Origin of the sequence: Bacillus cereus group sp. BfR-BA-01441, assembly GCF_022663075.1 — a bacterium.
Classification (GTDB): Bacteria; Bacillota; Bacilli; order Bacillales; family Bacillaceae_G; genus Bacillus_A; species Bacillus_A cereus.
The window spans coordinates 1-57671 of the sequence record NZ_JAKUEU010000026.1 but is presented as its reverse complement, the minus strand read 5'-3'; the positions used below and the strand labels follow the sequence as shown (position 1 = coordinate 57671).

Sequence of the window (57671 nt, the reverse complement as noted above, 5' to 3'; positions counted from 1 at the left end):
AAATAGTGGCGGTGATACAAAATTATTACAAGAGCTTTTTCCAGATTCAACGAAACAAGTTCAAATTGAAAATAAATTAAAACATACTGCCTTACAAATAAGTTACGCGCTCGATGAACAAGTAACTGGAAATATTGGAGAAATCGGTTTTGATATCGGTTTAGACACAAAGGAAAATCCGTGGCTCTTTGAAGCCAACTCTAAACCTGGGCGAACTGTATTCCAAGATAAAAAATTAAAAGAGCAAAGTGAACTGACGCGCCAGTTATTTTACGAATATGCCGTCTACTTAACTGAACATTCTTTACGTGATACAAAAGAAAAAATGTCTCAAATAAAATCAGGGGCTTCATCAAACACCGAACATATCCCTTCTCCTATGATTCACTCACAAATACAAAAACAAAAACTTCCACCTAGATAATAAGGTGGAAGTTTTCTATTTACACAAGTTTTACTACAACCTCAGTTTCCACGTTACATACTCTGCAATAAAAAATATGATTGCAATATTCATTTGAATTATTATGCGTTAAACCATCTACTGCACTTAATAATTCTTGATCCATATAGGCACTATAATCGTCTATGTAATCTACAGACTTCCCATAATCTTGGAGTATACTTTGGCAATTTTGACAAGAATATGTTTGTGATTCTAATGCGTTGCAAAGCGGGCAAATCCCCATCATGATTCCTCCATACGTTATCGTTTATAAGCCTCTCTTTTTTAGAGTGAAGAGAGCAACCTATCCAGACATAGGAGCGCCCACTCCATCCCTACTTAAAAATAGAACTATGAAGTTGCTACCGATTTCATTTTTATTTCAATAAATCATAAATAAGAAGCTAATAATTAGCCTACAAGTAGCAGGCTACAATGAAAAAATTATATTTAATATCACCCTTAGTTTGGCCTGTTTTCTTAAAAATACAACGATTACTCTTATTTCATAATTTACGAAATCAATACGTTTTTTTGACAAAATTTACAAATTATTATTTTGTATATCTTTCTAGGTAACATCCATACTATGAGTACAAACTTAATTACCGATGGATTAGCGCCAACCGGGGCGATAATCTGGTTCAACTCCAGCTAGTCCAACCAAAAAAACTTTTATAACTCTAAGGAGGATATATTCCTATGGCAAACCAAAATTCTTCAAATCAATTAGTAGTACCAGGTGCAACAGCTGCAATCGATCAAATGAAGTACGAAATCGCTCAAGAATTTGGTGTACAATTAGGAGCAGATTCTACGGCTCGCGCTAACGGTTCAGTTGGTGGAGAAATCACAAAACGTCTAGTTGCAATGGCTGAGCAAAGCCTTGGCGGATTCCACAAATAAATATATATGGCAAAAAGGTCTCAAGGCATATGCCTTGAGACCTTCCTTAATTTATTGCAACATTTGTAAAAACTTCTTCGTGCGTTCTTCTTTTGGATTTGTAAATACTTCTTCTGGTGTACCTTGTTCGACAACGACACCACCATCCATGAAAATAACACGGTTCGCAATTTGATGTGCAAAACGCATTTCGTGCGTTACAATAACCATCGTCATGCCCTCTTTAGCAAGTTCTTTCATTACTTTCAGAACTTCTTGAACGAGTTCAGGATCAAGCGCTGACGTCGGCTCATCAAATAGTAACACTTCCGGCTCCATCGCAAGTGCGCGCGCAATTCCAACGCGCTGTTGTTGTCCGCCTGATAATTGGAACGGATATAAATCCACTTTATCTGCTAAACCAACTTTTTCAAGGAAATAGTTTGCTTTTTTCTTCGCTTCTTCTTTCCCCATCTTTTTCACTGTAACGAGCCCTTCCATTACATTTTGAAGTGCTGTTAAATGCGGGAATAAATTATGGTGCTGGAATACCATACCTGTTTGCGTACGAAGATTAACAATATCTTTCTTCGTTACTTTTTGAGAGAAGTTAAGCTCTTTATTACCGATACGAATATTACCAGCGTTTGGCGTTTCTAATACATTGAGACAACGTAAGAATGTCGTTTTACCAGATCCAGACGGCCCAATAATAACAACAACCTCGCCCTTCTCAACTGTTAAATCTATATGCTTTAGTACGGTATTATCTCCGAAACTTTTTTGTAAGTGCTGAATTGAAATCATAAAAACAAAAACTCCTTTTGTAAAAGGATTATTTTAATGTATAGCGTTCTGAACGCTTTTCTAACATCTGTTGTACGATTGATAATAAGAAACAAATAACCCAGTAAATAAGACCTGCTTCAAAATAAACAATTAAAAACTCGTAGTTCATCGCCGCAATTTCCTGCGCTTTTCGGAACATTTCTGTTACTAAAATTAACGATGCTAATGAAGTATCCTTCACTAAGCTAATAAATGTATTTGAAAGCGGCGGGATTGATACGCGCGTTGCTTGTGGTAAAATAACACGTTTTAATGCTTGTGGATATGTCATCCCAATTGTATAAGCTGCTTCCCACTGCCCTTTCGGAATGGAAAGGATAGAAGCACGAATAATTTCAGATGCATATGCACCGACATTTAATGAAAATCCAACAACTGCTGCTGTATATGGCTCAACTTCAATATTAAGAGTTGGAAGACCATAGAAAATAATAAATAACTGTACAAGAAGTGGCGTTCCGCGAATGATAGATACATAGATACGAGCAATCCATTGTAAAATACGACTACCTGAAATACGTGCGAGCGCTGTTAACGTCGCAAGTATAAGACCGATAATAAATGTAATAAGCGTTAATGGAATTGTTGTAAAAACAGCTTCCTTCAGCATAGGCATGAAGGAAGTCTGCATAATATCTATCCAAGTAGACAATCGATCTGAAACTAATGCACTACTTAGATACATTTTCACCGAACCATTTTTTCGTTATTTTGTCATACGTACCGTCTTTTTTCATATCTTCTAACGCTTTATCTACTTCTTGTACAAGCTTATCGCTACCTTTACGGAATAAGAATCCACTTTGTGAAGCTTCTTTTTCTGTATCTACAATTTTAATTTTTGCATCTTTTTTCGTTTCTAAATAATTTAATACTGATAACTTATCATTAATTGTAAAATCAACGCGTCCTGAAGCTAATAATTCTGCCGCTTGGCTAAATCCTTCTACACCTTCGATTTCTGCACCGTTTTTCTTAGCAATATCTGCATAGTTACTCGTTAAAGATTGTGCTCCTTTTAACCCTTTTACATCAGCAAATGTAGCAGGCTTATCTTTATCTTTTGCGATAACTAATGCCGCTGAAGATGAAATGTATGGTTTAGAGAAATCGTATTTCTTTTGACGATCTTCACGAATACCAACTTCGTTTGCAACCATATCGAAACGTTTTGCATCTAGGCCAGCAAGTAAGCTATCCCATTGTGTTTCTTTAAATACAGGTTTTACACCTAAACGTTTTGCAACTTCTTCTGCTAATTCAACATCAAATCCAGTTAATTTATTGCTTGAATCGTGGAACGTAAATGGTGGATATGTACCTTCTGTACCAATTACAAGTTCACCGCTTTGTTTAATCTTTTGTAACGCGTCTTGACTAGCTGTATCTTTTTTCTCTTCTTTACCGCAGCCGGCTACAATCCCGATCGCTAATGTAGTTACTGCAAGCACTGAAAATAATTTCTTCATGATAGTAATCCTCCAAGTATTCTGATAGGAATTTAAAAACTATATTGATTGTATGCAATCTTGAACAATTTTTCAATGAAAATGTTCTTATTTAGTTTATCCTTTTTCTTCATAATCAAACAAAAGGGAAAAATAACGCTACATACAAAAAATAAGTAACATTTTTTAATATAGCATTAATTGTAGGAAAGGTAAAATAATACTTCTTATTATGTACCTTTATCGCCGACATTTTGCCAACAAAAAAGAACTTGCGACAATCGCAAGTTCTTCCCCGCATTAAGCGCTCTGGTTTCCTTCCATTTGCGTTTTGTACATATCGTAATAACGCCCACGCTTTTTCATCAATTCATCATGAGAGCCTTTTTCTAAAATGGTTCCTCTATCGAGCACAATAATTTGATCTGCGCTTTTAATCGTTGAAAGGCGGTGAGCGATAATAAATGTCGTTCTTCCTTTTTTTACAACTTCTAGTGCTTGTTGAATCATCGCCTCTGTTTCTGTATCAATACTAGACGTTGCTTCATCTAAAATTAAGATAGCTGGATCAAAAGCAAGCGCCCTAGCAAATGAAATAAGCTGACGTTCTCCAGTGGAAAGCGTACTTCCCTTTTCTGTAATTTCTTCATTTATATTATTCGCAAATCTTTCAGCACCAACATCATGCAATGCTTTTATGATACGCTCTTTTGAAATTTTTTCATTTTCTAAGCTTACATTGGAAGCGACCGTCCCGCTAAAAAGAAACGGGTCTTGCAGTACGATTCCCATATGTTCACGGGTTGCTTGTTTCGGCATCTCTTTTACATCGTGACCATCAATCGTAAGCTTTCCTTTTTCAAACTCATAAAATTGAAAGAGTACATTCATGATAGAACTTTTTCCTGATCCAGTATGACCGACAAGTGCCACTGTCTCGCCTTGTTTCGCTTCAAAAGAAATATTTTTTAACACTTCATCTTTTCCATTATAAGAAAATGATACATTATCAAATTTTACATTTCCTTTTAAACGAGGCATACGTTCTTCTTCTACCGGTTCCCCTTTTTCCTCTAACAATTCAAAGACACGTTCTGATGCAACGCGCGCTTGCTCTAAGTTTGCAAGCTGGTTCACCATATTCGTAATTGGCGAGAATAATCGTGTTAAATAATCGACGAACGCATACAGTACCCCAAGTGAAATAATACCTGTAGCACTTAATGACGCACCGCCGAAATACCAAATTACTCCTGTGAAAGCGATATTTCTTAATACGGCTACTAAGTTATGCGAAGTTGCTGCATTTAAATTTAAAATTTTATTTTGATACTTAAAATAATCGCCATTTAATTCTTCAAATTCTTTTTTCGTTTCACGCTCTTGACGGAACGCTTGAATAATTGGCATCCCTTGAATGGATTCATTCACTGTTCCGTTAATATCAGATAAGCGAGAGCGCATTTTATGATTGTATACAGACGCGTATTTTCTATAAAGAATCGCCCAAACAATTAAAATTGGGATAATTAATAAACATAATGAAGCGAGCTTCACATCTAATAAAAATAACGCAGCGAATATCCCAATAATATAGATGATACTAGAAACGAATGTTGCCAGCACCGTTACATATAAATCACGAATGGCCTCTGTATCATTCGTCACACGCGAAACAATTTTCCCCGCCGGTAAATGATCAAAGTACCGAATTGGCAACGTTTGAATATGAGAAAAAACATCTTCCCTCATAATTTGAATAATTTTGTTCGCTGCCTTCTGCAAGAAGAACTGCTTTCCGTATGCAAATAATGACACGACTACTAATAAAGCGAAATAGCCACCACCAAGTAATAATAGACGGTTTATTTCTGGTTTATAAAACGCAAACACTTCTTCTTTCGTTAATGCTTTCGCTTTATACACTTGCACCGCCTTACCATTTTGAACGGTAATCATATCCCCTTTTACAGTCCGTGACCCTTCCGCATTTACTTTATTCGGTACAAAATAATATTGAAAACCGACTTGCATCACGCGTACTTCTTTTCCTTTTTTCTCGCCTTGTTCAAAGCGATCACTTCGCTTATAAAAAGCCCCATTATACGAAACAGCATCTTCACTCTGTTCTGTTTCATACCAAGGTTTCTCTATCCCGACGATATGATCGTCAATCATCGTTTTAGCGACGAAAGGACCAGCAAGCTCTGCGATCACGAAAATAAATAACATTAACATCGCAGCAAAAATCGTCCCTTTCACTTTCATCGCGTATTGAAACAACCGTTTTGAAACGCTCATATTTTCACCCCACTATCCGCACTTTCACTTTCACTTTCACCTTGTTGTCTTTCAAACTGCTCAGCATACCAGCCTCCCTTTTGGATAAGCTGATCATGCGTACCTTCTTCTATAACTGCACCTTCATCCATAACGAGAATCCAATCCGCATGTTGCACTGCAGATAAACGATGCGTCGTAATAATCGTCGTCTTTCCACTTCTTTCCGTTCTTATATTTTCAATGATCACTGCTTCCGTACGGGCATCTACAGCTGATAAAGAATCATCCAAAATTAAAATTTCTGGATTTTGAATAACAGCTCGTGCAATCGAGATCCTTTGTTTTTGCCCTCCTGATAAAGAAACACCTTTCTCTCCAACGAGCGTTTCTAACCCTTCTGGTAAAAACTCTAAATCCTTTTTAAACGCAGCAATTTCAATTGCTTTCTCTAGTTCTTCTTCAGTCGCTTCCCTATTTCCGAATAAAATATTTTCTCGCGCTGTTTTTGAGAACAAAATATGCTCCTGCGGTACATAACCAATCCAGCCGAGTACATTTTCATTCGTCATTTTATCTAGAGTCACATCAGAAACTGCAATATCTCCATCTCCAAGCGGATATTGGCGAAGAAGCTGACGTACAAGCGTCGTTTTCCCGCTTCCTGTTTTTCCGACAACCCCTAGCGTTTCTCCTTGCTTTAATGTGAAAGAAACCTTTTTTAAATTTTCTTCAGTTGATGAAGGATATGAGAAAGACACATCATCAAACTGAATATAATCCAGCTCTTGCACAAGCTTTGGATGTTTCGGATTCTTTACATCTGGCTCATACGCTAACGTTTCATTCACACGGTCAAGCGAAGCATTTCCTCTTTGCATAACATTAATTAATTCCCCAATTGCAAACATCGGCCAAATCATCATCCCTAAATACACGTTAAAAGAAACAAGTTCACCAAGGGTCACCTTTGACTGGAACACAAGGTATGCACCGTACACTAAGCCGATTAAATAACTAAGACCGACAAGCATTTTCACAGTTGGTTGGAATAATGCATCAATCTTTGCTACCTTCATATTTTTTTCGTAGACGTCATCTCCTAAATGATGAAATCTTTCCTCGTCTGCATTCTCTTGTACGTATGCACGAATAACGCGCACACCAGCGATTGATTCAAGCACTTTATCGTTCATATCACCAAACGCATCTTGCGCAACTGTAAATCTTTCATGCAATTTCTTTCCATATATATTCATCGCATACGCCATAATTGGAAGCGGAATAAGCGCTGCAAATGTAAGCTCCCAACTAATTGTAAACCCCATCATAAAGACAATCGTAAGCATATATAAACTAGAATCAACAAGCGTTAATATACCAAAACCAGCTGTCATAGCGATTGCTTTCAAATCATTTGTCGCTCTCGCCATTAAATCACCAGTACGATTTTTTTGATAAAAAGTCGGCGTCATCTTAAGTAAATGCCCCATAAATTTAGAGCGCATCGTTTTCTCAAGTACGAATGCACCGCCAAACAATTGATGTTGCCATACGAAAGTGAGGCCATATCCAACGATCGTAACCCCAATTAAGATAAGAATAGACTGTATAATAGCTTCGTTTGATAACGTTCCTGTTTTTATGTTATCTATCGTAACCCCTAACACTTTCGGGGGAATCACTTCAACTATATTCACAATTAAAAGAGCTCCAATGGCAATACTATATCTCTTCCAGTGCTCCCTAAAAAACCATTTTAACTTTAGTAATACTGATAACAATGTAACCTCTCCCTTCTCGTTCTCGTTTACCTCTCATTTCTTTATCCACTATCCAGACCTATCACATTTACATTTCGTAACCCATACAATCTCATCACATTTTTCCACCTTCCAAAGTTTTTTATCGGAACTAAACAAGGGAAAATAAACAAAAAAAAGCATACCGCCGCTTGACGATATGCACAGGAATGCATAAAAAGCGTACGTTACGATATACGCAACGTACGCTTCTTATAAGACAAAGATGCCCTATATATCCGTACGGGTTGCGTAATGATATGAATGTTTTCTGCCATTTAACAGAGCTAAGCCCATTACATTTACGATTACAATCATTACGCACACCCCTTTCATTTATTTTCCATTTATAATCTTACAACTTTATTGAGTATTCTGTCAATTATTTTTTCACACTTTAAATAAAAATATATGATACACCATTTTGAAATAAGGGAATATTCCATAAGAAAGGGCATACAAAATTAAAAAAGAATAAGAAATCGTTTTCACAAACATTTCATTTGAAAAATGTTATCAAACCCCCTACAATCACCTTATACTCACTCTTACAAGTTGCTATTTTAGGAGGACTAATCATGACAACTAGCAATACGTACAAATTTTATTTAAACGGAGAATGGAGAGAAAGCTCTTCAGGAGAAACAATCGAAATTCCATCTCCATACTTACACGAAGTAATTGGACAAGTACAAGCAATTACTCGCGGAGAAGTAGATGAAGCAATTGCATCTGCAAAAGAAGCTCAAAAATCATGGGCGGAAGCTTCTCTACAAGATCGCGCAAAATACTTATATAAATGGGCTGATGAGCTCGTAAATATGCAAGATGAAATTGCCGATATCATTATGAAAGAAGTCGGTAAAGGATATAAAGATGCGAAGAAAGAAGTTGTTCGTACAGCTGACTTTATTCGTTACACAATCGAAGAAGCTTTACATATGCACGGAGAAAGCATGATGGGCGATAGCTTCCCGGGCGGTACAAAATCTAAGCTTGCGATTATCCAACGCGCACCACTTGGTGTTGTATTAGCAATCGCACCATTTAACTACCCAGTAAACTTATCTGCTGCAAAACTTGCACCAGCATTAATTATGGGTAACGCTGTTATTTTCAAACCAGCAACTCAAGGTGCAATTAGTGGTATTAAAATGGTTGAAGCACTTCATAAAGCTGGCCTTCCAAAAGGTCTTGTAAACGTAGCTACAGGACGCGGTTCTGTAATTGGTGACTACTTAGTAGAACACGAAGGCATCAATATGGTATCGTTCACAGGTGGTACAAACACAGGTAAACATTTAGCGAAAAAAGCTTCAATGATTCCACTTGTATTAGAACTTGGTGGTAAAGATCCTGGTATCGTTCGTGAAGATGCTGACTTACAAGATGCTGCAAACCATATCGTAAGCGGTGCATTCTCTTACTCTGGTCAACGTTGTACAGCTATTAAACGTGTACTTGTACACGAAAACGTAGCGGACGAGCTTGTTAGCTTATTAAAAGCGCAAGTAGCTGAACTATCAGTTGGATCTCCAGAACAAGATAGCACAATCGTTCCATTAATCGACGACAAGTCTGCTGACTTCGTTCAAGGTTTAGTTGACGACGCTGTAGAAAAAGGTGCTACAATCGTTATCGGTAACAAACGTGAGCGTAACTTAATTTACCCAACATTAATCGATCACGTAACAGAAGAGATGAAAGTTGCTTGGGAAGAGCCATTCGGCCCAATCCTTCCAATCATCCGTGTTTCTTCTGATGAACAAGCAATTGAAATTGCTAACAAATCAGAGTTCGGTCTGCAAGCAAGTGTCTTCACTAAAGACATTAACAAAGCATTTGCAATTGCTAACAAAATCGAAACTGGTTCTGTTCAAATTAACGGACGCACAGAGCGCGGCCCTGACCACTTCCCATTCATCGGTGTAAAAGGTTCAGGTATGGGCGCACAAGGTATTCGTAAGAGCCTTGAGTCTATGACACGTGAAAAAGTAACTGTATTAAACTTAGTTTAATCTTATAAAAAGAAGCTGATCTATAAATAGATCAGCTTCTTTTCTATATAAATACTTCCAAAAATGGAGTATTTCATTCTACTTCCGATTTGGTTTTCCAAATCGAACTAAAACATGCCATAATAATTTTAATTCCTGAAGCACTTCTTCATAAGTTCCACGATCACTCCAAGATAATGGATTGCACTTCAAATCCACTACAGCAGAGCCAATTATATTTGCATCGATACAATGATTCCGTGCAATGCGTCTTGCTAAAGATGGCATTTTTGAACCTCTAAAATCCATCGGAACTTCGTCTACCGCAAGTACAAAACCGATGTGCCAATACAAATCAATAGCATACTTCAGGCAAATTTCTTCTAAAACTTTTCCTACATCCGTACCCTTAAATGAAGGATCTGCAACAAGCGCTTCCACGTCTTCTTTTAGAGAAATCTCTCCATGAATCTGCGCTTCAATATAATGATTAAGATTACGGGCTGGCTCTTTGCTTACTACATCTATAAACGGCCTTTTCAGATTAGCCAGTAAATGATTAATTAATATTGTTGGAGTCAAATTCCCTTCACCAATTGCAAAATCTCTTACGAATGTCTCTTCCAAAAGAGCAGCTAAAATCATATCAAACTCCTCGTAAGTCCCCTTTTCTTTCGGATCTTGATGCGAATCTAAATATGTATATGTAGAACGCGAAGAAACTTTTGGAGATAAGAGAAAATAACAGGAACCAAAACGCGGAGCCGGCCCATCTGGATGTAACATTAAATTTAGCGCTCCGTATTTTGGACGTTGATCATTCGTTACGCCTTCTAATTGATATGCCCCTCCAAATATTCTCTTTTCCCAAAGGTCACGTTCACCACCAGGATAAGCAGATACGCTTCCATTAGATAGCAATGTTTCAAACTGACTTTTATATACTCCTTGCTCAAATAGTGCTTCAGCAACACTTTTCTTACTCGAATCTAGTCTGTCTGGATGAAAGTGTAAAGCAATCCTTGCGTGAGATTTTAAATTAGCGACAGCCTCTTCAAATATTTCATCTGTAATATTAGACATTTTAAGTATATGATTAATCGTTGCTTTAGCCTCACGTTTTTCGTTCTCTGCATATTTTGAAATATACTCCAAAGCAAATAATTGAGATCTTGATAATTCCATAATCAAACCTCTCCTTTAATTAAAATGACCTTAATCATTTCAATTAAAAGCTTATTCTTTCCTTCCTATGAAACGAACCTAATTTATTTAAAAACGTAATTTACTAAATCTTAATTATGCATACACGCATTTTTCATAGGCAAATGTACACATTCTACAGAAATTTGATACCCTAGCCATCGCTCAGCAATATGTTCAAATGATAAAACAGATCTCGTTGTAAAAAAACGATGCTTCGGATTCAGATTGTCAGACAAAATTCCTTTGTGCTGTAAAATGGTACTTAACTCTATCGCTGTTTCTTCTGCAGAACTAATAATCGTTACATCTTCTCCTAGTTCCTTTTTTATATAGGACTCTAAAAGTGGATAATGCGTACATCCAAGAATTAACGTATCTATATCTTCTTTCGTTAATGGAAGTAAAGCTTGTTTCACTTGCTGCGTGACATATGCTATATCTTCTAATCGATTTTCTACAACTGTAGCTAAAGTCGGACACGCATGACTATGCACTTCCAAATATGTATCAAGCTCGTGTAATGCTTTTTCGTACATATTAGATTTTATCGTACCTACAGTTCCAATTACTCCGATTTTCTCTTTCTTTGTTACTTTAATTGCCGCTCTTGCTCCTGGATGTATAACGCCAATAACTGGAATGGAAAGTGCTTCTTGCAGCTCAGTCAATGCAGCAGCTGCAGCAGTATTACATGCTACGACTAGCGCTTTTAATGGAAACTGTTTGAGGAACTCAACCATTTCAAATACGAAAGATTGCACCTCCTCTACACTTCTTGGTCCATACGGGCAACGCTTATTATCACCAATATAATAAATGCTTTCTTTAGGCAATTGTCTTATAATTTCGCTCGCAACTGTTAATCCCCCAACTCCCGAATCTAGCACACCTATTACTGAATGTTTATGACATACAGACATTTACTTCATCCCCTTTTCAATCATCTAGCGCTAATAATATGTATTATATTACGAAAATTCAAATATCACATAACAACCCCTCTTACTTTTAATCACAAACTCTTCTCTATAATCTGATTATTACTATATCCATTGACGTATAAAAATTCATTTGTTACTCTTAAAGACGTTAATTTAATATTTAAATCCTCATTCGTATCTCGGTGAGGTAGAGGTTGCAATCATTAAGAGTATCATTTCAGGAGATGTAGTGGCATTGATGAAGGAATGAGAAAGGAATGGTTGCCGAAGTAAGTCGTGTCCACCATGCACGCTTGCTGGGTCTGCATTTAATAAGTGCAGAACTGTCACAAACGTTTCGTTTGTGGAGAGCTATCGAGAGGTATGTCGTGGGTTTCTTATAAGATAGAAAGCATGTAGCGGCAAATTACATGCTTTTTTTGTTTTGTTTGGGACTTCTCTTCCTAACTCAGGAAGACATACATATCTCCTCGCTTGACTTGGTTATACTAACTTTGGAGGTATTTTCTATGCAACAAAAAAAATGGGGCTTTTGGGTACTAACAGCTTTCGTTGTCGGTAACATGGTTGGCGCTGGTATTTTCATGGTGCCAAGTACGTTGGCACAAACAGCAAGCCCACTCGGTGTCACATTAGCTTGGTTAACTACAGGGTTTGGTGTTTTAATGCTAGCTCTTGTTTTCGGTAATTTAGCAATTCGTCGTCCTGATTTAACGACAGGGCCACAAAGTCATGCATATGCTTTATTCTCAACACCAAAAAAGAAAAAAATGGCTGGTTTCAGTATGGTATGGGGATATTGGGTTGCAAACTGGGCAAGTAACGTTGCCATCATTACATCATTTGCGGGATATTTATCACTCTTCTTCCCAATTATGAAAGATACGCGACTACTATTTTCAATCGGCTCGTTTAACGTAGAAGTCGGAAAACTAATTACATTTACGATTTGTTCCATCTTACTTTGGGGAACTCATATTATATTAACAAACGGTGTAAGCGGAGCTGGAAAACTAAACTTCTTAGCAACAACAACGAAAGTAACTGGATTCCTTTTATTCATCGTCGTTACGTTATTTGCATTCGAAGCTTCTAAATTTGGACAATGGTACACACCGATGATTGATAAATCAGGTGCATCACACGGTCTTCTTTCACAAGTAAATTTAGCTGCTCTTACAACGCTTTGGGCGTTTATCGGAATTGAATCAGCCGTTCTTTTATCAAACCGTGCTGTTTCTCCAAAAACGGTAAAACGTGCAACAGTTGCGGGATTACTTATTACAGTTGCAATTTACTTAGGAATCACAATTTTAACAATGGGTGTACTTCACGTTGATAAATTACAAGCTTCTGAACGTCCATTAGCAGATGCACTAAACGCTGCAATGGGTCATGGCGGCGGGAAACTGATGGCATTACTTGCTCTTACTTCCCTGTTCGGTTCTATCTTAGGCTGGATTTTATTAAGCTCAGAAGTACCTTATCAAGCAGCAAAAGAAGGTTTCTTCCCTTCCTTCTTCACGAAAACAAATAAAAAAGGAAGTCCAATTTACTCATTACGATTAACAAACATTATGTCGCAAGTATTCCTATTCTCAACATTATCAGGAACCATTGCGGAAGCTTATACATTCGTTATTACCGTATCGACACTGGCTTACCTCATTCCATATCTCGTTTCACCAATCTTCCAGTTAAAACTAGTCGCAACTGGTGAAACATATAAAAATGAAATGCGGGCAAGAATTACAGATGGCATAGTCGCAGTTATCGCACTTTGCTACGCACTATGGGTTATTAAAACGGGCGCATCCGATATAAAAACGTTCCTTCTCGGAATTGGTTTATTCGTAATCGGATTTGCTTTCTATCCATTAATGAATCGTGATCAGAAAAAAAATAACGAAAAGAAAAACGGGCAAGTTGCATAACGCAATTTGCTCGTTTTTTCTTTTGTAAAACATATATAATAGAACAAAGAGGTGAAAAACATGTCAATCGAATCGCTATGGAGCAGTCGCTTCCAACAACATATTCAAAATATCATTACATACTTTGCACGTATGATTAACGGTTTACTATATAGCTTTATCTTTATTTCATGCGTTGGTGCATATTATTATGCTCAGTTTCTAAAAGCATCTCCTTCTAAAGGAATATCTTTAATAATTATAACGATTGTACTTACATTCATTATAACGAGATGCCCTATCCGTACATTTATTCAAAAACCTGATGCTGTCTATTTACTAGCACTAGAAGAGAAATTAACATCTTATTTTAAAAAATCTCTTCTATACAATTACATCATTCAGCTTTTCCCAATATTATTTACGTTCCTTATTCTCGTTCCACTTGCTATGCAATCATTGCAATTAACTGTACCTTTTTTATGTACAATCTTTATCGTGTTAATGATTACGAAAGCCTGGAACATGTACATACATTGGATGTGGCGTGATAGTCACGAAAAAAATATATGGCTAATCATTCGTATTACTTGTAACGCCCTAATCATTTACATGCTGTTTTATTCCGCAAATGTTCTCATATTGGGCGGACTACTCTTACTACTTGCTTTCCTACTTCTATATACGAAAAAACAGCCTACAAAACGAATACCGTGGGATTACATAATCGAGCAAGAAGAAAAAATGAACGTTCGTTTTTATCAATTTGCTAGCATTTTCACAGATGTTCCGCAACTGAATAAACAAGTAAATAAAAGAAAATGGCTTACAAATTGGATTGAACCTTTATTACATAAAAAACGAGCAACTTTCTTCTATTTACATACATTAGCATTTTTACGTGGAAATGATTATTTCGGTATATATATTCGCTTAGGATTGATCGGTGCTTTCGCCTTATATTTCATACCAAATATATACGTAAAAGGCTCTATCACTTACATCGTTCTATATATGATCTCTATGCAGCTCCGTTCACTATGGAAATATTTTTCAGGAAATATTATTGTAACATTATATCCAATCCATACTGAAGAAAGGATGAAGCAATTTCTTAGCTTAATCTTTATATTGCTAAGTATTCAACTCATTGTATTTTCAATTGTTATACTCATTGCTACAGGACAATTTTTACATAGTCTTATCATTATGATTATCGGATTAATCTGGATCAAATTTATTATTGTACCAAAAACGAAGCAAAGAATTTCCGCATTTTAACGAAAAGAATTATCTTAAAAGCCAAGGAGCAAATAAATTTTCTCCTTGGCTTTTTTATTTTTTAATGTTAAACCTATCGTTCATACTTAATTAAAAACTTTAGGTATGTTACTCCTGTTTTTCTTAAGCATAGAGTGCTATACAACCCCCCTTTCTTCCCCTTGATGTTTTAGGGTTTAATTATGATTTTTACATACAAAAATCATAATACATGTTTACGTCCTAATAAAAAGGGTATCTATTAAATTAACAAAGTTAAAGGAGGGGCCTATATTGTGAATAAAAAAATGGAGCAATTGAAGCACCATGTTACGGATAATCAACGCAAACATGCTTTAACAACAAACCAAGGAGTAAAAATAGCCGAGGATGAATTTTCTTTAAAGATGGGCTTAAGAGGCCCAACCTTAATGGAGGATTTCCACTTTCGCGAGAAAATGACCCACTTTGATCATGAACGAATTCCTGAAAGGATTGTTCATGCACGCGGAGTTGGCGCTCATGGTTATTTTCAGCTTTATGAATCGTTAGAAGCATATACGAAAGCAGATTTTCTTACTAATCCTTCAAAGAAAACACCTGTATTTGTACGGTTCTCAACCGTTCAAGGTTCTAAAGGATCCAACGACACAGTAAGAGATGTACGCGGATTCGCCACAAAATTTTATACAGATGAAGGAAACTATGATTTAGTGGGTAATAATATGCCCGTATTCTTTATCCAAGATGCTATTAAATTTCCTGATTTTGTCCATGCAGTTAAACCAGAACCACATAATGATATTCCTCAAGGAGCTAGCGCTCATGATACCTTTTGGGACTTTGTTGCGCATAATCCTGAGTCCACTCATATGGTCATGTGGCAAATGAGCGACCGAGCTATTCCGCGTAGTTTACGAATGATGGAAGGTTTTGGAGTTCACACATTTCGACTCATTAACACAGCAGGAAAAGCCCATTTCGTAAAGTTTCACTGGAAACCTACCCTTGGGGTTCATTCATTAGTATGGGATGAAGCTCAAAGGATTGCTGGGAAAAATCCTGATTTTCATCGTCAAGATTTATACGAAGCAATTGAAAAAGGGGATTATCCTGAATGGGAGCTTGGATTACAGTTAATTCCAGAAGAAGATGAACATAAATTTGATTTTGATATTTTAGATCCAACGAAATTATGGCCAGAAGAAGAAGTTCCCGTAAAATTAGTTGGTAAAATGACATTGAACAAAAATGTTGATAACTTCTTTGCTGAAACAGAGCAGGTAGCTTTTCACCCTGGTCATGTCGTACCAGGTATTGATTTTTCAAATGACCCTCTTCTGCAAGGAAGATTATTCTCCTATACAGATACACAATTATCTCGTTTAGGGGGCCCTAATTCCCATCAAATCCCTATCAATCAACCCGTATGTCCTTTTCATAATAATCAACGTGATGGTATGCATCAAATGCAGATTCATCGCGGTCAAACAAGCTATCATCCTAACGGATTAAATAACAATCAACCTGCAACCGTCCAAGCCGAACAAGGAGGATATGAACATTATCAAGAAAAGATTGATGGGCATAAAATTAGAGGTCGTAGTAAAAGCTTTCTTAACTTTTATTCTCAGGCTAAACTTTTCTACAATAGTATGAGCCCTATTGAAAAGCAGCACATAAAAGAAGCTTTTTGCTTTGAAGTTGGGAAGTGTAAATCAGACATGGTGAAGGCAAATGTAATTGCTCTCCTAAACCACGTCGATCGTCAATTAGCACAAGAAGTCGCTAACATTGTTGGAGCTCCTTTACCTAAAGAAAATCACGAAGTAAATTCAGATGCAAAATCACCTGCACTAAGTATGTCCAATACTATTTTTAAATCTGATTCTAAAAATGTCGCAATTCTATTAAATGGTGACCCAAGCGTCTCCCTTCTGTCCGAATGGATTCAAGCTTTTGCACAGCACCGAATGAACTATAGCATCATAGATAATAAAATTTATCATTTCAATGATTCCATTAAAGTAACTGATACTTATACAACAACAGACTCTTCGCTTTTTGATGCAGTATTAGTGTTTAGTAGTGAGTCTGTCATTCACCCCCCTGTTTTAGAATTTACAGAAACTACTTTTAAACATTTTAAACCGATAGCTCATGTCCTTAGTAATCCTCATGCTTTGGACAATAGTAAAATTAAATTAGATGGAGCAGGAGTTTATAACTTAACAAACACTTCAATTGAATCATTTATAGAAGGTATTGCCCAAGGAAGATTCTGGAACCGATAATATAATATAAGGAGCGGATTAGAATGAGTAAAAAAATTGCTATTTTAATAACGGATTATTTCGAGGACACAGAATACACAGAGCCAGTAGGAGCTTTTAAACAAAAGGGATATGAATTAACAACTATTGAAATGGAAAAAGGGAAAACGGTACACGGTAAACAAGGAAAAAGTGAAGTCGTAATTGATAAAAGTATTGACGATGTTTCTCCAGAAAACTTTGATGCCCTCTTCATACCAGGCGGGTTCTCCCCAGATATACTTCGTGCAGATGAACGTTTTGTTCGCTTTAGTAAAGCATTTATGGATGCGGACAAACCCGTTTTCGCTATTTGTCACGGACCTCAGCTACTCATCACTGCACAAACACTTGAAGGACGTGATGTAACTGGATATAAATCTATTGAAGTCGATTTAAAAAATGCCGGCGGGAACTTTCATGACAAAGAGGTTGTCGTATGTCAAAATCAGCTAGTAACAAGTAGACAGCCAGAGGACATCCCAGCGTTTATTGAAGAATCGTTGCGTATATTAGGATAACTAACCTCCTTTTATTTACATGAAAATAGTTAATCAGTGAGGTTTTATTCATCCCCCACTGATTAATTAGCCCCCACCAACTGGTCGTTTACAGGCAATCCGACCACCACAAATAGCAAGATAAATAAAAAGAGGGGAATCCAAAAGTTCAGTTTTAATAATCTTTTGGATTCCCCCTTTTTCTCGCCCAAAAATTCCTTATCACTTTTCATAGGCAGTTCTCATATAGTGAAAATGACTATATAATTCCTATCCATAAGTTAAATAATGATTTCGCACATATATAAATACAAAAGATGGGAGCCTTATTTATGAATAACAATCCACCTTCAACGCCCCCAAATCCAACGGAAACGAATAATAATGAAGTGAGCTTACAAACGTTACGCGTTATTGGGCTAATTGTACTGATTAGTGGCTACATATTAGTAACGCTTTCTGAAGTAGGCACATTAAAAAATCTTTTGCTACAGCCTAGTACTACTCCAAATTTAGCTGAAGTTGATCCGTTCTAAAAATTATATAAAAAGCGAATCCCAGTATAACTGGTTCGCTTTTTATATAGTTTCATCCAATTTGAGAAACATTTCTCTCATCCTCATACTTCTCTTTCCCTATCGCTTTCATAAATAGTAAAATACTGCTCATACCAACGATAAAGTACAGAGCACTCATGCCCCAAGAGGCAATAAATGAACCTAGCATAACACCTAATGCCCCGTTCATTTTTGCCACTTGAAAGACCATTCCGTTAATCGCCATATAAGAACCTCTTGCCTCATTTGGCACCATATCTGCCATAATAGATTGACGCACTGGCACATACATCATCTCACCTACCGTTTGGAAAAGCCCTGCAATTAATAAAATCCATAAGCTATTGCTCGTTCCGAGTATTGTAAATCCAATTGTATAAATGAATAAACCTACATATAAGATTTTCAAATCGTTGAAGCTTTTCAGCATTTTAATAAGAAGTGCTGAACATAACACAACTAAAATTGTATTCTCTGCAGAAATCCAGCTCAGCATGCGAATCCCTGTTAAATCAAACGTAATACCATTCCCGAATAAAAAGTGCACCGTTTCAAATTCCTTCTGCAAGCGAACACCTAAATAATTATTAATTTGAAACTCTAAAGACAATGTACATATACTCGCTGCACAAAAAATTAAAAATGCTTTATCTTTCATCACGACTTTATAACTATCTGCCATACCTTTTAATACATTTTTCTTCTCCACCGTTTTTCGTGCTACATACACTTCTTCCATATACACAGCCATCACATATAGAGTAATAATCGCAACAAGAGTTAATACGATAAACAATTGCAATCTATAGTTTTCAAATAGTAATCCACCAAATATTGCTCCAATCGCAATGGATAAATTAATAGCCCAATAATTAATGCTGTACATTACTTTTCGATTTTCAGGTGTACTCACATCAATTAACATCGCCTCTGTCGCAGGATTCATAAGTCCAGATCCTAAACTATTCACTAGCATAAAGATAAATGTTAACCACGGTGAATCTACATAATCCGAATTCGCAACTCCCATACAAGCAATAGAAATGACTTGTATACTTTGACCGATAATCATAACCTTTTTACGCCCAAGCCGATCCCCAACATATCCACCGTATAAACCAATTACTAATGAAGCTATGACATTAATGAGTAGTAAAGCACCAGCAATCGCACTACCTAACTTTATTGAAAAATAAATCGCCATAAATGGAAAAATCATCGTGGACACAGTACGTGTTAAAAACGAAGTTATAATTCTAATTTTTATATTTCGATGCATACTCCAAAATCCCATTATTTCCTCCTCCTTATGCTTACTTATTTTACTTTGAAAAAAAGGAAGAAAAAGGTTAGAATATTCTAAAGAGTTTCCCCTTTTATAGATAGAAGGAAGTGTATATATGAAAATTATGGACTATTACATTAGACTAAGACTACATGCACAAGATCAAAAACATATACAAAATAGCTTACAAGAATTAGCGGATGTTTTATATTGCAGTACGAAAAACGTAAAGATTTTATTAAAGAAAATGAGCGAGGAACAATTAATTAGCTGGACTCCAGGGCGAGGCCGCGGAAATAAAACGGAAATTCTATTTATACATAATTTCGTAGAAGCGATTGAATCCTATACAGATGAACTGTTAGCGCAAGAAAAATTAAAGGATGTTTTTCTTCTTTTAAAAGAACCTCTACCCCTTGCACTTCAAAAAAAGATAGAAAATAAACTACATCATCATTTTGGATACGAACCTTCAAATGATATGTACGACGTATTAAAGATTCCTATATCGAGAAAGATATTCCCATTAGATCCGGCTTTTGTGGCTGTAACTACAGAGAGCCATCTTACGAGTCAAATTTTTGATACGTTAGTCGTCTATAACGATGTTACTGAAAAAATGGAGCCTCACATTGCGCATACGTGGGAATTAAGTGAAGATGGACTTACGTGGACCTTTTATTTACGAAAAGATATATATTTTCATAACGAAACAATTTTAACTTCTAAAGATGTACAATTTTCATTTGAAAGACTAAAACAAGTTCAATCCCCTTTCGAATGGTTAACAGAAGAAATTATTCAAATTGAAACACCATCACCACTGCAAATTCGATTCCATTTAGCAAAACCAAATTTATTTTTCTTACACTATGTAAGTTCCATGCAGCTCGCAATTTTACCGCGTGATACGAGTATTCAAAATCATCATTATATAGGTACTGGACCTTTCAAACTTGCTCATTACTCTGAAGATAATATCGTACTCGAAGCGTTCACCCATTATTTTAAAGAGCGCGCGTTATTAGACCGTATTGAATTTTGGGGTATTCCTGACCATGTGCAAATAGATGCTGATTATGAACTACCAAACGAAGAGGAAAATGAAAGGCATGATATACAAATAGAAGAAATAGGTTGTATTTATGCTAGCTTCAACTTTAAAAAACCTGGTCCTCATCACGACATTTACTTTCGAAAAGCTTGGAGAGAACTATATGATGTTGAAATGATACTTCGTAACATAGAGGGTAGACGGACAATTGCTGCATCAAGCTTCTTCCCTGATAGAAGCCGCCTTGCAACAAGAAGATCCTACTCTTTAGAAAAAGCAAAAGAGTATTTGAAAAAGAGTACATATAATGGAGAAACGATACATATTTACTTCTTCGCATTTAAAGATAGTGCAAATGATGCATATTTCTTAAAAGAACGATGTGAAAGTTTAGGTATACAAGTAGAGCTTCACTCATTTCCCGTTTCAGATTATATGGATCGCTCTATTGATAAACATGCTGATATTATTTTCATGGGAGAAGTCTTTGCTGCCAATCATGAAATTGCATTCTTAAATGTATTTAAAAATAAAAGTTGCTTCGTAAATCGGTTCATGGACCCGCACTACGAAAAACAAATTAACTGTTTACTAGATACATTTTTACTAGAAGAAAATAAAGAAAAGCGTTATGAACTCATGTATGAGATTGAAGAGTTTTTACAAGCAGAACACATCATTTTATTTAACTATCACGTTTTAAAAAGAAAAACATACCCTTCTTCTTTAAAAAACGTAACAATTGATTCATTTGGTTGGGCAAATTTTGCGAAGTTATGGATACAACCATCCACGTATTAAAGTGTGAGTTTTTATAAAAGGAGAAAAAACATGAAACGCACCCTAGAAAAAAGACTTTCTTATCTATACACAGGTGAGTTATTTTCAGTCATTACTTTTATTTTCACAAGTTACTTACTTAATTATGCTTATCCTACGTTACATTTATATTCCCTATATTCTTTTTGGGTCTCATTTCTTCTTTTAGAGTTTATCTTATTACAAGGAGTAATTTACTGGTACGTAAAGTGGAAACGACTAAAAAAAGAGAAAACATCTGTTACGCCCATTAGGATGATTCAATATTTAAAAATACTTAAAAAGATAAATATAGCATTCATTATTACGGGATTTATTACGTTTACTATTGATTTTATAATTTGGTATCCTCACTTACCTTTAGGTGGGCTATCATTCACTCTATTTATTTATATTTTTGCATTACTTGAGTACATTAACTATTATCATACTCAGCTTTCATACGATAACATCTCTGATATAAAACATTTAATCAAATCAAAAAAACTAAAACAGTCCTGTATAAGTAAAGATTTTCAACGTATTTCATAAACGAGAAGGTACTACATCCTTAGTAGTACCTTCTTCACATACAAATATAAACTATTATTTAATTACTTCATCTAAGTGATCTTTCAAGTTCAATAAATATTGCTCAATATCTGGATTCTTCACCACATCATAACAAGCAAAACTCTTTAACGGACTCATACCGAGAAACTTTTGCACGCGGTGTAAATGACTAAGCGCTGATTCTAAACTTTCTCCTTCAAAGAACTTCGTCTTATCTCCAAATGCTTTTTCAGGTGCATTCCAAGTTGTAGAGAACATATACTCTTTCTCTTTTAATAAACCACCTGTTCCATATTCATCTGCACCTTTAAAGAACAAACCATATTCATATACTTCATCCATATACGTTTTAAATAAGCCTGGAACACTAAACCAATAAATTGGTGTTTGATAAATAACAACATCGGCCCATAAAAACTTATCTTGTTCTTCTTTAATATTGTAACCATCTTGAATCGTTGTTGTTTTCACATGATGATTCTCGCCTAATACAGTAACCATATAATCTACTAACGTTCTATTTAATCGTCCTTCCTTTGTACCGTATTTTTCATGTCCATTTATAATAAATATATTTTTCATTACTTTTCTCTCCCCTATATGATCTACTCTTCGGCTATTAAGCCGAGTTGCTGCTGTAGTGTAAGATTATCTTCTAAATGCCAATCTTCCGTTATCTTTCCGTCTTTCACATGTAAAATATCAATTGCAAAAAAATTAATTTTCTTACCATTATGCGTTCCTGTAAAAGAAAGACGGGCTGTTACTTTATCACCAACAACTAATAAGTCTTCAATCTCACAATGTATATCAGGCACAACTTTACGAAAATTTTGCGCTGCAAACTTTAATCCTTCAATGCCTTGTGGTCGCCCTTTCGGCAATGTATTATCGAAGAAATCTTTAGTAACAGTCTGCGGAATAAGTTCCTCCTTACCTGTATCCCAAAATGCATAAAAACGCTGCGCCGCATGAACCATTTCTGTCGCTTCTTTTTTACTTAGTGAGGGATCAATTGTCATTGCTTTTGGCCTTGGCATTTCTTTTAATAACTGAACTTCACCTTTTTGTTCCGCGCCGCATGCTACAAGCACAATACAAATAACAAACAAACTAAGGAATCCAAATAACTTTTTTATCCCCATGGAAATCACCACCTCCTCATATAAATCCTTTATGTTTCGTATTACTATTGTATATGCACTAACTTCCTTTATGGAAGTAGTGATATTTTTTTCATATAGTTACCAAAAGTATAGTTTTGTGATACTATAAAGCAAATTCATCTAAAAAAATTTTATGGAGGCTAGTTCCATGAGCAATATAGATCCAGTTGAATTAACGAAAGGTTTACCGGGCATACCTTGTCCTATCGCTAAAACGCTTGATGTAATTAGTACAAAATGGACATTTTTAATCATTCGTGATCTTCTTATCGAAGGAACATTACGCTTTAGTGATTTACAAAAATCAATGGATGGGATTAGTCCAAAAACATTATCGCTTCGACTAAAGGAATTAGAATCTCAAGGCATTATAACGAGAAAAGTATATCCAGAAGTTCCGCCTCGTGTAGAGTACACATTAACGGATAAAGGAAAGCAATTAGAGGGGATTTTTATTGAATTAAAACGGTTTGGATTAAGTTTATAAAACAAAAACCCCTTACCGTCGTAAGGGGTTTTATTACTTCGCAAAACTCTCAGCCAGCTGTTTCTCTCTCCACATAAATGTAATGCCGAGACCAATTATTAAAACAACGCCTGAAAATGCATATGGATAATGAATATTCATATCAAATAATATTCCGCCCATCGCTGGCCCTGCGATATTTCCTAAACTCGTATAAGTCGAGTTCATCCCAGCAACGAATCCTTGCTCTTTTCCAGCTGCTTTTGATAAAAACGTCGTTAAAGCTGGACGAAGTAAATCAAATGCTAAGAAAATGAAGCAAGTAACGAGAAGTACAATCCAATAATTAAAGACTACAGTTGAGACGAATGCTAATACTGCACCTACAATTAAACATATTTGGATTAATACTTTCTCACCGAACATGTCTACCAATTTGCCAAACATAAATACTTGCACAACTACCCCAAAGATTGAACTGATTGTAATAATTGCTGCAATATCTTTCGGCGAGAAACCAAATTTATGATCAGAAAATAAGCTAAACACTGTTTCATACGCTGATAATCCGAATGCGAGTACAAATACGATAATAAATGCAATTGCATACATTGGATGTAATGATTTCTTTAAATCACCAATAAAACTTGATTCTTTCGTATTAGAAGAAATCTCTGCAAGTTCTTCTTTCGTTAACGGTTCTTTTAAAATAAAGATTGAAATCACACATGCTATAAAGGCAATTGCTGCTGCAACGAAAAACGGCACACGTATGCCGTATTCTGCAATAAATCCGCCGATTCCAGGCCCTATAATGAATCCAGTACTAATAGCCGCAGATAAGTATCCCATCGCCTTTGGACGTTCCTGAATAGATGTAATATCCGCAACATATGCCGTAACACCAGGCATAATAAAAGCAGCACTAATTCCGCCTAATACCCTTGCTACATAAAGCATCCACACATCTTTTCCTAATCCAAAAAGAAGCTCTGAAACACCAAAAATAAATAATCCAATGATTATCATTTTCTTCCTACCGTAAAGATCAACCCACCGGCCTGTAATAGGTGAAGTAATGAGCTGTGCCATTGCAAACACTGCAACGAGATATCCCATCGTCTTCCCTGTTAAATGCATATCATTCATAAAGGACGGCATAACCGGAATGATTAATCCAATCCCTAGAAAAGCGATAAATATATTACTCAAAAGAATGACCAATACCATCTTTTGTTCTTTTATCGGTTTCTTCACTTTTTAACACCTCTTCCCGTAAGTTCCTCTCAAAAAATAATACCCAAGAAGCTTTTTCTTTATCCTGCTCTTTGCGGGCTAGTAATGAGTGAAGATTCCTCCACTCATTAGAATTTCACTCTATCCTTCCACACATACATAAGCATTAGGTGAATGACTATCATTCAGTTTTCCTCAAAAATGAACCTACCTTTTCAGACAGGCTCATCTTACTACTTCTTTATATGTAGTGCATGTGTTAAAAAATCTAGTACTTCTGCCTTTTGCAAATCCACTTGCTCATCATCTTTATGATCATATAAATAAACTTGTTCCGCTGCTGATTCAACAAGAGCGATAAATAGCTTCGCTGTTCGTTCTGCGTGAACCGAATCACGAATTTCACCAGCTTCTTTCGCCTCACTTAAAAATTCGCTTAACCACATATAAAGAGGCTCATACACAGCTTCCCACTCTTTTATATGTTCTGTAGATGCAAGACCCGCATACATTAAAGCTTGTATTTCACGGTATTCCTCTATAAAGTGAAACACCGCATCGATTACTTGTGCCACTTTATTTGAAAAAGGTACATCTTTTTGTACTTTCTCTTTCACTGCAAGTATCATCTTTTCAACCATCACTTCTGCTATTGCAGGCATAACAGATAGCTTAGAAGGAAAATATAAATAGAAAGTTCCTTGCGCAATGCCAGCTAATTTCACGATATCAGAAATCTTCGTTTTTTCGACGCCCTTTTCCTGAAACACTTCAATAGCTGCATAGACAATTTTCTCTTTTTTATTCATCATCTAAACCCTTTCACACGCATATTGAATGACTGTCACTCATTTTATAAGATAATCGATTGTACTGTCAATGATAGTGAACTCTAAGAGGAAATCATTTTTTTATAATAAAATCTCCTAATAAACAATTAGGAGATAAAAATACAATATATCTTTAAGAAAGTGCCTTTAATCCTGTCACTCCACATACAATAAGAAACACACTAATGATACGCGCTTTACTTTTCGACTCACCAAACAAGAACATGTTTAACAAAACTGCACCTGCTGTTCCGATACCAATCCAAACCGCATACGCGACACTTACTTGTAAAAATAAGAAGGAAGTATACAAAAATGCGAAGGATGTAGCAAACCCGCCTATATAAATCGCACCATTGGCCAATGTCTTATCTTTACTATACATTTTAAGTCCTATCACACCGACTATTTCACTAATTGCAGCACAAAATACGAAAAACCAACCCATTTTTAAGCAGCTCCTTCCACAGTTTCTTCTTTATTATCAGCTAGCTTTAAACCGATAACGCCGGCTACTACCATAAGAATGAAGAATAGTTTGCCTGCGCTGAAACTTCCACCGAAAAGAAATACATCCATTAAGAAAGTACCTACCGTACCAGCTCCGGCGAAAACAGCATATACAGTCCCTGTTGCAAGATGTTCACACGCTTTAGAAAGGAAGTGAAAATCAATAGCAATAACTCCTAAAATAATAATCCAATGCCACCAAGTATTAGCCGTATTAAAACCAAACACCCAAAAAATTTCAAAGATACATGTTAATATGACATATAACCAAGCTCTATTTTTCATACCTCTCACCTCTTATGACTGACTATCAGTCATTTTTGTTTTAAAAAAATATACTCTTTCATCAATACTATATAAAAACAACTATCATCCTCATTTACCATTGTATTTGTTCCATTTCTAAGCTAACTGCATCCTGTCACATAAAAATGACTGAATGTCATTCATATATATTGTACATGAACATTTTAAAAACTGTCAATGCCGAAAGTTTATTTAAAATTTCTTTCATCTGATTTGTATATTTCTTAATAATCTGTCAATACTGCTAGTAACATAATATTTTCTCCACTCCCCCTTGGAGAGATCCCTTGAATGGAGCAGTTAGCTTTTGCTAGCTGCTCTTTTTTATTTATCCGCACACCATGATGAAATACTCATAGATCAAATCCATTTTTCATCACATAACAACCATCTATTTATTTTCCAATGAGCTTTTGTATGCACGAATTTTATTCTCAAGCATCTTCTCTGTAACTTCTAAGTTTTCTCTTTGAATCTGAATAGATTTCCTATGATCTTCTAGGAGCTGTAAACGAGCTTCTGTTGTATGCTCCCCTTCTGTATATAATCTAGCGTATTCTCTTATTTTCGCTATTGGCATTTGCGTTTGTTTTAATTTCATTACAAATTGCAACCACTTTATATGTGACTCTTCGTAAAGTCGATTTCCATTTGTATCACGATTTGCAATTAATATATTTTCCTTTTCATAATAACGTAGTGTATGTGTGCTCACGCCTAATAATTTTGCTACCTCGCTAATTGTGTACATACTAAAACTCCCTTCACATGCTTACCCTCATATATTTTATAACCGTATCAAATTTATAAAAAACGTTTGACTTAGAGTATACTCTAACAAATACAATCTAACCATAAATTAATTTGAATTTAGGGGGATTTTATATGAAATACACTGTTATTACTGGCGCAAGTTCCGGAATTGGTTATGAAGCAGCTTTAGCATTTGCATCTCGCGGAAAAAATTTAGTACTTGTAGCTCGAAGACAAGAAGAATTAAACGAATTAAAATTGAAAATTAACGAAATGCATCCAGAATTGGATGTTGTCATTCGAAGAACTGATTTATCTGTTACTGAAGATGTTTATAAACTTTATGAAAGCCTACAATCTTTTCAAATTGAAACGTGGATTAACAACGCAGGTTTTGGTAATTTCGCCTCAATTGCTGAACAAAATTTAAATAAAATCGAAACGATGTTACATGTAAATATAGAAGCACTAACAATACTCTCTTCTCTTTTCGTTCGAGATTATTCAATGGTTGATGGAACACAGCTTATTAACGTTTCATCGGGCGGCGGATACACAATTGTTGCTGATGCTGTTACGTATTGCGCTACGAAATTCTATGTAAGTGCATTTACAGAAGGGCTGTCTCACGAACTGAAAGAACAAGGCGCAAAACTGCAAGCAAAAGTTTTAGCTCCTGCTGCAACTGAAACAGAATTTGCGAAGCGTTCATTTGATATTGATGAATTCCAATATGATAATGTTGTACCAAAATTCCACACTGCAAAACAAATGGCACAATTTATGCTCGACCTTTATGATAGTGATAAAGTTGTAGGAATTGTCGACGGTTTAACGTATAACTATGAACTTAAAGATCCACTTTATAATTTTGCCGTGAGACAAAAGAATTCAAATTCTTAATAACCTGTCCATTTCTTATGGAAATATATGTTCCCACTATATATGTAAATAATAGTGGGAACTTTTTCTCTATAAAATTTTCATCCAACATACCGAACCATCGCCACTTCATCACAATAATCCACCTTTGGACAATGTCTACAATCAATCCATACTTTCTCTGGCAACGCTTCTTTATTTATAAAATCAAATCCACACTTTTGAAAAAATACTGTTTCATATGTTAAGGAAATTACTCTTCTTACATTTATTTTCGTAGCTTCCTCCATTACATGATTTACAAGCATACGCCCTATCCCTTTCCCTGCATATGTATGCGAAACTACTAACGATCGTATTTCTGCAAGATCTTCTCCTAATACATGCAATCCAGCAACTCCAACAATTCTCTCATCTTCTTTCATAACATATAAACATTGCAAATATTGATAAAGAGACAAAAGAGAACGTGGTAAAACAACTCCCTCTTTTGCATAAACCTCAATAAGACTATAAATTTCTTTCACATCACTCGTCACTGCATTACAGATTTTCATATTACATCCCCTTGCCCCTCAATATTAATATTTATAACTTAAAATGAATTTTAATTCATAATTTTATATAATAATACATCTCTCTTTTCTCCTCGTCAATCAATTTATACAAACAAAAACCAAGCAATCTAATCGATGCTCGGTTCCTCATTTCGTATCGGCAATACCGTCGAATATTTAATTTCACGAAGTGCTAAACTTGTCTGTATCCTTGTAATACCAAGCTTATTCAACTTTCTAATAAACTGCTCTAGTTCTTTACGATCACGATTTGCAACCTTTAATAAATAATCGTACTCTCCTGTTAAACAGTGACATTCTAACACTTCCGGCATCGATTCTAATTCTTTCTCCAACACTTCCAACTTGTCAAATTGATGAATATTCGTACTCATAAAAATAAAACATAATAAATCAAACCCAAGCTTTTCTTGATTTAAAATCGCAACTTGCTTATCGATGAAACCTTCCCCATCCAATCTTTTTATTCTTGCATGCATCGCAGCCGGTGATAAATTAACGCGACGTGCCAGCTCTGCATTACTTACTTGTGACTCCTTCTGCAATATATCTAAAATTTGTACATCCAAATCATCCAACACTTTAATAACAGACGACTCCATTACAATTCCCCCTTTTTTCTTACCGATGATTATTCGAAAAAACACCTTATACCTTACAAAAAACTGAATATCATTCCGTAAATATCATTCGCAACTAAATATTTTATCGAGTTTTCACCATTATACAAAAGAATATATTACATAATAAAGAAAAATGCTAAAATTATTTACAATTCGTATTGATTACAAAAAAGGGGATTTTAGCATGCCTTATTTTTACGTCTTTTTACTATTACTAACGAGCTTATTATGGGGAGGAAATTTTGTCGTTGGAAAATCACTCGTCGATCATGCATCGCCGATGACATTGACAAATTTAAGATGGATGATTGCGATTGTTTGTTTATTACCGATGGTATGGTTTAAAGAAAAGAAAATCCTTCCACCACGTACCGCAATACTTCCTTTAATATTGATGGGAATTTCAGGGGTCGCTCTTTTTAACATCTTTCAATTTTTAGCATTAGAAAAAACATCCGCTACGAATGTAGGTCTTATCTCTACATTGAATGCAATTTCAATCGCATTATTTTCAGTATTATTTCTAAAAGAAAAAGTAAATACACTTCAAATCCTATCCATGATTCTTTCATTCTTCGGGGTTATCCTCGTCCTATTAAAAGGTGATTTCTCGCTTTTATTTTCACTACATTTTAATAGCGGCGATTTATGGATGATTGCAGCAGTTTGTATTTGGGGAATCTATTCTGTTTGTAGTAAATGGGCAACAAAAACAACTTCACCACTTATGGCAACGTTGTACTCTGGTATTTTCGGCGTTATTTTATTACTACCGTTTAACATAGGTAGCTTCACTGTTTCAAATATAAATACTTCTTTCATCACATCACTTTTATATACTGGGCTTATTTCGACAGTTCTTTGTATGGTATTTTGGAATATTGGCGTACAAAAATTAGGCGCAACTACATCAGGTATTTTTCTAAACTTCAATCCAATTTTCACAGCCATTTTAGCATTCATATTCCTCGGAGAAGAATTAACGTGGATACAAATTTTAGGGACAATTGTCGTTGTAACAGGATGTTATTTATTTTCTCATTTTAAAACTGTTGCCGTTCAGCCTGTTAGACCTTTAATGCGAAAACATTCTTAATGAAAAAACATCGTCATCTGGGTTGGCGATGTTTTTATTTTCTCTTCATTTCTTTTATATACTGCTTTTCCTCTTCTGGCGATAAACGTTCCGTCGCCTTGCCAGTATCTCCACCTTGAAGGCTCCATAAAAAGTTATGCTCCTCAACAGTTTGAGAAAAATCTCCTTTTTCCCATCTATTTATAATAGAAAATAACTTCATTTTATATTGAAAACCTGTACTATTTTCAATATCTCTTTTTACATTAGAAATTTCCTTTTTTGTCATCTCTACAAATCCCCATTTTTCAGAGGATTTTACCTTTTGGTGCACCATTTTATGCATAGTAGAAATAATTTCACCTTCACTAATTTGCGGGGCTTCTTCTGCAGCTTTTTTCTCTTTTTCGTTTGCCGCTCGCTCGGTTTGAATATTTGTATTTTCTTTTTCCACATATGCAAGCAATTTCTTTCCGCCAACTATAGAAGAGATGATTACCATAATGGTAATACATATACCTACAATCCATTTAAAAAGCATTAGCTCTTCATCGCTTCCCTAACAATATGACTATCTACATACTGCTTAAACTTCACGATTTTTCCATTTTCAAGCTGCCATACATGAACAAATTCTGCTTCAAATGATTTTCCTGTTTCTTTATAAACTCCAGAATACATACCTTCAGCAACAATTACATCTTTTCCGTTTACTTCATGATATGTATTTACACTTGCTTTATAATCATCCCAGTCTGATCCTAAACGGCTAAATACATTTTCCATTATAGCTTCTACGCCTTTATATGTTCCGCCGTACGGGAAACCTTCTGCCTCTGTCCATTCCACTTTTTCAGAGAAGGCTTCTGCTAAATGCTTTGCATTCGAAGACGCTGATCCTTCATACGTGCTTTGAATAATTTCTAAATTTGATTTAGGCATATTACTTCCTCCCGTTTATTTATTTTTACACAAGATGTAACCTATACAGTTACATCTTGTGTAAAAAAATATTTAAATTGTTTTACTCTTAATCTATTTGTTGTAATCATTATAGTTACAATACTTCTTCAAGTCAACATTTATAAATAAAATTTACTTCGTTTTCATTACTTTCTCTTTTAAGAAACGATCTACATATCCTTCTGCTTTTACTACGAATAAATACGCACCCATTGATAATAATGCAAGATCTAATTCATATCCTGGATTCTTTCCATCTCCTAATAAACCTGCTGCTCCATTTACCTTTACGATAGCTCCAGCTAAAATAAGAGCGAATAACAATCCTACATATCGTACACCTAAACCGATAATTAATAATATACCACCAACTAATTCTACAGTTGCTACGCCGTATGCAAGGCCACCTGGTAAACCGATGCTTGTAAACCATCCTGCTACATTATCGATACCTGATTGAAACTTTGCTAAACCGTGTGCAAAGAACGTAACTCCTAACACGATACGAATAATTAAATTCCCAATATATTGATTCATTTTGAACTCTCCTTTTTGTTTTGTTATGGTGAACTTTTATTTACAAGTCAAAACAATACGGTATTTTATTTCATTCGTCAAATACTTTTTTAAAGAAAACAAAAAACATTATCCGTTTTACGGATAATGTTTTCCTACAAAATAGCGCTAATTCAAGCTTTTATTCTATCGCATAGAAAAAGTTGAAACATTTTTCCAGCGCCAATATAAGGCAGTAAAGAAACGTCCTCTTCCACAACTATTCCAACAACATTCACTTTCTCATCTACAGGTAAATCATGTGTAGCAACTTGCATCTCCCCTGCATATCTACCGTACAATTCATTATCAATTGTAATGTTGCCTTTCTTTCTTACAATTGTATGCATCGGCTGTAAAACCACTCTATTTCCTTCCCTTGATTCTACAGATCGAATAACATCACGAGCCGGATCTAGTCTATTTGTATGCACTTGCTCCACCACTTTTAATACTTCTTTATCAGTTATAAATGATTTGTAACGCAATGGAATAATCCCTCTACTCGCACTAGCTACTTCTTGCATACTTTCCAAACTTGCGCTTATATCTCCAATCAATACTTTATCAACACCACAATCTTGAACAAGTTCTAAGTACGCTTCAAGCGGGCGCATATTGCGATGTTTTTCTAACGTTGGTAACCCTTCATATAACGGACCACGTTTTTCCGCATCTCCTGGAATAAATGCCATCGTTTTTATTCCGCACTCCTGTAAATATTGATTTTGTTTTTGTAAGAAGGACTTTGCTAGTCCCGTCTCTGGACGTGGATAAAAATTATGCCACGCTTCTACATTCTCTACTCTTATATGTTCTGCAAGTAATTCTTTCCAAAATGGCTTTGTAATCGTACTCGCATTTAAAGCTACTTTCATCTTATGAGATACGCTTGCAATTTCTTTTGGCGCAATGCCGTAATCCATTCTTAAACCGGTAATGCCCCAGTCCAATAGTTCTTCCACATTTTCATATGTTAGCCCTAAATGATGTAACGATTTTGGAGAAACATCAACCATTAACTCCATTTCATGTGCAAGAGCTTGTTTCCCTAATATTTGAATTAACTCTTTATACGTATTTGGATCATCTTCTGGAATGTGCAGTGATGTAAAAATAGATGTAAACCCATTTTCCTTCGCTACTTTTAGCCACTCTTCTTGTTTCTCTACTCGTTCTTTTGAAAGATAAATGGAAACTCCGATCATATAAATCTCCCTTTCTATTAATAGAAAAAGAGAAAGGAATCCCTTTCTCTATATGTTTTCTGCCATTTCTTCTTTAAATCCGAAGAAATACGTAAAGATAAATCCGAAAGCATATGCAATTACTAAACCTAAGAAATAGAGTAAATATTTATTGTCAGCAATTAACGGAATTAAAGATAGCCCTGATACGCCAATTCCAAGAGAAGCTGTTTGCATAACTGCTTGGAATGCACCACCGACAGCCGCTCCTAAACAAGCAGTAATAAACGGTTTCCCAAGTGGTAATGTCACCCCGTATAATAACGGCTCACCAATTCCTAAAAAGCCAACTGGCAATCCACCTTTAATTACATTTCGAAGTCGTTTGTTTTTTGTTTTCACATAAATCGCAATTGCTGCGCCCACTTGGCCAGCACCAGCCATTGCGAGCACTGGTAATAAAGGTGTTACGTGTGTTTGATTAATAAATTCCATATGAATTGGTGTTAAACCGTGATGCAATCCGACCATAACGAGAGGTAAAAATGTTCCCGCAAGTACTGCGCCAGCAAATGCTCCGCCAATATTTAAAATAGCATTAATTCCGCTCGTAATACCATCTGATAAGAAACCTGCTAATGGCTGAATGGCTAACATCGTTACGATACTTACAACTAATACAGTAATGAGTGGTGTCACGATAATATCAACTGCGTTTGGCACTGCTTTTCGAACTTGTCTTTCCACTACAACCATAAGCCATGCTGCAAAAATAACTGCAAACAATCCGCCCCGTCCGGGCACTAATGCTTCACCAAACAATTTTACGTTTGCCATCGCCGGGTTGAAAATTAAAATACCAGCAATTGCCCCAAGAACCGGTGTCCCGCCAAATTCTTTCGCTGTATTCCAGCCGACTAAAATTCCTAAGAATGTAAAGATACCGCCGCCAATGAGTAGTAACATTTGTAACCACGTTGCATTTGGATCAGCACCAGCATTTTTCGCAAAGTTAGCAACCCCGTTTATAATTCCTGACGCAACAAGCCCCGGAATTAATGGGATGAAAATACTTCCTATTTTTCGTAAAAAGTTTTTCACCGGTGTATTATTTTTCTTCTTAATCTCTGATTTCATCTCTTGCCCAATATCTTCAAGGTGATGATCTGCTACCTCACCAATTCGTAGTCCTGTCAAACCTTCCATTTCAGCTGCTACTTTATTTACTGTTCCTGGACCAACGACAACTTGAAGCGTCTCATCTTCTATAACACCCATAACGCCTTCAACTTTTTTCAAAAGGTCCATATTTACTTTACTTTCATCATGAAGCGTTAAACGTAGTCTCGTCATACAATGAGCAATACTACGAATATTTTTTATTCCACCAAGTTGCTCCGAAATTTCCTTGGCCATTCTCTCTTCTTTCTTCATAATAGAATCCCCCTCCCTATTACTTTATAGTGCTTTCTTCACAAACCCTTTTGCGTATTTTAGTTTCTCCAGTGCTTCCCCATACTCACACTGCAACAACACCATAACAATGGCAGCTTTTACGTTACGTTCTGCCTTTTCATAATACTCTGCCGCTACTTCATAACTAGCGCCTGTTGCTTCCACAATAATTCGTTTTGACCGTTCTACTAACTTTTCATTTGTGGATTGAACATCTACCATTAAGTTTTTATATACTTTTCCTACACCAATCATCGAAGCTGTTGAAATCATATTCAGCACTAATTTTTGTGCTGTACCAGCTTTTAAACGCGTTGATCCTGTTAATATTTCTGCACCTGTTTCTACTTCCACATTTAAATTTGCATATTTACTTATTTCAGCATTTTTATTACAAGAAATACTCGCTGTACTCGCTCCTACGCTCTGTGCGTATTTCAAGCCGCCAATTACGTAAGGAGTTCTGCCACTGGCAGCAATTCCAATCACTGTATCTTTCTCATTTAATCCAATACTTTTTAAATCTTCTTCTGCTAACTCTTCGCGATCTTCGGCACCTTCCACCGCCTTAGTAAACGCTTTCAATCCACCTGCTATAAATCCTTGCACCATTTTATCATCCGTGCCAAATGTCGGCGGACATTCCACTGCATCTAGGATACCTAAACGACCACTCGTACCAGCACCAATGTAAATTAAGCGTCCCTCTTCTTCAAAAGATTTAATAACAGTCTGTACAACCTTTTCAATTTGTTCTATCTCTTTTTCAACTGCTAACGCAACAGTTCGATCTTCTTCATTCATACTTTGCAATACTTCTTTTATGCTCATTTCATCCAGATTCATTGTTTTCTCATTACGATGTTCTGTCGATAAATTTTCTAACATATTTCCACCCTCTTTGAAATTATATTTCACACTTTTATTATAACTTTAAGAAACTAAAAATCAATAACCCTTCCTTATTTTATGAAATAAAATTTCACAACATGACATATTTGTGTCAAAGATAATAAAAAAGATGAGTCTCCTCATCTTTTCTTCTACTTTAACTTCCGTAACCGCAACGCTTCTTCTCGCGTCTCCATAAATTGATCCAATACTTTATTACCAATTCGATTGAAAGTAATAACATATAAAGCATCGATCATATTCAATTGTGTCATTCTCGAAGCAATACTCGCAATACGATGATCTTGTTCTACATCTGGCATACAAAGGCGAATATCCGCTTCTTTATATAGGGGTGATGATTGATCTAATTTCGTAATTCCAATAACAGTTGCACCTTGTCTCTTTGCATACTGCGCCATTTCAAGCACATCTTTCGTTCGACCAGATGTTGAAATCGCAACAAATATATCACCTTCTTTTAAATTCGTCACAAGTGGCAACATCATATGAAAATCAGATAGCATCATCGCTGTAAATCCAAGCCGCGTAAATTTATAAGCCCCGTCCATTGCTGGCGTAGCTGATCCACCTACTCCGTAAAATATAATTTTGCCCGCATTGACAATACGATCCGCTGCTTTCTCAAGTTCCCTCTTATCTATTGCAGTAACACTCGCCTCAATTGCAGCTTTATTCACATAAGTAACTTTATTAAATAAATCATACGGTCCATCTTCTGTATTCATCACTGAAAAATCGTTAATATTATAATCAGCAATCGTTAATTCACGAACGAGTGCTATCTTAAATGCTTTAAAACTTCCGATTCCAATCGATTTACAAAAGCGAACGACACTCGCTTCACTTGCTCCTGCATTCGTTGACACTTCTTTCGTCGTTAAATTCGGTACAATCTCTGCATTCTCCATTATGTACATGGCAACCTTCTTCTCAGCTGGTGAAAATTGATCCATATTACTTTCAATTTTAAATAGTAATGTTGAAGCTTTCACTATTTAACCTCCACTTCTTACGGTTGCGTTCACTTATTTTCTCTTGCTTCAAGAAGGTAATAACCATCATCGCCAGGAGGATGAAACACATTTACAATGCGATTCCCTTTTTGATAAACAGTTCTTTCCCCCTCTGTCCACTTCTTTTCCCAACCGTTCATCCAAATCGCAACATCAGGTAAAAAAGCAGTATATTTCAGCTTCTGACCGTACTCACCATCTGCTTCTTCCGAAAAAATAGAAACCGGAAAATCTTTCACTTTTGATTCTTTCCATGCAGTAAATGGTATACATACTGCAATAAGTACGATTACACCGATAACCTTCTCCTTCGTAATCTTCACACTTCCCTCTCCTTGTCATATCACATACATAGATTTTACCATAATTACAAACCCTTCATGCTATATGATCATTGCTTTTGGGAATAAAAAAAGAGCTTACCTACATCAGATAAGCCCTTCCTGTCTATACAAAATATTTCTTCAAAAGTGGCGGTGTAATAATCGTCGTCAATATAACAACAATAACAATCGCTGTGAAATTTTCTTTCGCTAATAAATTCGCCGTAAGTCCATTTGCTGCGATGATAAGCGCTACTTCACCACGTGATACCATCCCCGCACCAATACTGATAGAAGATTGGCGATTAAATCCTGTCAGTCTTGCGCCTAAGCCGGATCCGATTAACTTTGTGAAAATCGCAACGAGAGTCATAATAATAATGAACCAAAGCTGACTTCCAATGCCTTGAAATGTAATTTCCATTCCGATACTTACGAAGAATACTGGAACAAATATTGCATAAGCAATCGGTTCAATTTTATGTTCCACTTCATGCTTATACTCTGTTTGAGAAATAGCAATTCCTGCTGCAAATGCTCCAATAATGCCTGCAATTCCCATCATTTCACTGTAATAAGAAAAAGAGAAACAAATAATAAGAGCCGCGCTAATTAACGCTTCTGTTACACGAAGCGGGACAAGCATTTTCATAATCCAAGGAACGACTTTCCAAGCAATAAAAACAATACTTACAAAGAAAATAATTTTCTTTACAATGACAAGTGTTATATTCACATCTTGTGTTCCTAAAAAACTCATTACAAATGCTAATAAAATAACGACAATGACATCATCAAATACGGCAGCACCTAAAATTGTTGTACTTTCTCTCGTATTCATTTTTCCTAGATCACGTAGCGTCTGCACCGTAATACTAACCGATGTTGCGCAAAGTAATAACCCTAAAAAAATGGCATGGGATTGTATTAATCCAAACAGCAATCCTGTTACATAACCACCGATGAAAGGAAAAATAATTCCACCGGCCGCTACTGCAAACGACGATTTCAAATTCCGATTTAACTCTTCTAAATCTGTTTCAAGTCCCGCCATAAACATAAGTAACAAAACACCAATCTCACTCAATTCATCAATCAGTTCAGAACTATTAATAATACCAAGTACAGCCGGACCGATAATAATACCGACAATTAACTTACCAAGTACAGAAGGCTGACCAAGTCTTACACTAATGTCACCAGCTAATTTCGTACAAAGTAAAATGACGACAAGTTCAAAATAAAATAACATAGCATCTGCTCCTACTTTAACTTTAATCAGTGGGTCGTTAACCCCCGTCCATTTCTGCAAGTAGTTTCCCCTATTGATCCGCATTTTATTTGTCATATTTTTATTTGACAAAATATTCTGAATTATATTAAGATTAATCCAGCAATTTTAAAAAACTACATACCATAACTGCACCTCCACTTCCTTACTTACTCTTTTTTAATGGGCTCATACTATAGTCGCAGTTATGGAAATGAAAAAACGGGGGGAGAGTCCAAAGTGAAGTCATTATTACGAAAAAAAGCGCTTAGTACTGAATCACCAAAGCAGCTAGCTAGAACATTAACTGCACTCGATTTAACATTTTTAGGAATCGGCGCCGTAATTGGGACAGGGATCTTTGTATTAACAGGTATTGTTGCAGCAAAACATTCTGGTCCTGGTATTATGCTATCATTCCTTATTGCTGCATTTACTTGTGCTTGTGTAGCCTTTTGTTACGCTGAATTTGCTTCTTCTATTCCTGTCTCAGGAAGTGTGTATACTTACGCATACATGACAGTCGGAGAAGTCGTCGCCTTCATCGTCGGATGGTGTTTAATGCTCGAATATTTACTTGCCGTTGCAGCAGTAGCTGTCGGTTGGTCTGGTTATTTGCAATCATTACTACAAGGGTTCAATATACACCTGCCCGCCATAATCGCCTCGGCCCCCGGCGTAGGAAAAGGTGGTCTCATCGATTTACCTGCTGTCTGTATTTTACTTCTTATTACGGGCCTTTTAAGTTTTGGTATACGCGAAAGCGCACGCATTAATAATATTATGGTTCTTATTAAGTTAGCCGTTATTATCGCCTTTATCGTAGCAGGTGCAAAATATGTAAAACCTGAAAACTGGACACCGTTCATCCCATTCGGATACGACGGTATTATTACTGGGGCTGCCACTGTGTTCTTCGCCTTCTTAGGATTTGATGCAATCGCAACAGCTGCAGAAGAAACGAAAAAACCGCAGCGTGACTTACCAATTGGTATTATCGGTTCTCTTCTTATTTGTACTGTTTTATATATGATCGTATCTTTCGTTTTAACAGGTATGGTTCCTTATACGCAATTAGACGTTTCTGATCCAGTTGCATTTGCATTGCATTTCGTTGGTGAGGATACAATTGCAGGACTACTCGCTGTTGGAGCGATGACTGGAATGACAACCGTTCTCTTAGTCGTTATGTATGGACAAGTTCGCGTTTCGTATGCGATGAGCCGTGACGGTTTACTTCCAAAAGCGTTAGCACGTGTAAATAAAAAAGTAAAAATCCCTTTATTAAATACGTGGATTACTGGCGTTGTTGCTGCTTTATTAGCAGGCCTTTTAGACTTACATTTGCTAGCGAATTTAGTAAACATCGGTACGTTAACAGCCTTTACATTCGTTTGCTGCGCAGTACTTATTTTACGAAAAACACACCCTGATTTAAAACGTGGATTCCGTACACCTTTCGTACCTGTATTACCAGTTGTCGCGATTCTTTGCTGCTTATATTTAATGATCAATTTGTCTAAAACAACATGGATTAGCTTTGCAGTTTGGCTTATAGTCGGCTTATGCTTCTATTTCTTCTACTCTAGGAAACATAGTCATTTAGCTATTGAAAAAACGAATGATGAAAAGAAAAAAGCATAACAAAATAGCTCGCCGTTTTAGCGGCGAGCTATCTTTCTGTACTATTATATTTTTTCGTCAACGATTGTAAAATGAAAAATATGCCGATGCAAGCTGTAAACCATGCCCAATTTCCTATTGGCGTTGCGTATTTCACAATTCCAATACCTACAAGCAATAGGAAAATAATCACCTGATATATGAGCTTCCACTTTTGCATATATTCCCTCCTTTACTTCGTTCCCTTCTTTTTATTCTTCCAGGCATTTAAACTATCAAAGAAGAAATTAATAAATAACGTGCCTAAACCCGCTAATAAAAACGTCATTAAAAATAAAACCCATATACTTTTTTCTTTTAAGAAATAATATCCTACAAGGAGCACAACCGCGATCCATACATATTCAAGAATTCTTTTTAGCTTTTTCTGTTCCAAATTATTCGCTCCTTCATTCTATGCTATTTTTAGTATAACAAAAAAGAAGCCTATCATGATAAGCTTCTTTTCTTCTCTCTTACTTGTTTATGCTTTTTTCAACGAGTGAAATTGCATATTCCATCGTACGATTCATTGTTTCTACCTGTGTATCTTTTACTTTTACATCTTTCACTACAGCTTCGGCCACTGTAATTTTTTGACTCAGTGCTTTCACTGAACCGTCCGTTACATTTGCATCTTGCGCTTTTTTCACTACTACTTTTGCAGATTCAATATTGATTTGTAATTTTTCTTTCGGTGTTTTCGGTTGTTCTACTACTTTAGATTGTACAAATGTTACATTAGCTGTTTTTAATTCGTTATATGTTTGAACGATTTGCTCTCCCGTGCTCCCTACATTTTCAAACACTTGTTTTGCATTATTATAGCTTTTCTCTAGTTCTTGAAATGCTTCCTTTGAATATTGACCTGGCTTATCACCAAACTCATACGTACCAGCTAACACTTCTTTCCCTTTTCCAAGCTCTTCATATAACGCGTTCACTTGCTCTAATTTCGTACGGTTAGAAAACTCATTGTACGCTGCTAATACTTCTGAAGAACTTAACGCTTTACTATATAATTTCGCAAGCGCGATTTGTCCATTTAACGGAATGCCACCATTTCCATTGCTATCAGGATCCGCTCCAAGTGCAAATGGTACATTTGGATGATACACTTTCCCTGTAGCTGGTTGGCTATTTACTTTTTTACCATCGACATAAATAGCTACTTCACTTCCGTTATACGTTCCTGTTAAATGATACGTTTTGTTCGCTTCTAATTGAACTCCAACACGTTTATAGCTGCCACCAATGTGAGCCCATAATTCAACATATCCACTTCCTGTAGACTCAAATCCAATTCCGCCGCTCTCTGTATTTTGCAAAATACCTTGGCCACGGATTTGATTCATTGAAAATACCGTTTCTAACGTAAATGTATTTGCTACTTTCTCTTTTTGTGCTGCTGAAAATGGAAGGTATCCAAATGTATTAGATTGTCCGTTTAACTTCATAACATTCTTTTTCAATGCTTTATCATATTCAATAGTCACATTGCCCTTCACATCACCTTTTGTACCAAATGGTGAATTGTCTTTAAATGTACCATCTGCAAAATTCACATCGAAAACATCAGCCTTTGGCACTTTTACATTCGGATCAATATCATCTTTTTTCGTAGTAATTTCTGCCGTTAAAGGCTGCTCACTTTCATTACCAAACGAATCAATTGCAACAACTTCAAGTGTATATGTTTTCCCGCCATCTAACCCTGCCAGTGTAAACGTAAGATCTTTCGGCACTGGATCACGATAAAACTCTGAGAATGCTAACAATTTATTTTTCATTTCACCCGTTTGCTTATCTCTAGCCTGCACACGGTAAGAGTGAACAAGGAGGTTGTCCAATGCTTGTGGGAATGTTACTGTTGCCGCATTTTCTGTTACATTTGATACAGCAAGCTTTGCATCCTTAGCAAAGTAAGGCTTTTCTTTATCACGATCTTCTACATGTGTAAATGTTTCTTTCTTTGCTGGTAATTTAATTTTCCAAGGCTCGCCTGTCCAAGAATTCGTATGGAAATCACGACGATTAATCGTTACTTCTTTATCATCTACTTCTACTAATAAACCTTGGCTTAACGTACTAGCTCCTGGCGGGATATTCCCTTGTACTTTACCACCTTCAACTTCCATATAACTTACTGAAGATGTACCAACTGATGTAAAGTCTTTTTGATGTATCGATCTCGGATCATCTAATGGATAATGTGAATGACCTGAAAACGTAATAACTTGTGGGTATTCTTTTAATACTGCATTAATTTTTGCGCTATCTTGTGTTCCCCATTCATGACTACCGTATACTGTCTCTTTAATGTGTTGATGTAAAAATACAAAAATCGGTTTTTCTGGATCATCTTTTTGCGCTTTTGCCATTTCTTCTTTTAACCAATTAATTTGCTTGTCCGAATAATAGCCATGAGTTGTTCCATTCTCTGGAGACATAACAAGGAAGTGATAACCTTTTACCACTTTATGATAATAAATTGATTCCATACCTGTTTTTTCTAAGAAACGCTTCTGTGCGCCCTCTACAGATAAACCGTTCCAATAATCATGGTTACCAAGAGAATTCATTCTCACGGCATCTTTATTTGCATTTTCATTATACACTTGCATGAAACGATCATATTGCTGCACTGATCCTGTATCTGTGAAATCACCTACAATAACAAATGCATCTTGCTTTGGTGCTAGTGTATTAAACTGTTCAATCGCTCTTTTCCAGCGAAACGTATCATCTGTTCCACTGTTTTTAATATGCACATCACTTACAACTGGAAAAACTATCTTCTTCTCACTTGATGCCTTTTCTTGCTTTTTCTCTTCCGCCTTGACTGATGTACTCCATGGAAATGATACGAATGCTAATACAAAAAACATTAATAATCCAATAAGGCCTTTTACTTTTCTTAAAGCATTTCTGTCCACGTGAATCCTCCTCATAATAATTGATTCATTACAAGGGCTATTTTATCTAATACATGTTAATGTCGTTTAAATAACAAATGAACTTTATTAGATTTTTGTAAATATACAGTTAATTAGAAATTAAGTTCAACATTACTCGTACTATTGTATACAACCACCTTTTGTCTAAAAGAGTCTGATCATTCTTTTCCTATGACTATTCACATATAATCTTTTCTATAACACTAATGATAAGTTAAGGTTTAAGCCTATTAGACAATCTTAATTTTTAATATTTCCTTCTTTTTTTAACACATCGGCCATGCTTTTACATTTAATAGTAATAAAAGACAACTTAAAAGGAGGGGTTGTATTGAAGAATAAAAAAAATATCGGCTGTTTCGCTCCTTTATCTATTATTTGTCCAGACCCTTGTCCACCGCCCCCTCCTCCAAATCCAAATTGCGAGCGAGTAACAAATGAATTTGCAGGGAATTTCCTCATAACTAATAACACCATCTCCTCTGCCAAAGATGCATCACAATTAATGATACTATGGCAAAGTGATGGGATACTACTTATATCAGGTACTGTCTCGGTTTACAATAGTACTAGCAGCAACGAAGCAATTACAATTCAAATCGTTGGAACAGTAACCAATATTTTCACTGTGTTTCCTGGTAATACAATATCGTACACAGGAAAAGACCTACAGTCGATCAATATTATCAATATAACAAGTAATCCTTCACTATATTTAGAAGGCAAGTACTGTTGCGAATTTACATGTTGCTTATAGAATACCAATTTCATTATTTCCTTAATATAAAAAGCATACCGTTCACGGTATGCTTTTTATGAGATTGGATAACGTACTGTAATACAAAACTCTCCTTGATTAACAGTCGTTCCTGTCGTAGTAATTCGGACAGTAGTAAAATATCGGACAGTGAAAGTACCACTACTTTGTGGTTGTACAGTAATTGTATCAACCACTGTTGCACCTACTAAAAAATCAACTGTAATCGGGTTGGCACCTACATCATACTTCACGTAACCTGAACCATATACTTCTTGCGTGATATTATTTGTATATACAATTTGAGTACCAGCACCTGTAATAGACCAGTCTGTACATACTTGGTCTTGCACAAGTGTTTTATTAGAACAACAAGACAAACTGGAACTTCTCATTCCCATTTCGATCCTCTCCTATTCTGCTATGAAAGTGGATAACGTGTTGTAATACAAAATTCTCCCTGATACGTTCCAGCAGGTGTTGCAGGTAACACAACTTGTATACTATCAAAGCGGCGATACGTAAAAGCAATACTCGTTCCTGGGTTTAATGTTTGTGTATCAATTGTACCCCCAGCAGAATCAAGTACCTCTACAGTAATTGGGCCTGGTCCAACATCATATTTAACAAAACCAGTACCAATTACGTTTTGGTTAATATTATTTGTATAGAGAACATTATCAATTGCTGTTGCAACTACAGTAGCAGACCACGGACTACACACTTTATCTTGCACATAATTTTTATCTGGACAACAAGTTAATGCTGACCCTGAGCACTCACAAGACATAGTTGTTTCCCCTCTCTCTTTTATATTCCCTATATGTGTATGTCCCCCAGAGTCTTTTGCCTGTACTATTCATCTATTTTCAAAAAATATTCATGTGACTAGATAGATTCTGTTTTGTTTCTTTTTTTCATATATTTATAGACAAAGATACTAGCAACGATAAGAATAACGCCTCCTAATATCGGTAACATATATTGCCCAACAACATCCGCTGCTTTTTCCCAATGTGGACCTAATTTCATTCCAAAATAAACATACAAAGTCGTTAACGGGAACATTGCTACAAATGTATATATGCTAAATTTCCATATGTTCATTTTCGCCATACCACATGGAACAGAAATAAGCGTTCGAACTCCTGGCACAAAGCGTCCAACAAATGCTACAACCGGTCCATATTTCTCAAAGAAATCATCTGCTTTTTGAATTTGTTCTTCTTTAATGAAGAAGTATTTCCCGTATTTTATTAATAGAGGACGACCACCGTAATAACCGAGTGCATATAACGTTAAAGGTCCTGTCGTTCCGCCGAGGGTTCCGGCTAATACAGCAAGCCAAAAATTCATATCTCCCTCGTACACCCAATACCCCACCATAGGCAAAACTACTTCTGCTGGAATAAATTCAAACGTTAATGCTAACACAACTCCAAAATAAGAAAATTGCTTTAAAAACTCGATTATATCTAAAATAATTTGCTCCATATTTTCTACCCCAACTCCTATCCTACGTTTACGTTATGCTTTTCTTGTAATTGAACTGGCGCCATTTTTACAATTCGGTTCAAAATAAATAATACAATTCCAATATCATCTAAAATACCGATAAACGGTAAGAAGTCTGGAATTAAATCGAGCGGCATCGCAACATAACCAACTAAAAACGCAATAGATAAAATTTTCTTCTTTATTGAAACCTCTTTTGAAGTGAAAAAGTCAAATAGGAATGGAACAAATCGGCGAACATGAAATACAACTCTTAATCTACTAATAAGTTTTTTCATTTTTATATCTCCTCTCTTTGTATACAAAAAGGCCCCTACCAAACATGGTAAGGGTCCTAAAAAAGACAATAAGGGGCCTTTACCATTGCTGGTAAAGGTCTCACTAACAACGAAACGTTGCCAATAAAGCCGAGGGTTTCTCCCTGTAATGACGACTTTACTGTAATAAGTTACTCCCCTTTATATACACAATTTTATACAATCACATTAAAATATTTTGGAGGGCTTGTCAATATATTTTATATCCCACATCCTCCTGCTTAACATTCCGTAAAAACAAAAAACGTATAGGAAATTTCTTACTATCTCATAATATACATAATCATTTTTGAATGAAAGGAGAGGCTTCATTTGCATACCGTATGGAAAGGTGCCCTTTCACTTGGACTATTAAATATAGGAATCAAACTATACAGTGCCGTAGAAGAAAACGATATAAAATTTTTAAGTCTTCATAAAGAATGCTTAACACCTATTAAATATAAAAAATTTGCTCCTGATTGTACGGATGAAGAAATTGATGATAAAGATATTGTAAAAGCCTATGAATACGCACCTCATAAGTACATTATTATGGATGAAAAAGAATTAGCTGAGTTGCAAAAAGCTCACGAACCAAGATCTATTCGTATTATATCTTTTATCCAAAATAACGAAATTGATTCTGTTCTCTACGATCGTTCTTATTTTATAGGCCCTACCTCAGGACATGAAAAATCATATTTATTATTAAAAGAAGCACTTGAACGTACGAATAAACTTGGTCTTATCCATATTTCCATTAGAAAAAAACAACATTTAGCTATTATCCGTAACTTTGAAGATGGGCTTATATTACAAACTATTCACTACCCTAATGAAATTCGCGATATAACAAATACACCTAACTTACCAAGTAACGAAAATTATCCGATTCAAAAACAAGAACTCACAGCAGCAATCAATTTAATCCACCATCTTACAAATCCTTTTGAACAAGAGATGTATACAGATGAGTATAAAGAAGCCCTTACCGAACTAATCGAAAACAAAATTGAACAACAGGAAAAAACCGAAACAATCTCTCCAACTCCAAACATCATCAATATTATGGAGACATTACAGGCAAGTATTGAACAAGCAAAAATAAAAAGAGAAAATAAAGCAGAAAAAGAGGCCAAATAAAATTGACCTCTTTTTTCTTTAAAGCGGATTACATTTTGGCATCTCAAGTCCAGACGATTGTGCTAATTTTAATAAGTAATAACATTCTTCTCTTGCCATATGATCCGCCATTCTAGCAGATAATGCACTTAATATTTCATTCGATAACTCCAGCTCTTCAACCTCATGGAGAAAATGCGAAAATAATTTTAACTCAAGTGAAACATCTTTTGTAAACTTCTTTAATGCAGGAAAATGATGAAGCTCTGTCCGTAAATACCCCGTCATTTCAACTGCCTTTAAGTAAAATTGTTCAAAGTGCTTCGTAAATTCTTCGCTTTTCTCTTTTAATCTTTTTTCAACAAGATCTAATCCACCAGAAATAGACCCTGCATGGCCAGCCGCATCCGTTAACCAAACGAGATGATAATGTAATTCATGAAAAACAGGCGGAACTTCTCCTTTATTTAAAAATTCTAACACTGTTATATACTCTTCTACTTCGTTTACCATATGATTGATGAAAGTTGGCGTAAAATGAATAGTGATTTTTCCCTCGAGTTGTTTCTGTATAATACTTAATTTAAACGTTCGTATTTCCTTTGCGGCTCGTTCTGCCTCTTTTGAAAACGCAATGAGATTCACATTACGAACTTTATTTAACAGATTCGTAAATGTTTCAACAAAATAAGTGGCCTTTTTTATATCCTCTTTTTCCTTCGGAGCTAATGCATCAAGTAAAAATTGCGAATGATCAGTAAGCACCTTTAGCCAAAATTGATGCTCAAACAATGCACTTTCTTCATAATTCCTCTCCACTAAATCCCCTCCGTTTATTCGTCCTTCTCTATCACTTGAATTTTATATCCATCTGGGTCTTGTACTACAATACTCTTCTCACTTTTGTTTTCTGTATATGCAATTTTATAAAACACTAACCTCTTCTTTAAGTTCTCTATGTTAGAAATTGAAAACATTAGTACATCAACCGAATCCGTAACACTCTTCTCACGCCCACCCAAACTACGATTCATTACAAAACTAACTCTCATTGAATCAGCATCATACCAAATCCCTGTTACATCTAATTGGGGTCTTTCTAAACTAGGCTTGATTCCTAAAATCCCTTCATAAAAATACAAAGTTTCCTTTAAGTTTTTCACTTCCAATACAATGAATTGTTTCACATTCTCCACATTCATTCCCCCCGTACCTATTACTTTTTTATATGTGTCATAAAGGCCTATTATGTCTGAATACAATACGTAGTGATGAAGAATATAGGGAGGTTTATTAATGGATAAATATATGAAATCATATGTGCCATATCATAGTCCTCAAGATCCTTGTCCTCCTATTGGTAAAAAATATTACTCTACCCCTCCTAATTTATATTTAGGTTTTCAACCGCCAAATTTACCACAATTCTCACCGAAAGAAGCACTACAAAAAGGAACCTTATGGCCTATCTTTTATGATTATTACGAAAATCCTTATAAAAAAGGGCGGTGACTACTGACGTGAACCAGCCACTACCAGAAGAGTATTATCGACTTTTAGAGAATCTCCAAGAATTAGACTTTGTATTAGTTGAACTAACCCTTTACTTAGACACCCACCCAGACGATACAGCAGCTATTAACCAATTTAATGATTTTTCCTATAAACGAAGAGTATTAAAACAACAGATGGAAGAAAAATATGGACCGCTTCAACAGTATGGAAATAGCTATTCTAATGCCCCTTGGGAATGGAGCAAAGGTCCTTGGCCATGGCAAATATAAAGGAGAGAAACTATGTGGATTTATGAAAAAAAATTACAATACCCTGTTAAAGTAGGAACTTGTAATCCAGCACTTGCAAAATTATTAATTGAGCAATACGGTGGTGCAGATGGAGAATTAGCTGCTGCACTACGTTACTTAAATCAGCGTTATACAATCCCGGATAAAGTCATTGGCCTCCTTACCGATATTGGTACAGAAGAATTTGCGCATCTTGAAATGATTGCTACGATGGTTTATAAGCTGACAAAAGATGCGACTCCTGAACAGATGAAGGCAGCTGGTCTCGACCCTCATTACGTCGATCATGACAGCGCACTTCATTACCATAACGCAGCTGGTGTTCCATTTACTGCAACCTATATACAAGCTAAAGGTGATCCAATTGCCGACCTATACGAAGATATTGCGGCTGAAGAAAAAGCGCGTGCCACATATCAATGGCTTATCAACCAATCTAACGATCCCGACATAAATGACAGTTTACGCTTTTTACGCGAACGAGAAATTGTCCATTCACAACGTTTCCGAGAAGCGGTTGAAATTTTAAAAGAAGAACGCGATAGAAAAATATATTTTTAATACACGTATCCTAGCGATATGTGTTTTTTTTACGTTAAAAGTTAAATCCTTCCTATTAAACATACAAATAGTATATTTATTCGATTTAATGCATTATTTTTTAATTTTTTCAAAATTCCCTATTGCTTTCTAGTCATCAGACCTTTAAAATAATAACAGTTACTCGACAAATTATTTGAATTTTCGACAAAAATACTCATTAGGAGGATTTTCTTTATATGCGTACAACTTTGAAACCAGCGCAAATACTTTCGATTAGTTTATTACTCTTCGCAGTTTTCTTCGGTGCTGGTAATATGATTTTCCCGCCCCTTCTTGGCCTTTCTTCCGGAGAAAATATGTGGGTTTCCATTACAGGGTTTATTATTACAGACGTCGGTTTATCTTTACTTGCTATCGTTGCTGTTGCCCTTGCTGGTGGTAGTTTTAACACTTTAGCGAGCCGTGTTCATCCAAAATTCGCAGCAGTATTCGCTATCATTATTTATCTTTCAATCGGCCCACTATTTGTTATTCCACGAACTGGATCTGTATCTTATGAAATTGGGATTGCACCACTTTTCCCAGATCAATGGTATTCTATGTTAGTTTTTAGTGCGATTTTCTTTACAGTCGTTTACTTCTTATCATTAAATCCATCCAAGCTAGTAGATCATATCGGTAAAATATTAACGCCAATTTTACTTGTAATTATTGCAATTATGGCAACAAAAGCGATTCTTTCACCAGGAACGTTTGCAGAGCCTATCGGTGACTATAAAGATATCCCGTTTTTCAAAGGATTTCTTGAAGGATTTTTAACGTTAGATGCAATTGGCGCTCTCGTACTATCAACAATTGTTGTAAATGCAATTCGTCAAAACGGTATACAAGAGAAGAAATCTATCGCGAAATATACAATCATTTGCGGAAGTATCGCTGCTCTATTCTTAACAATTGTTTACTTCTTACTCGGTTATATCGGAGCTTCAAACGGAAACTTGGGACAATTCGAGAACGGTGGTCAACTATTAGCAACTGTTATGTACCAATTCTTTGGGACAAGCGGTAATGTTTTATTAAGTATCGCCATTATCTTCGCTTGTTTAACAACAGCAATTGGTGTTGTAAGTGCATTCGCCAACTATTTCGCAACAGTATTAACAAATGTTTCTTACAAAAAGCTCGTACTATACGTTTGTATCTTTAGTTTCGTTATTTCAAACTTAGGATTAAGCTTATTAATTAAAATCACACTACCTGTATTAATTATTTTGTACCCAATTACAATCATTTTAATTTTCGTATCATTTATCGATAAATATACGAAACGTAAACCTTCTGTCTACATCGGAGCAATGATCGCAGCATTCATTATTAGCTGTATTCATGCACTTGATAATGTGGGAATGATACCAAGTTTTATCGCTAATATCGTACACACGATTCCTTTTTATAACTTAGGAATCGGCTGGATCGTTCCAGCAATAATTGGTGGTATAATCGGATACTTTATTCCGCAAACAGAAGCTGAAGGTGAAGTTTCTGCAAAGTAAAAAGAAGCAAGCATGAAATCCATGCTTGCTTCTTTTTCTCTTCACATCGTATGTTTAAACGTAAACAACTCTTCCTTTGACTGTACAGCAGATTGTTCCTCTTCTACAACTTCCTTCTTTATCTCTCCCCCTAATCGAACTTTCAACATCGCCTCTTCTAGACTTTTTACAATCATATTTCCTGAAAAAATGGTAAGCCCGAAAAATGTAATTGGGACGAGAGGAATCCACGGATGCACTGTTAAAGATCTAAAATAGACTCCAATTAGCCCTGACCATTCATGTGTGTAAGATTCTATTTCTTCTATCGGTCCTAAAAACTTAACCGTTCCGCCAAAGAATATTTCTAGTAACCCTAAGTGCAGTAAAATAGTAAGAGTCTGCGTAAACTGCTGAAAAAATACAAGTATAAACGTCATATAAAGGTGCGGGAAAAGATGCTTTATAACAATATGTCTTCTCGATCCACCTAATATGCGTGCGGCATCAACAAATTCCTCCGTTCGCAATTTACGAACTTCCTTCGCAACATACAGTGCAATAACTGGCATTACAAGCATTACAAGTAAGACAACTTGAAACGAAGCCCTTTCAAAAAAGGTTGTTGTTTCCTCCCCGCTTCCAAATGCATTTGCAGATTGAAGAAAAAAATACGCAATCATAACTGTCGGAATAACTGTAAAACTATCAAAGAAAGCCTCAATTTTTGAAAATCCTCTTTTTATATACGTTCCGAGTACGACACCGAAAAACACACCTATTACCATTCTAAGTGCCGCAATTAAAATAGATATACCAATCGTCCACTTCGCGCCTTCAATAACTAAATGTAAAAGGTCGTATCCTTTCCGATCTGTCCCGAGTAAAAATTGTAATGAAGGTGAAAACGGTGGCACTTGTGGATTTTCATCCGCATCATATTGCAATGTAACTTGTCTAATATGTCCATCATTCCATAACGTATTTCCGATGCTCAAAAGAACTAATAGGAGAAGAAACCCAATGCTTATCCAAAATCTTTTATCACGTTTTATATACGTCCACATATTATAATCTCTCCTTCATCGCAGCCGGAATGAGATAATGAAACAATTTAAATAAAATAAAAATCGGAATATATATAAGAAGCACACTAACGATGAAAACCTCAACTCTAATACCAAAATAAGATTTCAAAAACATAAAAATACCACCCGTATTAAAAATCCATTCTATAATATATAAATTAGATAACATAAAAAAGATATTCGTTTTCGCAAAGAATAATGTACTAAGCAACACATTTCGTAAAATATGACGATTTAAAATATGAAAGCGCCCCAGCCCTTTCGCCTTAGCAAATAGTACATAATCTTTTTCTAGTTCATTTTCAAAACGAAGCACGACCATTTTTACAAACATAATCGTAGTCGGGATGCTCAAACAAAGTATCGGCAATCCTCTAATTGACTCGCCTCCAATTGAAGCAATTTGAAAAGGTAAAAAACCTGTTTGTTTAAAAAACCATATAACTAAAATTTGTGATACTAAAATAAGAAGGATATCTGGAATAGATTCTAGGAAGATAAGAAATGATTTAATTCGATGTTGTATACGCGGTGAACTACTCATAATTACATAAACAATACAAAATGCTACAAATAATGAAATAAAAAAAGCAGCTAAAAAAATAATAATCGTTTCTTTATAATGAACGAAAAGCTGCGGAAATAAAAATTTACCTTTCACATATTGCAAATTGGAAATATCCATTAAGTTCACAAACACTTCTTTTAAACTCTGTATGTACTTTGATACATCCAGCTTAAATCCATAAAACAATTTCGGCAGAGCCCCTAACATAATAATCCCCAAAATCGAAATAATAAATTGAATTGTCACTTCCATCCCATTCAGAAAAACTTTTTTGACCACGTTTTCCCTTCTCTCTCTTTATATTTTACTCTCTAATTTTATTCTTAATTTTCTGAATTGTAAATATTCAATCATAAAAAATCACTAGGTTATGATCCTAGTGATTCTTTATGCGCATGCCTTTCTCTTTTTGCAAACGGCATATACAAAATAAAACACCCAATAAGCGCTGCGAGTTCTAATGAAATAATATAGTAAGGATGCGGTCCTAACATATCGAGTAATGAAGCTGTTTCTGGCTTATGAGCTAAAAACATATAATTACCGCCTGTTTTATAATTCACAAACGAAACAAGCGGAATCAATATGTTTAAAAATATCATCGTACGCTTAATAGATTGCAAGGTCGGTCTATAGCCTTCCACCCAAGTCATAAAGAGTGGTGCCCAAATGAGCAATATATGCGCGATAAAATATTCAATGAAACGAAAATGCGGAAAAGCATACTGCAAGTTTGGCGTTAAAATAGCTTGTGATGCACCAATAATTCCCGTGAAAAATACAATCTCATATATGCGGTAACTTTTCGTTACGATCATAATCGACGCTAATAATAAACTAATCGTACATAATTCAAACGGTAATGAAGTAGCTAGCTCAAAAATCCCCGCTTTCCACTCCCACATATGAAGCCCAATTTCACTACCTATAAATAAAAATGCAATTGCATATCGAACCGTTATATTCCACTCACTTTGACGTAATACATCTTGGTATTGATACAGAAAAAATATCCCCACCAACATAATAAATAATATAAGGGCATGTTGCCTTGTGTATGGAATAAATGGTTTTAATGGGTGTGCGCTAAAATAAGCTTCCATCTTCCTTCCTCCTTTCCTCCATACAATATTATTGTAAGAAAGAAACGACGAGTCAATTCATTTGCTTACACTAGGACAACCTCTACCTTACATTTACATATTCATACCTTACAAAACTGTAAGGTTATTGTAAGCTAAAACGATTTGTCAGATTCTTTACCTCTTCTATACTTAATGTAGATACTAAAACGAACGAAAAGGTGATAAATAGATGAAGAAGAAAAATAAAGTGTTAATTACTAGTGTAGTAGCAATCGGAATTGCAGCTGGATCATACTTTGCATTTGCTGGTGGCGGTTCAGATGTAGCAATGGCATATAGCGGATATAAAGTAACCGAAAAACAAATCCAAAACGCGCAAAAATTTGGTGGCGAAGTTATTCCAAATGGAATTGAAACTATTTCATTCGATCCAACAAAAGGAACATATGAATTAGCTGTGAAAAAAGGCGATGAAGTGAAAAAAGGTCAGCTTCTATTTAAATACAATGATCCGACTGCGAAACAAGGTGTAACAGAAGCAGAAATGCAAAAGAAAATCGCACAAAAAGAAGTAACGTTGCTCCAAAAACAAATTGATGTAGCGAAACAAAAATTACAAAAAGATAAAAATGCAGGCCTTCCTGCTGAAGCATTAAAAGCATCAGAAGCCGAAGTTGGGCAATTAGAATCACAAATTGAAATGAAAAAGTTTGAAGTTGAAAAAGCTGATGAAATGATTAAAGCAGCAAAAGAGAAAGTAAACAATCTTTCTGTAACAAGTCCTGCTGATGGCGTAATTGATGATATCGTAAAAACTGCTGACGAAAAAACAGGTATGAGCGGAATTACTCTTCGTCACGCTGGTCAATTTAAAGTAAAAGGTCAAATTTCTGAATATGAGCTTGCTAGTATGAAAGTTGGGCAAGAAGTAACTGTTTCATCAAAAACTGTCGCTGGTAAGACTTGGACAGGAAAAGTAACAGAAATCGGTTCTACACCATTAAAGAGCATGGATGAAAATAAAACTGTTTCTAACTATCAATTCACTGTCACATTAGATAATAGTGACGAATTACAAAACGGCTTCCACGTTTACGTAACAAGTAAATCTGGCGAAGCAACTGGTACAATTGTTCCGAAAAGCAGTATCGTGAAAAAAGGTGACAAAAATGTTGTCTTCGTTGTAAAAGACGGTAAGGCGAAAGAACAAGCAGTTACTGTTGAATTCGAGACTGATAGCGAAGCAAAAGTTTCTGGAGTGAAAAAAGGAGAGGAAATTATCTCTAAACCTGAAAAAGACTTAAAAGATGGTATGGAGGTTGTCGCCCAGTGATTAACTTAAAAGGCATCACGAAATCCTTCCAAAATGGTGCAGAGTCCGTTCAAATATTACACGGAATTGACGTAACACTGAACCAAGGAGAATTCACTTCAATTATGGGACCTTCTGGTTCTGGTAAATCAACATTAATGAACATTATCGGTTGCTTAGATAAACCGACGACAGGTACGTACGAACTAGCCGGTCAAAATATTTCAAACATGACTGAAACAGAACTTGCACACGTACGTAATAAAGAGATCGGATTCGTATTCCAAAACTTCATGTTATTACCGAGACTTACAGCGCTTCAAAATGTAGAACTACCTCTTATTTACGCTGGAGTCGATAAAAAAGAAAGACGCGAGCGCTCATTAGCCGCTTTAACAAAAGTCGGTTTAGCTGATCGCGCTACTCACTTACCGAACGAATTATCCGGTGGTCAAAAGCAACGTGTCGCCGTTGCCCGCGCAATCGTAAATAACCCGAAATTCATTTTAGCCGATGAACCGACGGGAGCACTTGATACGAAAACAAGTACACAAATTATGGACCTCTTTTACGAATTAAATAAACAAGGCTCAACAATCATTATGATTACCCATGACCGTGAAATCGGGGAAGCTGCAGCACGTCAAATTGTAATTCGTGACGGAAATATCGTCCAAGATTGGAGAGGTTAATTTTGAATACGAGTGAAAATATACGCATGGCCCTTTCCTCTATCTTTGCTCATAAGATGCGTTCTATATTAACGATGCTAGGTATTATTATTGGGGTTAGTGCCATCATTACTATTATCTCGATTGGGGATGGAACAAACGCAAAGTTCCGCGAACAAATCGGGAATGAAAAAAAAGATCAGTTTTCTGTAAATTATAAGACAGAAGATTACTCAGATATGGACGGCAAAATTTCCTCAAGCATGTATGAAAGTATATCCAAAATTTCTGGTGTGCAAGAAGTTTATCCAGATGTAAAAGGAAAAGAAAAAGTATATGCAGGAAAAAAAGAATTAGATCTTGATATTACCGGTGCAAAAGGTGATTATTTTGAAGATACATCTAAATTCAAACTTGAGCACGGCAGATTTTTAACAGCAGCTGATTTAGACAGACCTGAACACACAATTGTATTAAATACAGATGCTTTTGATAAATTATATTCTTCATGGGAACCAAACTTATATGTAGATATAAAAGGTACACCATACAAAGTAGTTGGCGTATATTCAATAAAAGCAATGATGGGTGGCATGACATTTAAAGAAGGTGTCATTTCAGCAGAAAACTGGCCTGTACTATTCGGGAAAAACAACTACGATTCTGTAACGGTAAAAATTGCTCCTGGTCAAGATAAGGAAACTGTTCAAGAAGCAGTTGTAAAATCATTAAATGAAGCAAAAAAACCAGAGCATTCAGGTAAATTTGAAGTACCAGATCCACAAGAATTCTTAAAAGAAATTGATAGCTTCACAGGTATATTAAAAAGTGTATTCGGTGGTATTGCCGCTATTTCCTTACTTGTAGGTGGTATTGGTGTAATGAACATTATGCTAGTATCTGTAACAGAGCGTACACGCGAAATTGGTATTCGTAAAGCATTAGGTGCAACACGTGGTAAAGTATTAATGCAATTCTTAATCGAAGCTTGCATTTTAACAGCATTAGGTGGTTTTGTCGGATTTATGCTTGGAATCTTCTTCGCATGGATTGTCGCAATGTTTGCAGGATGGCCACTTGTCGTTTCACTAAAACTAGGACTTATCTCCGTTGCCCTATCTATGTTAATCGGTATACTATTCGGTTTACTACCAGCTAACAAAGCTGCCAAACTGGATCCAATTGAATGTTTACGATATGAATAAACAAAAACGTAGGAGTTTACACTCCTGCGTTTTTTATTTATCTACTAAATTGAGTTTCTTCTATTATATATGTTTCACGTTACAACTACCATTCTAATACTCTTCATTATTTATAGGTACTAAGGCTATTATCTAATTCTATTATTGCAAAAATACTATGTAACAGACGAAAATCAAGGCGTAATTTTTTCCATACTTCGACTGATTTTGTAACAATTATATCGATATTTTATTAAATTTCACCTCATTTATATATTTTCACGCCTAAAAAGATTATCGTTTCATAACTAAATTTCCATTCAAACAGTAAAATAAGCTATTTTTGTAACGCTATAGATATCATCAAGAAATATTACCGTAACATTATTAACGTTACAGTAATTGAAATACTACTCATTTTGTGTTTCATATGCCCTAATACGCCAAAAAACAACAAGGAAGCGCTATCAGGATATTTATGGAATTGTTACAGAATATTAATGCCCCATTACGAAAGCTTTGTAATTTTATGTTTTTCGCAAATAAGAAAATAATGGTTGCTATAATGAGGTCAACGAAAACAAATGCAATGGAGGCTATTATGAAAAAATTTATGGGTATAGCAACAGCAGCGGTTTTTGGTCTTGGGATTTTCACAACATCTGCTAAAGCAGAAACAATCGTAACGACTGACGTACTAAACGTACGAGAAAACCCAACTACTGAATCAAAAGTTGTAGGAAAATTATTAGATGGATATAAAGTAAATGTTTTACATACAGAAAATGGTTGGTCAAAAGTTCAATTGAATAGCGGTAAAGAAGCTTTCATAAGCGCTGACTATACAAAAGACACTTACTACGTAACAGCAAACGTATTAAACGTACGTGCTGGAGCAAACACAGACTCAGAGATTCTTGGTAAGTTGAAAAAAGATGATGTAATTGAAACAACACACCAAGTACAAAATGATTGGATTCAATTTGAATATAACGGAAAAACAGCTTATGTTCATGTTCCTTACTTAACAGGTAAAGCACCAGTTAAAGTTCAACCAGTAGCTAAAGTTGAAAAAACGACTACAGTTCAAGATACAGCTAAAGTTCGTGAAGCAGCTAAAGCTCAGGAAGTAGCTGAAACTCAAGCAAAAGCTAAAGCAGTGGAAGCAACTAAAGCTCGCGAAGCAGCTGAAGCTCAAGCAGAAGTTAAAGCTCAAGAAGCGGCTAAAGCTCGTGAAGCAGCTAAGGCCCAAGAAGCAGCTAAAGCTCAGGCAGATGCTGAAGCTCAAGCAGAAGTTAAAGCTCAAGAGGCAGCTAAAGCTCGTGAAGCAGCTAAAGCTCAAGCAGATGCTGAAGCTCAA

The 57671-nt window shown here is 35.7% G+C and carries 65 protein-coding genes and 1 riboswitch (1 of these 66 running past the window's edge); of the genes, 24 read left to right on the top strand and 41 right to left on the bottom strand.

The annotated features are described in order from the left end of the window. Positions 1-424, top strand: the 3' portion of a protein-coding gene (locus tag MR107_RS13355) for a YheC/YheD family endospore coat-associated protein (RefSeq protein WP_242292434.1). It extends 1034 nt beyond the left edge of the window; only the last 424 of its 1458 coding nucleotides appear in the window; its start codon lies beyond the left edge, outside the window; the stop codon is at positions 422-424. 19 nt (positions 425-443) lie between these two features. Here MR107_RS13355 and MR107_RS13350 read toward each other — a convergent pair whose 3' ends face one another. Continuing rightward, a complete protein-coding gene (locus tag MR107_RS13350) occupies positions 444-689 on the bottom strand; it encodes a hypothetical protein (RefSeq protein WP_000510476.1) in 246 nt (81 codons plus the stop codon). Between the two features lie 458 nt (positions 690-1147). Here MR107_RS13350 and sasP point away from each other — a divergent pair, with 458 nt between their 5' ends. Further along, complete coding sequence (sasP, locus tag MR107_RS13345; protein ID WP_000013338.1) at positions 1148-1351, top strand: small acid-soluble spore protein, SasP family; 204 nt, start codon at positions 1148-1150, stop codon at positions 1349-1351. Positions 1352-1402: 51 nt separating this feature from the next. On the opposite strand, the gene MR107_RS13340 is transcribed toward sasP, so the two are convergent. The 5 genes from MR107_RS13340 to MR107_RS13320 all read right to left on the bottom strand — a co-directional run bounded on the left by MR107_RS13340 (position 1403) and on the right by MR107_RS13320 (position 7691). Beyond that, on the bottom strand, positions 1403-2137 hold the full coding sequence (locus tag MR107_RS13340; protein WP_000623610.1) for an amino acid ABC transporter ATP-binding protein: 735 nt from the start codon (positions 2135-2137) through the stop codon (positions 1403-1405). 28 nt (positions 2138-2165) lie between these two features. Further along, positions 2166-2864 carry an amino acid ABC transporter permease gene (locus tag MR107_RS13335; RefSeq protein ID WP_000281501.1) on the bottom strand — a complete coding sequence of 233 codons (699 nt, stop codon included), beginning with the start codon at positions 2862-2864 and terminating at the stop codon, positions 2166-2168. Then, entirely contained in the window at positions 2851-3648 is a 798-nt protein-coding gene (locus tag MR107_RS13330; protein WP_000732840.1) for an amino acid ABC transporter substrate-binding protein, read from the bottom strand. Before MR107_RS13330 ends, MR107_RS13335 begins: the two co-directional genes overlap by 14 nt. Positions 3649-3927: 279 nt before the next feature. Continuing rightward, positions 3928-5928 carry an ABC transporter ATP-binding protein gene (locus MR107_RS13325; protein WP_000116641.1) on the bottom strand — a complete coding sequence of 667 codons (2001 nt, stop codon included), beginning with the start codon at positions 5926-5928 and terminating at the stop codon, positions 3928-3930. After that, complete coding sequence (locus MR107_RS13320) at positions 5925-7691, bottom strand: ABC transporter ATP-binding protein (protein WP_242292433.1); 1767 nt, start codon at positions 7689-7691, stop codon at positions 5925-5927. Before MR107_RS13320 ends, MR107_RS13325 begins: the two co-directional genes overlap by 4 nt. A gap of 596 nt (positions 7692-8287) precedes the next feature. Here MR107_RS13320 and gapN point away from each other — a divergent pair. Then, positions 8288-9727, top strand: coding sequence for an NADP-dependent glyceraldehyde-3-phosphate dehydrogenase (gene gapN / locus MR107_RS13315; RefSeq protein WP_000213634.1), 1440 nt, complete (start codon positions 8288-8290; stop codon positions 9725-9727). 78 nt (positions 9728-9805) lie between these two features. On the opposite strand, the gene MR107_RS13310 is transcribed toward gapN, so the two are convergent. Next, entirely contained in the window at positions 9806-10891 is a 1086-nt protein-coding gene (locus MR107_RS13310) for a DUF3626 domain-containing protein (protein ID WP_000423680.1), read from the bottom strand. Positions 10892-11001: 110 nt separating this feature from the next. Beyond that, positions 11002-11832, bottom strand: a complete 831-nt coding sequence (gene racE, locus MR107_RS13305) for a glutamate racemase (protein WP_242292432.1) — start codon at positions 11830-11832, stop codon at positions 11002-11004. Positions 11833-12033: 201 nt separating this feature from the next. Then, positions 12034-12215, top strand: a riboswitch (Lysine riboswitch). A gap of 147 nt (positions 12216-12362) precedes the next feature. Here racE and MR107_RS13300 point away from each other — a divergent pair. The 4 genes from MR107_RS13300 (at position 12363) to MR107_RS13285 (ending at position 17859) form a co-directional block, all read left to right on the top strand. Continuing rightward, positions 12363-13787, top strand: coding sequence for an amino acid permease (locus tag MR107_RS13300; protein ID WP_001186301.1), 1425 nt, complete (start codon positions 12363-12365; stop codon positions 13785-13787). Positions 13788-13847: 60 nt separating this feature from the next. Then, positions 13848-15047, top strand: a complete 1200-nt coding sequence (locus tag MR107_RS13295) for an ABC transporter permease (protein WP_242292431.1) — start codon at positions 13848-13850, stop codon at positions 15045-15047. A gap of 275 nt (positions 15048-15322) precedes the next feature. After that, positions 15323-17320 carry a catalase gene (locus tag MR107_RS13290; protein WP_242292430.1) on the top strand — a complete coding sequence of 666 codons (1998 nt, stop codon included), beginning with the start codon at positions 15323-15325 and terminating at the stop codon, positions 17318-17320. A 23-nt stretch (positions 17321-17343) separates the two neighbouring features. After that, positions 17344-17859 (top strand): type 1 glutamine amidotransferase domain-containing protein, encoded by a 516-nt coding sequence (locus MR107_RS13285; RefSeq protein ID WP_000037548.1) that lies wholly within the window; start codon positions 17344-17346, stop codon positions 17857-17859. 62 nt (positions 17860-17921) lie between these two features. On the opposite strand, the gene MR107_RS13280 is transcribed toward MR107_RS13285, so the two are convergent. Then, entirely contained in the window at positions 17922-18071 is a 150-nt protein-coding gene (locus MR107_RS13280; protein WP_162900581.1) for a hypothetical protein, read from the bottom strand. A gap of 99 nt (positions 18072-18170) precedes the next feature. On the opposite strand from MR107_RS13280, the gene MR107_RS13275 reads away from it, so the two are divergent. Further along, entirely contained in the window at positions 18171-18374 is a 204-nt protein-coding gene (locus MR107_RS13275) for a hypothetical protein (protein ID WP_001063866.1), read from the top strand. A 52-nt stretch (positions 18375-18426) separates the two neighbouring features. Here the strand turns inward: MR107_RS13275 and MR107_RS13270 are convergent, their stop codons facing one another. After that, positions 18427-19689 (bottom strand): MDR family MFS transporter, encoded by a 1263-nt coding sequence (locus tag MR107_RS13270; protein WP_000508207.1) that lies wholly within the window; start codon positions 19687-19689, stop codon positions 18427-18429. A 106-nt stretch (positions 19690-19795) separates the two neighbouring features. Between MR107_RS13270 and MR107_RS13265 the strand changes: the two genes are divergently transcribed. Together MR107_RS13265 and MR107_RS13260 are read left to right on the top strand one after the other, a co-directional pair. Beyond that, positions 19796-21535 (top strand): SgrR family transcriptional regulator, encoded by a 1740-nt coding sequence (locus MR107_RS13265; RefSeq protein WP_242292429.1) that lies wholly within the window; start codon positions 19796-19798, stop codon positions 21533-21535. Positions 21536-21565: 30 nt separating this feature from the next. Next, a complete protein-coding gene (locus MR107_RS13260) occupies positions 21566-22084 on the top strand; it encodes a hypothetical protein (RefSeq protein WP_000831576.1) in 519 nt (172 codons plus the stop codon). Positions 22085-22138: 54 nt separating this feature from the next. On the opposite strand, the gene MR107_RS13255 is transcribed toward MR107_RS13260, so the two are convergent. Together MR107_RS13255 and MR107_RS13250 are read right to left on the bottom strand one after the other, a co-directional pair. Beyond that, positions 22139-22687 carry an NAD(P)H-dependent oxidoreductase gene (locus MR107_RS13255; RefSeq protein WP_000789191.1) on the bottom strand — a complete coding sequence of 183 codons (549 nt, stop codon included), beginning with the start codon at positions 22685-22687 and terminating at the stop codon, positions 22139-22141. A gap of 23 nt (positions 22688-22710) precedes the next feature. Then, positions 22711-23250 carry an ester cyclase gene (locus MR107_RS13250; protein WP_242292428.1) on the bottom strand — a complete coding sequence of 180 codons (540 nt, stop codon included), beginning with the start codon at positions 23248-23250 and terminating at the stop codon, positions 22711-22713. Between the two features lie 169 nt (positions 23251-23419). Between MR107_RS13250 and MR107_RS13245 the strand changes: the two genes are divergently transcribed. Continuing rightward, complete coding sequence (locus MR107_RS13245) at positions 23420-23758, top strand: winged helix-turn-helix transcriptional regulator (protein WP_000065115.1); 339 nt, start codon at positions 23420-23422, stop codon at positions 23756-23758. A gap of 33 nt (positions 23759-23791) precedes the next feature. Here the strand turns inward: MR107_RS13245 and MR107_RS13240 are convergent, their stop codons facing one another. The 5 genes from MR107_RS13240 to MR107_RS13220 all read right to left on the bottom strand — a co-directional run bounded on the left by MR107_RS13240 (position 23792) and on the right by MR107_RS13220 (position 27370). Next, positions 23792-24994, bottom strand: a complete 1203-nt coding sequence (locus tag MR107_RS13240; protein WP_242292427.1) for an MFS transporter — start codon at positions 24992-24994, stop codon at positions 23792-23794. A gap of 212 nt (positions 24995-25206) precedes the next feature. Continuing rightward, positions 25207-25785, bottom strand: coding sequence for a TetR/AcrR family transcriptional regulator (locus tag MR107_RS13235; RefSeq protein WP_002025356.1), 579 nt, complete (start codon positions 25783-25785; stop codon positions 25207-25209). A 151-nt stretch (positions 25786-25936) separates the two neighbouring features. Continuing rightward, on the bottom strand, positions 25937-26251 hold the full coding sequence (locus MR107_RS13230) for a DMT family transporter (protein ID WP_000539671.1): 315 nt from the start codon (positions 26249-26251) through the stop codon (positions 25937-25939). A gap of 2 nt (positions 26252-26253) precedes the next feature. Further along, the gene (locus MR107_RS13225) at positions 26254-26598 is read right to left on the bottom strand and encodes a DMT family transporter (RefSeq protein WP_017656912.1); all 345 of its coding nucleotides are present in this window, start codon (positions 26596-26598) and stop codon (positions 26254-26256) included. Between the two features lie 412 nt (positions 26599-27010). Further along, entirely contained in the window at positions 27011-27370 is a 360-nt protein-coding gene (locus tag MR107_RS13220; protein WP_000288066.1) for a MerR family transcriptional regulator, read from the bottom strand. A 134-nt stretch (positions 27371-27504) separates the two neighbouring features. Here MR107_RS13220 and MR107_RS13215 point away from each other — a divergent pair, with 134 nt between their 5' ends. After that, the gene (locus tag MR107_RS13215) at positions 27505-28275 is read left to right on the top strand and encodes an SDR family NAD(P)-dependent oxidoreductase (protein WP_242292426.1); all 771 of its coding nucleotides are present in this window, start codon (positions 27505-27507) and stop codon (positions 28273-28275) included. Between the two features lie 80 nt (positions 28276-28355). Here MR107_RS13215 and MR107_RS13210 read toward each other — a convergent pair whose 3' ends face one another. Both MR107_RS13210 and MR107_RS13205 read right to left on the bottom strand, forming a co-directional pair. Continuing rightward, positions 28356-28811, bottom strand: coding sequence for an N-acetyltransferase (locus tag MR107_RS13210; RefSeq protein ID WP_000686663.1), 456 nt, complete (start codon positions 28809-28811; stop codon positions 28356-28358). A 128-nt stretch (positions 28812-28939) separates the two neighbouring features. Then, a complete protein-coding gene (locus MR107_RS13205) occupies positions 28940-29434 on the bottom strand; it encodes an Lrp/AsnC family transcriptional regulator (RefSeq protein WP_000446097.1) in 495 nt (164 codons plus the stop codon). 205 nt (positions 29435-29639) lie between these two features. On the opposite strand from MR107_RS13205, the gene MR107_RS13200 reads away from it, so the two are divergent. After that, positions 29640-30551 carry a DMT family transporter gene (locus MR107_RS13200; protein WP_001146236.1) on the top strand — a complete coding sequence of 304 codons (912 nt, stop codon included), beginning with the start codon at positions 29640-29642 and terminating at the stop codon, positions 30549-30551. Between the two features lie 34 nt (positions 30552-30585). On the opposite strand, the gene MR107_RS13195 is transcribed toward MR107_RS13200, so the two are convergent. The 9 genes from MR107_RS13195 to MR107_RS13155 form a co-directional block, all read right to left on the bottom strand. Further along, positions 30586-31071: a PRK06770 family protein gene (locus tag MR107_RS13195; protein ID WP_000897995.1), complete on the bottom strand. Its 486-nt coding sequence runs from the start codon at positions 31069-31071 to the stop codon at positions 30586-30588. Next, positions 31071-31472: a nuclear transport factor 2 family protein gene (locus MR107_RS13190; RefSeq protein ID WP_001126699.1), complete on the bottom strand. Its 402-nt coding sequence runs from the start codon at positions 31470-31472 to the stop codon at positions 31071-31073. Before MR107_RS13190 ends, MR107_RS13195 begins: the two co-directional genes overlap by 1 nt. Before the next feature lie 153 nt (positions 31473-31625). Continuing rightward, positions 31626-32030, bottom strand: a complete 405-nt coding sequence (locus MR107_RS13185) for a DoxX family protein (RefSeq protein WP_001077751.1) — start codon at positions 32028-32030, stop codon at positions 31626-31628. Positions 32031-32182: 152 nt separating this feature from the next. Beyond that, positions 32183-33256, bottom strand: coding sequence for a DUF871 domain-containing protein (locus MR107_RS13180; protein ID WP_078385959.1), 1074 nt, complete (start codon positions 33254-33256; stop codon positions 32183-32185). A gap of 48 nt (positions 33257-33304) precedes the next feature. Continuing rightward, positions 33305-34669: a PTS transporter subunit EIIC gene (locus tag MR107_RS13175; RefSeq protein WP_000711293.1), complete on the bottom strand. Its 1365-nt coding sequence runs from the start codon at positions 34667-34669 to the stop codon at positions 33305-33307. Positions 34670-34693: 24 nt separating this feature from the next. Beyond that, positions 34694-35578 (bottom strand): N-acetylmuramic acid 6-phosphate etherase, encoded by an 885-nt coding sequence (gene murQ / locus MR107_RS13170; RefSeq protein ID WP_000892350.1) that lies wholly within the window; start codon positions 35576-35578, stop codon positions 34694-34696. Positions 35579-35733: 155 nt separating this feature from the next. Continuing rightward, on the bottom strand, positions 35734-36597 hold the full coding sequence (locus MR107_RS13165; protein WP_000648173.1) for a MurR/RpiR family transcriptional regulator: 864 nt from the start codon (positions 36595-36597) through the stop codon (positions 35734-35736). A 29-nt stretch (positions 36598-36626) separates the two neighbouring features. Next, entirely contained in the window at positions 36627-36941 is a 315-nt protein-coding gene (locus MR107_RS13160; protein WP_000704958.1) for a hypothetical protein, read from the bottom strand. A 124-nt stretch (positions 36942-37065) separates the two neighbouring features. After that, positions 37066-38289: a cation:proton antiporter gene (locus tag MR107_RS13155; protein ID WP_060852387.1), complete on the bottom strand. Its 1224-nt coding sequence runs from the start codon at positions 38287-38289 to the stop codon at positions 37066-37068. Between the two features lie 105 nt (positions 38290-38394). Here MR107_RS13155 and MR107_RS13150 point away from each other — a divergent pair, with 105 nt between their 5' ends. Next, positions 38395-39855, top strand: coding sequence for a branched-chain amino acid transporter BcaP (locus tag MR107_RS13150; protein ID WP_002197441.1), 1461 nt, complete (start codon positions 38395-38397; stop codon positions 39853-39855). Positions 39856-39883: 28 nt separating this feature from the next. On the opposite strand, the gene MR107_RS13145 is transcribed toward MR107_RS13150, so the two are convergent. The 4 genes from MR107_RS13145 to MR107_RS31695 form a co-directional block, all read right to left on the bottom strand. Next, entirely contained in the window at positions 39884-40054 is a 171-nt protein-coding gene (locus tag MR107_RS13145) for a hypothetical protein (protein WP_001174839.1), read from the bottom strand. 12 nt (positions 40055-40066) lie between these two features. Further along, positions 40067-40270, bottom strand: a complete 204-nt coding sequence (locus tag MR107_RS13140) for a hypothetical protein (protein WP_000435797.1) — start codon at positions 40268-40270, stop codon at positions 40067-40069. A 79-nt stretch (positions 40271-40349) separates the two neighbouring features. Then, positions 40350-42809 carry a LamG-like jellyroll fold domain-containing protein gene (locus tag MR107_RS13135; protein WP_142243924.1) on the bottom strand — a complete coding sequence of 820 codons (2460 nt, stop codon included), beginning with the start codon at positions 42807-42809 and terminating at the stop codon, positions 40350-40352. Positions 42810-43070: 261 nt separating this feature from the next. Continuing rightward, the gene (locus MR107_RS31695) at positions 43071-43319 is read right to left on the bottom strand and encodes a hypothetical protein (protein WP_002025365.1); all 249 of its coding nucleotides are present in this window, start codon (positions 43317-43319) and stop codon (positions 43071-43073) included. On the opposite strand from MR107_RS31695, the gene MR107_RS13125 reads away from it, so the two are divergent. Beyond that, a complete protein-coding gene (locus tag MR107_RS13125; RefSeq protein ID WP_225989749.1) occupies positions 43204-43587 on the top strand; it encodes an S-Ena type endospore appendage in 384 nt (127 codons plus the stop codon). The genes MR107_RS31695 and MR107_RS13125 overlap by 116 nt on opposite strands. Positions 43588-43643: 56 nt before the next feature. On the opposite strand, the gene MR107_RS13120 is transcribed toward MR107_RS13125, so the two are convergent. The 4 genes from MR107_RS13120 to MR107_RS13105 all read right to left on the bottom strand — a co-directional run bounded on the left by MR107_RS13120 (position 43644) and on the right by MR107_RS13105 (position 45380). Continuing rightward, positions 43644-43988, bottom strand: coding sequence for a DUF3992 domain-containing protein (locus tag MR107_RS13120; RefSeq protein ID WP_000525819.1), 345 nt, complete (start codon positions 43986-43988; stop codon positions 43644-43646). 20 nt (positions 43989-44008) lie between these two features. Next, positions 44009-44377, bottom strand: a complete 369-nt coding sequence (locus MR107_RS13115) for a DUF3992 domain-containing protein (RefSeq protein WP_001277537.1) — start codon at positions 44375-44377, stop codon at positions 44009-44011. Between the two features lie 98 nt (positions 44378-44475). After that, complete coding sequence (locus tag MR107_RS13110; protein ID WP_000435017.1) at positions 44476-45081, bottom strand: DedA family protein; 606 nt, start codon at positions 45079-45081, stop codon at positions 44476-44478. A 17-nt stretch (positions 45082-45098) separates the two neighbouring features. Continuing rightward, positions 45099-45380, bottom strand: coding sequence for a YkvA family protein (locus MR107_RS13105; RefSeq protein ID WP_000733844.1), 282 nt, complete (start codon positions 45378-45380; stop codon positions 45099-45101). Between the two features lie 351 nt (positions 45381-45731). On the opposite strand from MR107_RS13105, the gene ku reads away from it, so the two are divergent. Next, positions 45732-46544: a non-homologous end joining protein Ku gene (gene ku, locus MR107_RS13100; protein WP_000557737.1), complete on the top strand. Its 813-nt coding sequence runs from the start codon at positions 45732-45734 to the stop codon at positions 46542-46544. Positions 46545-46562: 18 nt separating this feature from the next. Here ku and MR107_RS13095 read toward each other — a convergent pair whose 3' ends face one another. Together MR107_RS13095 and MR107_RS13090 are read right to left on the bottom strand one after the other, a co-directional pair. Beyond that, complete coding sequence (locus MR107_RS13095) at positions 46563-47342, bottom strand: DUF2935 domain-containing protein (protein WP_000440988.1); 780 nt, start codon at positions 47340-47342, stop codon at positions 46563-46565. A 14-nt stretch (positions 47343-47356) separates the two neighbouring features. Beyond that, positions 47357-47785 carry a VOC family protein gene (locus tag MR107_RS13090; RefSeq protein WP_176397621.1) on the bottom strand — a complete coding sequence of 143 codons (429 nt, stop codon included), beginning with the start codon at positions 47783-47785 and terminating at the stop codon, positions 47357-47359. A 34-nt stretch (positions 47786-47819) separates the two neighbouring features. On the opposite strand from MR107_RS13090, the gene MR107_RS13085 reads away from it, so the two are divergent. The 4 genes from MR107_RS13085 (at position 47820) to brnQ2 (ending at position 50424) form a co-directional block, all read left to right on the top strand. Further along, positions 47820-48035, top strand: coding sequence for a spore coat associated protein CotJA (locus tag MR107_RS13085; protein ID WP_000362187.1), 216 nt, complete (start codon positions 47820-47822; stop codon positions 48033-48035). Positions 48036-48043: 8 nt separating this feature from the next. Next, on the top strand, positions 48044-48307 hold the full coding sequence (gene cotJB, locus MR107_RS13080) for a spore coat protein CotJB (RefSeq protein ID WP_001075543.1): 264 nt from the start codon (positions 48044-48046) through the stop codon (positions 48305-48307). Between the two features lie 12 nt (positions 48308-48319). Then, complete coding sequence (gene cotJC / locus MR107_RS13075; protein ID WP_242292425.1) at positions 48320-48889, top strand: spore coat protein CotJC; 570 nt, start codon at positions 48320-48322, stop codon at positions 48887-48889. Between the two features lie 218 nt (positions 48890-49107). Then, positions 49108-50424 (top strand): branched-chain amino acid transport system II carrier protein BrnQ2, encoded by a 1317-nt coding sequence (gene brnQ2, locus MR107_RS13070; protein WP_001260934.1) that lies wholly within the window; start codon positions 49108-49110, stop codon positions 50422-50424. 41 nt (positions 50425-50465) lie between these two features. On the opposite strand, the gene MR107_RS13065 is transcribed toward brnQ2, so the two are convergent. The 3 genes from MR107_RS13065 to MR107_RS13055 form a co-directional block, all read right to left on the bottom strand. Continuing rightward, a complete protein-coding gene (locus MR107_RS13065; RefSeq protein WP_000269976.1) occupies positions 50466-51470 on the bottom strand; it encodes an ABC transporter permease in 1005 nt (334 codons plus the stop codon). 1 nt (position 51471) lies between these two features. After that, positions 51472-52338, bottom strand: coding sequence for an ABC transporter permease subunit (locus MR107_RS13060; RefSeq protein ID WP_000239670.1), 867 nt, complete (start codon positions 52336-52338; stop codon positions 51472-51474). 89 nt (positions 52339-52427) lie between these two features. Further along, positions 52428-53162: a YwaF family protein gene (locus tag MR107_RS13055; protein ID WP_000388712.1), complete on the bottom strand. Its 735-nt coding sequence runs from the start codon at positions 53160-53162 to the stop codon at positions 52428-52430. A 211-nt stretch (positions 53163-53373) separates the two neighbouring features. Here MR107_RS13055 and MR107_RS13050 point away from each other — a divergent pair, with 211 nt between their 5' ends. The 4 genes from MR107_RS13050 to MR107_RS13035 form a co-directional block, all read left to right on the top strand. Then, positions 53374-54477, top strand: a complete 1104-nt coding sequence (locus MR107_RS13050) for an efflux RND transporter periplasmic adaptor subunit (protein WP_000728807.1) — start codon at positions 53374-53376, stop codon at positions 54475-54477. Further along, positions 54474-55148: an ABC transporter ATP-binding protein gene (locus MR107_RS13045; RefSeq protein ID WP_000609104.1), complete on the top strand. Its 675-nt coding sequence runs from the start codon at positions 54474-54476 to the stop codon at positions 55146-55148. Before MR107_RS13050 ends, MR107_RS13045 begins: the two co-directional genes overlap by 4 nt. A 26-nt stretch (positions 55149-55174) precedes the next feature. After that, positions 55175-56332: an ABC transporter permease gene (locus MR107_RS13040; protein ID WP_002197439.1), complete on the top strand. Its 1158-nt coding sequence runs from the start codon at positions 55175-55177 to the stop codon at positions 56330-56332. A gap of 457 nt (positions 56333-56789) precedes the next feature. Beyond that, positions 56790-57671, top strand: an 882-nt coding sequence (locus tag MR107_RS13035) for an SH3 domain-containing protein (protein WP_242292424.1), incomplete at its 3' end; no start/stop codon positions are given.

Bases quoted from the DNA above. Each gene is read 5' to 3' on its own strand.
- MR107_RS13350 (WP_000510476.1), bottom strand. From the start codon at position 689: ATGGGGATTTGCCCGCTTTGCAACGCATTAGAATCACAAACATATTCT.
- sasP (WP_000013338.1), top strand. From the start codon at position 1,148: ATGGCAAACCAAAATTCTTCAAATCAATTAGTAGTACCAGGTGCAACA.
- MR107_RS13340 (WP_000623610.1), bottom strand. From the start codon at position 2,137: ATGATTTCAATTCAGCACTTACAAAAAAGTTTCGGAGATAATACCGTA.
- MR107_RS13335 (WP_000281501.1), bottom strand. From the start codon at position 2,864: ATGTATCTAAGTAGTGCATTAGTTTCAGATCGATTGTCTACTTGGATA.
- MR107_RS13330 (WP_000732840.1), bottom strand. From the start codon at position 3,648: ATGAAGAAATTATTTTCAGTGCTTGCAGTAACTACATTAGCGATCGGG.
- MR107_RS13325 (WP_000116641.1), bottom strand. From the start codon at position 5,928: ATGAGCGTTTCAAAACGGTTGTTTCAATACGCGATGAAAGTGAAAGGG.
- gapN (WP_000213634.1), top strand. From the start codon at position 8,288: ATGACAACTAGCAATACGTACAAATTTTATTTAAACGGAGAATGGAGA.
- MR107_RS13310 (WP_000423680.1), bottom strand. From the start codon at position 10,891: ATGGAATTATCAAGATCTCAATTATTTGCTTTGGAGTATATTTCAAAA.
- racE (WP_242292432.1), bottom strand. From the start codon at position 11,832: ATGTCTGTATGTCATAAACATTCAGTAATAGGTGTGCTAGATTCGGGA.
- MR107_RS13300 (WP_001186301.1), top strand. From the start codon at position 12,363: ATGCAACAAAAAAAATGGGGCTTTTGGGTACTAACAGCTTTCGTTGTC.
- MR107_RS13295 (WP_242292431.1), top strand. From the start codon at position 13,848: ATGTCAATCGAATCGCTATGGAGCAGTCGCTTCCAACAACATATTCAA.
- MR107_RS13285 (WP_000037548.1), top strand. From the start codon at position 17,344: ATGAGTAAAAAAATTGCTATTTTAATAACGGATTATTTCGAGGACACA.
- MR107_RS13280 (WP_162900581.1), bottom strand. From the start codon at position 18,071: ATGAAAAGTGATAAGGAATTTTTGGGCGAGAAAAAGGGGGAATCCAAA.
- MR107_RS13275 (WP_001063866.1), top strand. From the start codon at position 18,171: ATGAATAACAATCCACCTTCAACGCCCCCAAATCCAACGGAAACGAAT.
- MR107_RS13270 (WP_000508207.1), bottom strand. From the start codon at position 19,689: ATGGGATTTTGGAGTATGCATCGAAATATAAAAATTAGAATTATAACT.
- MR107_RS13265 (WP_242292429.1), top strand. From the start codon at position 19,796: ATGAAAATTATGGACTATTACATTAGACTAAGACTACATGCACAAGAT.
- MR107_RS13260 (WP_000831576.1), top strand. From the start codon at position 21,566: ATGAAACGCACCCTAGAAAAAAGACTTTCTTATCTATACACAGGTGAG.
- MR107_RS13255 (WP_000789191.1), bottom strand. From the start codon at position 22,687: ATGAAAAATATATTTATTATAAATGGACATGAAAAATACGGTACAAAG.
- MR107_RS13250 (WP_242292428.1), bottom strand. From the start codon at position 23,250: ATGGGGATAAAAAAGTTATTTGGATTCCTTAGTTTGTTTGTTATTTGT.
- MR107_RS13245 (WP_000065115.1), top strand. From the start codon at position 23,420: ATGAGCAATATAGATCCAGTTGAATTAACGAAAGGTTTACCGGGCATA.
- MR107_RS13235 (WP_002025356.1), bottom strand. From the start codon at position 25,785: ATGATGAATAAAAAAGAGAAAATTGTCTATGCAGCTATTGAAGTGTTT.
- MR107_RS13230 (WP_000539671.1), bottom strand. From the start codon at position 26,251: ATGGGTTGGTTTTTCGTATTTTGTGCTGCAATTAGTGAAATAGTCGGT.
- MR107_RS13225 (WP_017656912.1), bottom strand. From the start codon at position 26,598: ATGAAAAATAGAGCTTGGTTATATGTCATATTAACATGTATCTTTGAA.
- MR107_RS13220 (WP_000288066.1), bottom strand. From the start codon at position 27,370: ATGTACACAATTAGCGAGGTAGCAAAATTATTAGGCGTGAGCACACAT.
- MR107_RS13215 (WP_242292426.1), top strand. From the start codon at position 27,505: ATGAAATACACTGTTATTACTGGCGCAAGTTCCGGAATTGGTTATGAA.
- MR107_RS13210 (WP_000686663.1), bottom strand. From the start codon at position 28,811: ATGAAAATCTGTAATGCAGTGACGAGTGATGTGAAAGAAATTTATAGT.
- MR107_RS13205 (WP_000446097.1), bottom strand. From the start codon at position 29,434: ATGGAGTCGTCTGTTATTAAAGTGTTGGATGATTTGGATGTACAAATT.
- MR107_RS13200 (WP_001146236.1), top strand. From the start codon at position 29,640: ATGCCTTATTTTTACGTCTTTTTACTATTACTAACGAGCTTATTATGG.
- MR107_RS13195 (WP_000897995.1), bottom strand. From the start codon at position 31,071: ATGCTTTTTAAATGGATTGTAGGTATATGTATTACCATTATGGTAATC.
- MR107_RS13190 (WP_001126699.1), bottom strand. From the start codon at position 31,472: ATGCCTAAATCAAATTTAGAAATTATTCAAAGCACGTATGAAGGATCA.
- MR107_RS13185 (WP_001077751.1), bottom strand. From the start codon at position 32,030: ATGAATCAATATATTGGGAATTTAATTATTCGTATCGTGTTAGGAGTT.
- MR107_RS13180 (WP_078385959.1), bottom strand. From the start codon at position 33,256: ATGATCGGAGTTTCCATTTATCTTTCAAAAGAACGAGTAGAGAAACAA.
- MR107_RS13175 (WP_000711293.1), bottom strand. From the start codon at position 34,669: ATGAAGAAAGAAGAGAGAATGGCCAAGGAAATTTCGGAGCAACTTGGT.
- murQ (WP_000892350.1), bottom strand. From the start codon at position 35,578: ATGTTAGAAAATTTATCGACAGAACATCGTAATGAGAAAACAATGAAT.
- MR107_RS13155 (WP_060852387.1), bottom strand. From the start codon at position 38,289: ATGACAAATAAAATGCGGATCAATAGGGGAAACTACTTGCAGAAATGG.
- MR107_RS13150 (WP_002197441.1), top strand. From the start codon at position 38,395: ATGGGCTCATACTATAGTCGCAGTTATGGAAATGAAAAAACGGGGGGA.
- MR107_RS13145 (WP_001174839.1), bottom strand. From the start codon at position 40,054: ATGCAAAAGTGGAAGCTCATATATCAGGTGATTATTTTCCTATTGCTT.
- MR107_RS13120 (WP_000525819.1), bottom strand. From the start codon at position 43,988: ATGGGAATGAGAAGTTCCAGTTTGTCTTGTTGTTCTAATAAAACACTT.
- MR107_RS13115 (WP_001277537.1), bottom strand. From the start codon at position 44,377: ATGTCTTGTGAGTGCTCAGGGTCAGCATTAACTTGTTGTCCAGATAAA.
- MR107_RS13110 (WP_000435017.1), bottom strand. From the start codon at position 45,081: ATGGAGCAAATTATTTTAGATATAATCGAGTTTTTAAAGCAATTTTCT.
- MR107_RS13105 (WP_000733844.1), bottom strand. From the start codon at position 45,380: ATGAAAAAACTTATTAGTAGATTAAGAGTTGTATTTCATGTTCGCCGA.
- MR107_RS13085 (WP_000362187.1), top strand. From the start codon at position 47,820: ATGGATAAATATATGAAATCATATGTGCCATATCATAGTCCTCAAGAT.
- cotJC (WP_242292425.1), top strand. From the start codon at position 48,320: ATGTGGATTTATGAAAAAAAATTACAATACCCTGTTAAAGTAGGAACT.
- brnQ2 (WP_001260934.1), top strand. From the start codon at position 49,108: ATGCGTACAACTTTGAAACCAGCGCAAATACTTTCGATTAGTTTATTA.
- MR107_RS13065 (WP_000269976.1), bottom strand. From the start codon at position 51,470: ATGTGGACGTATATAAAACGTGATAAAAGATTTTGGATAAGCATTGGG.
- MR107_RS13055 (WP_000388712.1), bottom strand. From the start codon at position 53,162: ATGGAAGCTTATTTTAGCGCACACCCATTAAAACCATTTATTCCATAC.
- MR107_RS13050 (WP_000728807.1), top strand. From the start codon at position 53,374: ATGAAGAAGAAAAATAAAGTGTTAATTACTAGTGTAGTAGCAATCGGA.
- MR107_RS13040 (WP_002197439.1), top strand. From the start codon at position 55,175: ATGGCCCTTTCCTCTATCTTTGCTCATAAGATGCGTTCTATATTAACG.